This window comes from Polaromonas sp. P4_F6, assembly GCF_056401275.1.
In genome coordinates, this window is record NZ_JBFUJQ010000016.1 from 1 (window position 1) to 55666 (window position 55666).

General features: G+C 64.3%; 57 protein-coding genes (1 of these 57 cut by a window edge). 37 read left to right on the top strand and 20 right to left on the bottom strand.

Annotation, left to right across the window (positions count from 1 at the left end):
* Positions 1 to 193: 193 nt before the first annotated feature.
* From carA to AC1DUN_RS23505, 4 genes are all read left to right on the top strand, one after another.
* Complete coding sequence (gene carA / locus AC1DUN_RS23490) at positions 194 to 1375, top strand: glutamine-hydrolyzing carbamoyl-phosphate synthase small subunit (protein ID WP_074579941.1); 1182 nt, start codon at positions 194 to 196, stop codon at positions 1373 to 1375.
* On the top strand, positions 1368 to 4598 hold the full coding sequence (gene carB / locus AC1DUN_RS23495) for a carbamoyl-phosphate synthase large subunit (protein ID WP_477662721.1): 3231 nt from the start codon (positions 1368 to 1370) through the stop codon (positions 4596 to 4598). The genes carA and carB overlap by 8 nt, the downstream gene beginning before the upstream one ends.
* A 147-nt stretch (positions 4599 to 4745) precedes the next feature.
* Positions 4746 to 5222 (top strand): transcription elongation factor GreA, encoded by a 477-nt coding sequence (greA, locus tag AC1DUN_RS23500; protein WP_074579943.1) that lies wholly within the window; start codon positions 4746 to 4748, stop codon positions 5220 to 5222.
* Positions 5223 to 5231: 9 nt separating this feature from the next.
* Positions 5232 to 5681, top strand: a complete 450-nt coding sequence (locus tag AC1DUN_RS23505; protein WP_477716084.1) for a DUF4149 domain-containing protein — start codon at positions 5232 to 5234, stop codon at positions 5679 to 5681.
* A 5-nt stretch (positions 5682 to 5686) separates the two neighbouring features.
* Here the strand turns inward: AC1DUN_RS23505 and folD are convergent, their stop codons facing one another.
* The 3 genes from folD to AC1DUN_RS23520 form a co-directional block, all read right to left on the bottom strand.
* Positions 5687 to 6532, bottom strand: coding sequence for a bifunctional methylenetetrahydrofolate dehydrogenase/methenyltetrahydrofolate cyclohydrolase FolD (folD, locus tag AC1DUN_RS23510; protein ID WP_477716085.1), 846 nt, complete (start codon positions 6530 to 6532; stop codon positions 5687 to 5689).
* Positions 6533 to 6619: 87 nt separating this feature from the next.
* On the bottom strand, positions 6620 to 7246 hold the full coding sequence (locus tag AC1DUN_RS23515; protein WP_007866460.1) for a response regulator transcription factor: 627 nt from the start codon (positions 7244 to 7246) through the stop codon (positions 6620 to 6622).
* Positions 7247 to 7295: 49 nt separating this feature from the next.
* Positions 7296 to 9863 carry a PAS domain S-box protein gene (locus AC1DUN_RS23520; protein ID WP_477716086.1) on the bottom strand — a complete coding sequence of 856 codons (2568 nt, stop codon included), beginning with the start codon at positions 9861 to 9863 and terminating at the stop codon, positions 7296 to 7298.
* A gap of 347 nt (positions 9864 to 10210) precedes the next feature.
* Here AC1DUN_RS23520 and aceE point away from each other — a divergent pair, with 347 nt between their 5' ends.
* Genes aceE through lpdA form a run of 4 tightly spaced genes read left to right on the top strand, consistent with a single transcriptional unit; the run spans position 10211 to position 17072 of the window.
* The gene (aceE, locus tag AC1DUN_RS23525) at positions 10211 to 12934 is read left to right on the top strand and encodes a pyruvate dehydrogenase (acetyl-transferring), homodimeric type (protein ID WP_477716087.1); all 2724 of its coding nucleotides are present in this window, start codon (positions 10211 to 10213) and stop codon (positions 12932 to 12934) included.
* A 52-nt stretch (positions 12935 to 12986) separates the two neighbouring features.
* Positions 12987 to 14651, top strand: coding sequence for a dihydrolipoyllysine-residue acetyltransferase (aceF, locus tag AC1DUN_RS23530; RefSeq protein WP_477716088.1), 1665 nt, complete (start codon positions 12987 to 12989; stop codon positions 14649 to 14651).
* 7 nt (positions 14652 to 14658) lie between these two features.
* Positions 14659 to 15249 carry an Ntn hydrolase family protein gene (locus AC1DUN_RS23535; RefSeq protein WP_007862769.1) on the top strand — a complete coding sequence of 197 codons (591 nt, stop codon included), beginning with the start codon at positions 14659 to 14661 and terminating at the stop codon, positions 15247 to 15249.
* Positions 15246 to 17072, top strand: a complete 1827-nt coding sequence (gene lpdA, locus AC1DUN_RS23540; RefSeq protein WP_477716089.1) for a dihydrolipoyl dehydrogenase — start codon at positions 15246 to 15248, stop codon at positions 17070 to 17072. The genes AC1DUN_RS23535 and lpdA overlap by 4 nt, the downstream gene beginning before the upstream one ends.
* A gap of 60 nt (positions 17073 to 17132) precedes the next feature.
* On the opposite strand, the gene soxA is transcribed toward lpdA, so the two are convergent.
* The 8 genes from soxA to AC1DUN_RS23580 all read right to left on the bottom strand — a co-directional run bounded on the left by soxA (position 17133) and on the right by AC1DUN_RS23580 (position 24064).
* Entirely contained in the window at positions 17133 to 17909 is a 777-nt protein-coding gene (soxA, locus tag AC1DUN_RS23545; RefSeq protein ID WP_477716090.1) for a sulfur oxidation c-type cytochrome SoxA, read from the bottom strand.
* The gene (gene soxZ, locus AC1DUN_RS23550; RefSeq protein ID WP_413329145.1) at positions 17906 to 18229 is read right to left on the bottom strand and encodes a thiosulfate oxidation carrier complex protein SoxZ; all 324 of its coding nucleotides are present in this window, start codon (positions 18227 to 18229) and stop codon (positions 17906 to 17908) included. Before soxZ ends, soxA begins: the two co-directional genes overlap by 4 nt.
* On the bottom strand, positions 18229 to 18705 hold the full coding sequence (locus AC1DUN_RS23555) for a SoxY-related AACIE arm protein (protein WP_477716091.1): 477 nt from the start codon (positions 18703 to 18705) through the stop codon (positions 18229 to 18231). Before AC1DUN_RS23555 ends, soxZ begins: the two co-directional genes overlap by 1 nt.
* Before the next feature lie 7 nt (positions 18706 to 18712).
* Positions 18713 to 19168 carry a sulfur oxidation c-type cytochrome SoxX gene (gene soxX / locus AC1DUN_RS23560; protein ID WP_477716092.1) on the bottom strand — a complete coding sequence of 152 codons (456 nt, stop codon included), beginning with the start codon at positions 19166 to 19168 and terminating at the stop codon, positions 18713 to 18715.
* Entirely contained in the window at positions 19165 to 21381 is a 2217-nt protein-coding gene (locus AC1DUN_RS23565) for a xanthine dehydrogenase family protein molybdopterin-binding subunit (RefSeq protein WP_477716093.1), read from the bottom strand. Before AC1DUN_RS23565 ends, soxX begins: the two co-directional genes overlap by 4 nt.
* On the bottom strand, positions 21378 to 21881 hold the full coding sequence (locus AC1DUN_RS23570) for a (2Fe-2S)-binding protein (protein WP_074579955.1): 504 nt from the start codon (positions 21879 to 21881) through the stop codon (positions 21378 to 21380). Before AC1DUN_RS23570 ends, AC1DUN_RS23565 begins: the two co-directional genes overlap by 4 nt.
* Positions 21882 to 22034: 153 nt before the next feature.
* Positions 22035 to 23150, bottom strand: coding sequence for a winged helix DNA-binding domain-containing protein (locus AC1DUN_RS23575; RefSeq protein WP_477716094.1), 1116 nt, complete (start codon positions 23148 to 23150; stop codon positions 22035 to 22037).
* A gap of 2 nt (positions 23151 to 23152) precedes the next feature.
* Positions 23153 to 24064 (bottom strand): glycosyltransferase family protein, encoded by a 912-nt coding sequence (locus tag AC1DUN_RS23580; RefSeq protein WP_477716095.1) that lies wholly within the window; start codon positions 24062 to 24064, stop codon positions 23153 to 23155.
* A gap of 153 nt (positions 24065 to 24217) precedes the next feature.
* Between AC1DUN_RS23580 and AC1DUN_RS23585 the strand changes: the two genes are divergently transcribed.
* The 3 genes from AC1DUN_RS23585 (at position 24218) to AC1DUN_RS23595 (ending at position 30354) form a co-directional block, all read left to right on the top strand.
* The gene (locus tag AC1DUN_RS23585) at positions 24218 to 24376 is read left to right on the top strand and encodes a hypothetical protein (protein ID WP_477716096.1); all 159 of its coding nucleotides are present in this window, start codon (positions 24218 to 24220) and stop codon (positions 24374 to 24376) included.
* A gap of 298 nt (positions 24377 to 24674) precedes the next feature.
* Positions 24675 to 26327 (top strand): ShlB/FhaC/HecB family hemolysin secretion/activation protein, encoded by a 1653-nt coding sequence (locus tag AC1DUN_RS23590; protein WP_477716097.1) that lies wholly within the window; start codon positions 24675 to 24677, stop codon positions 26325 to 26327.
* 61 nt (positions 26328 to 26388) lie between these two features.
* Positions 26389 to 30354, top strand: a complete 3966-nt coding sequence (locus AC1DUN_RS23595) for a beta strand repeat-containing protein (RefSeq protein ID WP_477716098.1) — start codon at positions 26389 to 26391, stop codon at positions 30352 to 30354.
* A gap of 48 nt (positions 30355 to 30402) precedes the next feature.
* Here the strand turns inward: AC1DUN_RS23595 and AC1DUN_RS23600 are convergent, their stop codons facing one another.
* A complete protein-coding gene (locus AC1DUN_RS23600) occupies positions 30403 to 31086 on the bottom strand; it encodes a C40 family peptidase (RefSeq protein ID WP_477716099.1) in 684 nt (227 codons plus the stop codon).
* A gap of 14 nt (positions 31087 to 31100) precedes the next feature.
* On the opposite strand from AC1DUN_RS23600, the gene AC1DUN_RS23605 reads away from it, so the two are divergent.
* Positions 31101 to 31301, top strand: a complete 201-nt coding sequence (locus AC1DUN_RS23605) for a hypothetical protein (protein WP_477716100.1) — start codon at positions 31101 to 31103, stop codon at positions 31299 to 31301.
* A 70-nt stretch (positions 31302 to 31371) separates the two neighbouring features.
* The gene (locus AC1DUN_RS23610) at positions 31372 to 32472 is read left to right on the top strand and encodes a PQQ-dependent sugar dehydrogenase (RefSeq protein WP_477716101.1); all 1101 of its coding nucleotides are present in this window, start codon (positions 31372 to 31374) and stop codon (positions 32470 to 32472) included.
* Here the strand turns inward: AC1DUN_RS23610 and AC1DUN_RS23615 are convergent, their stop codons facing one another.
* Genes AC1DUN_RS23615 through AC1DUN_RS23625 form a run of 3 tightly spaced genes read right to left on the bottom strand, consistent with a single transcriptional unit; the run spans position 32473 to position 34069 of the window.
* Positions 32473 to 32955: a RidA family protein gene (locus AC1DUN_RS23615; protein ID WP_477662741.1), complete on the bottom strand. Its 483-nt coding sequence runs from the start codon at positions 32953 to 32955 to the stop codon at positions 32473 to 32475.
* A 57-nt stretch (positions 32956 to 33012) separates the two neighbouring features.
* Positions 33013 to 33648 carry a LysE family translocator gene (locus AC1DUN_RS23620; RefSeq protein ID WP_477716102.1) on the bottom strand — a complete coding sequence of 212 codons (636 nt, stop codon included), beginning with the start codon at positions 33646 to 33648 and terminating at the stop codon, positions 33013 to 33015.
* A 52-nt stretch (positions 33649 to 33700) separates the two neighbouring features.
* Positions 33701 to 34069, bottom strand: coding sequence for a hypothetical protein (locus tag AC1DUN_RS23625; protein ID WP_477716103.1), 369 nt, complete (start codon positions 34067 to 34069; stop codon positions 33701 to 33703).
* Positions 34070 to 34259: 190 nt separating this feature from the next.
* Between AC1DUN_RS23625 and AC1DUN_RS23630 the strand changes: the two genes are divergently transcribed.
* Entirely contained in the window at positions 34260 to 35741 is a 1482-nt protein-coding gene (locus AC1DUN_RS23630) for an aminotransferase-like domain-containing protein (RefSeq protein WP_477716104.1), read from the top strand.
* A gap of 9 nt (positions 35742 to 35750) precedes the next feature.
* Here AC1DUN_RS23630 and AC1DUN_RS23635 read toward each other — a convergent pair whose 3' ends face one another.
* Entirely contained in the window at positions 35751 to 36401 is a 651-nt protein-coding gene (locus tag AC1DUN_RS23635) for a LysE family transporter (RefSeq protein ID WP_477716105.1), read from the bottom strand.
* 100 nt (positions 36402 to 36501) lie between these two features.
* Between AC1DUN_RS23635 and AC1DUN_RS23640 the strand changes: the two genes are divergently transcribed.
* The 4 genes from AC1DUN_RS23640 to AC1DUN_RS23655 are packed head-to-tail and all read left to right on the top strand — an operon-like array spanning position 36502 to position 39341.
* A complete protein-coding gene (locus tag AC1DUN_RS23640) occupies positions 36502 to 37305 on the top strand; it encodes an MlaE family ABC transporter permease (protein ID WP_477716106.1) in 804 nt (267 codons plus the stop codon).
* Positions 37306 to 37328: 23 nt separating this feature from the next.
* The gene (locus tag AC1DUN_RS23645; RefSeq protein WP_477662749.1) at positions 37329 to 38357 is read left to right on the top strand and encodes an MlaD family protein; all 1029 of its coding nucleotides are present in this window, start codon (positions 37329 to 37331) and stop codon (positions 38355 to 38357) included.
* Positions 38354 to 39025 (top strand): hypothetical protein, encoded by a 672-nt coding sequence (locus AC1DUN_RS23650; RefSeq protein ID WP_477716107.1) that lies wholly within the window; start codon positions 38354 to 38356, stop codon positions 39023 to 39025. Before AC1DUN_RS23645 ends, AC1DUN_RS23650 begins: the two co-directional genes overlap by 4 nt.
* A 10-nt stretch (positions 39026 to 39035) precedes the next feature.
* A complete protein-coding gene (locus AC1DUN_RS23655) occupies positions 39036 to 39341 on the top strand; it encodes a hypothetical protein (protein WP_477716108.1) in 306 nt (101 codons plus the stop codon).
* A gap of 6 nt (positions 39342 to 39347) precedes the next feature.
* Here the strand turns inward: AC1DUN_RS23655 and AC1DUN_RS23660 are convergent, their stop codons facing one another.
* A complete protein-coding gene (locus AC1DUN_RS23660; RefSeq protein WP_074579970.1) occupies positions 39348 to 39587 on the bottom strand; it encodes a hypothetical protein in 240 nt (79 codons plus the stop codon).
* A 151-nt stretch (positions 39588 to 39738) separates the two neighbouring features.
* Between AC1DUN_RS23660 and AC1DUN_RS23665 the strand changes: the two genes are divergently transcribed.
* Together AC1DUN_RS23665 and AC1DUN_RS23670 are read left to right on the top strand one after the other, a co-directional pair.
* A complete protein-coding gene (locus tag AC1DUN_RS23665) occupies positions 39739 to 40182 on the top strand; it encodes a nuclear transport factor 2 family protein (RefSeq protein WP_477716109.1) in 444 nt (147 codons plus the stop codon).
* A gap of 18 nt (positions 40183 to 40200) precedes the next feature.
* Positions 40201 to 40659 (top strand): MerR family transcriptional regulator, encoded by a 459-nt coding sequence (locus tag AC1DUN_RS23670; RefSeq protein ID WP_477716110.1) that lies wholly within the window; start codon positions 40201 to 40203, stop codon positions 40657 to 40659.
* On the opposite strand, the gene AC1DUN_RS23675 is transcribed toward AC1DUN_RS23670, so the two are convergent.
* Complete coding sequence (locus AC1DUN_RS23675) at positions 40656 to 41216, bottom strand: TetR/AcrR family transcriptional regulator (RefSeq protein WP_477716111.1); 561 nt, start codon at positions 41214 to 41216, stop codon at positions 40656 to 40658. The two genes, AC1DUN_RS23670 and AC1DUN_RS23675, sit on opposite strands and share 4 nt — an antisense overlap.
* Positions 41217 to 41325: 109 nt before the next feature.
* Between AC1DUN_RS23675 and AC1DUN_RS23680 the strand changes: the two genes are divergently transcribed.
* The 16 genes from AC1DUN_RS23680 to AC1DUN_RS23755 all read left to right on the top strand — a co-directional run bounded on the left by AC1DUN_RS23680 (position 41326) and on the right by AC1DUN_RS23755 (position 53724).
* Entirely contained in the window at positions 41326 to 41793 is a 468-nt protein-coding gene (locus AC1DUN_RS23680; RefSeq protein WP_477716112.1) for a nuclear transport factor 2 family protein, read from the top strand.
* 122 nt (positions 41794 to 41915) lie between these two features.
* Positions 41916 to 42440 (top strand): hypothetical protein, encoded by a 525-nt coding sequence (locus AC1DUN_RS23685; RefSeq protein WP_477716113.1) that lies wholly within the window; start codon positions 41916 to 41918, stop codon positions 42438 to 42440.
* A complete protein-coding gene (locus tag AC1DUN_RS23690) occupies positions 42437 to 43693 on the top strand; it encodes an Hsp70 family protein (protein ID WP_477716114.1) in 1257 nt (418 codons plus the stop codon). The genes AC1DUN_RS23685 and AC1DUN_RS23690 overlap by 4 nt, the downstream gene beginning before the upstream one ends.
* Positions 43694 to 43871: 178 nt before the next feature.
* Positions 43872 to 44198 (top strand): helix-turn-helix domain-containing protein, encoded by a 327-nt coding sequence (locus AC1DUN_RS23695; protein ID WP_477716115.1) that lies wholly within the window; start codon positions 43872 to 43874, stop codon positions 44196 to 44198.
* Complete coding sequence (locus AC1DUN_RS23700; RefSeq protein WP_477716116.1) at positions 44195 to 45547, top strand: type II toxin-antitoxin system HipA family toxin; 1353 nt, start codon at positions 44195 to 44197, stop codon at positions 45545 to 45547. Before AC1DUN_RS23695 ends, AC1DUN_RS23700 begins: the two co-directional genes overlap by 4 nt.
* Before the next feature lie 70 nt (positions 45548 to 45617).
* Positions 45618 to 46070: a DUF2721 domain-containing protein gene (locus AC1DUN_RS23705; RefSeq protein WP_074579979.1), complete on the top strand. Its 453-nt coding sequence runs from the start codon at positions 45618 to 45620 to the stop codon at positions 46068 to 46070.
* 192 nt (positions 46071 to 46262) lie between these two features.
* On the top strand, positions 46263 to 46790 hold the full coding sequence (locus tag AC1DUN_RS23710; protein ID WP_477716117.1) for a hypothetical protein: 528 nt from the start codon (positions 46263 to 46265) through the stop codon (positions 46788 to 46790).
* A 230-nt stretch (positions 46791 to 47020) separates the two neighbouring features.
* Positions 47021 to 47644, top strand: a complete 624-nt coding sequence (locus AC1DUN_RS23715) for an isochorismatase family protein (protein WP_477716118.1) — start codon at positions 47021 to 47023, stop codon at positions 47642 to 47644.
* A 56-nt stretch (positions 47645 to 47700) separates the two neighbouring features.
* Positions 47701 to 48012: an energy transducer TonB gene (locus AC1DUN_RS23720; protein WP_477716142.1), complete on the top strand. Its 312-nt coding sequence runs from the start codon at positions 47701 to 47703 to the stop codon at positions 48010 to 48012.
* A gap of 73 nt (positions 48013 to 48085) precedes the next feature.
* Positions 48086 to 48583 (top strand): DUF2059 domain-containing protein, encoded by a 498-nt coding sequence (locus AC1DUN_RS23725; RefSeq protein WP_477716119.1) that lies wholly within the window; start codon positions 48086 to 48088, stop codon positions 48581 to 48583.
* Between the two features lie 87 nt (positions 48584 to 48670).
* Positions 48671 to 49174: an anthrone oxygenase family protein gene (locus tag AC1DUN_RS23730; RefSeq protein ID WP_477716120.1), complete on the top strand. Its 504-nt coding sequence runs from the start codon at positions 48671 to 48673 to the stop codon at positions 49172 to 49174.
* A 35-nt stretch (positions 49175 to 49209) separates the two neighbouring features.
* A complete protein-coding gene (locus tag AC1DUN_RS23735; RefSeq protein WP_477716121.1) occupies positions 49210 to 49683 on the top strand; it encodes a hypothetical protein in 474 nt (157 codons plus the stop codon).
* A gap of 146 nt (positions 49684 to 49829) precedes the next feature.
* Positions 49830 to 50225, top strand: a complete 396-nt coding sequence (gene arr / locus AC1DUN_RS23740; protein ID WP_477716122.1) for an NAD(+)--rifampin ADP-ribosyltransferase — start codon at positions 49830 to 49832, stop codon at positions 50223 to 50225.
* A gap of 110 nt (positions 50226 to 50335) precedes the next feature.
* Positions 50336 to 50602 (top strand): hypothetical protein, encoded by a 267-nt coding sequence (locus AC1DUN_RS23745; RefSeq protein WP_477716123.1) that lies wholly within the window; start codon positions 50336 to 50338, stop codon positions 50600 to 50602.
* A gap of 203 nt (positions 50603 to 50805) precedes the next feature.
* Complete coding sequence (gene acuI, locus AC1DUN_RS23750) at positions 50806 to 51783, top strand: acrylyl-CoA reductase (NADPH) (protein WP_477716124.1); 978 nt, start codon at positions 50806 to 50808, stop codon at positions 51781 to 51783.
* A gap of 30 nt (positions 51784 to 51813) precedes the next feature.
* Positions 51814 to 53724, top strand: coding sequence for a propionate--CoA ligase (locus AC1DUN_RS23755; protein ID WP_477716125.1), 1911 nt, complete (start codon positions 51814 to 51816; stop codon positions 53722 to 53724).
* On the opposite strand, the gene AC1DUN_RS23760 is transcribed toward AC1DUN_RS23755, so the two are convergent.
* Positions 53721 to 54488 carry an AbiU2 domain-containing protein gene (locus AC1DUN_RS23760; protein WP_477716126.1) on the bottom strand — a complete coding sequence of 256 codons (768 nt, stop codon included), beginning with the start codon at positions 54486 to 54488 and terminating at the stop codon, positions 53721 to 53723. The two genes, AC1DUN_RS23755 and AC1DUN_RS23760, sit on opposite strands and share 4 nt — an antisense overlap.
* 60 nt (positions 54489 to 54548) lie before the next feature.
* Positions 54549 to 55265 carry a hypothetical protein gene (locus AC1DUN_RS23765; protein WP_477716127.1) on the bottom strand — a complete coding sequence of 239 codons (717 nt, stop codon included), beginning with the start codon at positions 55263 to 55265 and terminating at the stop codon, positions 54549 to 54551.
* A gap of 368 nt (positions 55266 to 55633) precedes the next feature.
* Between AC1DUN_RS23765 and AC1DUN_RS23770 the strand changes: the two genes are divergently transcribed.
* Positions 55634 to 55666 carry the start of a (2Fe-2S)-binding protein gene (locus tag AC1DUN_RS23770; RefSeq protein ID WP_477716128.1) on the top strand. The gene runs 432 nt beyond the window's last position, so only the first 33 of its 465 coding nucleotides appear in the window; the start codon lies at positions 55634 to 55636; its stop codon lies off the right edge, out of view.

The following is a 55666-nucleotide window of genomic DNA, read 5'->3' on the forward strand; positions in this document are numbered from 1 at the left end:
GGGGGGCAGCGACCCACACGAAGTGGGGGAGCGTGGGGGCCTCGTCCCTAGGCTATAATCAGTGGCTTTTCAAAACACAGCTTCGCCCGAGCGCATACAAAGCCACCACCCTCTCAAAAGCAGCCTGCAAGAGTCTTGACCGAGACGTATCTTGTGCACGCTTGGGCGAACCGTAACCAACCCGGAGAACCCAGTGCTTTTGTCTCTACAGGGAAACACCCCTCACGCCATCCTGGCGCTCGCAGACGGCACGGTCTTTATCGGCAATTCGATTGGAGCCGCGGGCTCCACGGTCGGCGAAGTGGTGTTCAACACCGCGATGACCGGCTACCAGGAAATCCTCACGGATCCCAGCTACTGCCAGCAGATCGTCACCCTCACGTACCCGCACATCGGCAACTACGGCGTCAATGCCGAAGACGTCGAAGCTGAAAAAGTCCACGCCGCCGGCCTGATCATCAAGGACTTGCCGCTGCTGGCCTCGAATTTCCGCAAGTCCATGACCCTGTCCGAATACCTGGTCAAGGAGAAAACCGTCGCCATCGCCGGCATAGACACGCGCCAGCTGACACGCCTGCTGCGCACCAAGGGAGCGCAAAACGGCTGCATCCTGGCCCTGCCCGCCGGCGAAGCGGTGAGCCAGCCCGCGATCGAAAAAGCCGTCGCGGCCGCCCGCGGTGCCCCCAGCATGGCCGGCCTGGACCTGGCCAAGGTCGTCTCGGTCAAGCAGACCTACGAATGGACGCAGACCGAGTGGAAACTCGGCGCGGGCTACGGCGTGCAGATCACGCCCAGGTTCCACGTTGTGGCCTTCGATTTCGGCGTGAAGAAAAACATCCTGCGCATGATGGCCGAGCGCGGCGCGCGCATCACCGTGGTGCCGGCGCAAACCCCCGCCGCCGACGTGCTCAAGCTCAAACCCGACGGCATCTTCCTGGCCAACGGCCCGGGCGACCCCGAGCCCTGCGACTACGCGATCACCGCGGTGCGCGAGCTGATTGAAACCGGCATCCCGACCTTCGGCATCTGCCTGGGCCACCAGATCATGGCACTGGCCAGCGGCGCCAAGACCTTCAAGATGAAGTTCGGCCACCACGGCGCCAACCACCCGGTCAAGGACCTGGACAACGGCCGCGTCAGCATCACCAGCCAGAACCACGGCTTCGCGGTCGATGAAAAAAGCCTGCCCGCCAACCTCAGGCCCACGCACATCAGCCTGTTCGACGGCACGCTGCAGGGCCTGGCCCGCACCGACAAGCCGGCGTTCTGCTTCCAGGGCCACCCGGAAGCCTCGCCCGGCCCGCACGATATTTCATACTTGTTTGACCGTTTCACCGCGCTGATGGAACAGGCCGGGGAGAAGAAGAATGCCTAAGCGCACAGACATCAAAAGCGTCCTCATCATAGGCGCCGGCCCCATCATCATCGGCCAGGCCTGCGAGTTCGACTACTCCGGCGTGCAGGCCTGCAAGGCGCTGCGCGAAGAGGGTTACAAGGTCATCCTGATCAACAGCAACCCCGCGACGATCATGACCGACCCGGCCACCGCCGACGTCACCTACATCGAGCCCATCACCTGGCAGACGGTTGAAAAAATCATCGCCAAGGAGCGCCCCGACGCCATCCTGCCGACCATGGGCGGGCAGACCGCGCTCAACTGCGCGCTGGACCTCTGGCACAACGGCGTGCTCGACAAGTACAAGGTCGAGCTGATTGGCGCCAAGCCCGAAGCCATCGACAAGGCCGAAGACCGCCTGAAGTTCAAGGATGCGATGACCAAGATCGGACTGGGTTCGGCCCGCTCCGGCATCGCGCACAGCATGGACGAAGCCTGGGCCGTGCAAAAGAGCGTCGGCTTTCCCACCGTGATCCGTCCCAGCTTCACGCTGGGCGGCACCGGCGGCGGCATCGCCTACAACTCCGAAGAATTCGAAGTCATCTGCAAGCGCGGCCTGGAAGCCTCGCCCACCAACGAGCTGCTGATCGAAGAATCGCTGCTCGGCTGGAAAGAGTACGAGATGGAAGTCGTGCGCGACACCGCCGACAACTGCATCATCGTCTGCTCCATCGAAAACCTGGACCCCATGGGCGTGCACACCGGCGACTCCATCACCGTCGCCCCGGCCCAGACGCTGACCGACAAGGAATACCAGATCCTGCGCAACGCCTCCCTGGCCGTGTTGCGCGAAATCGGTGTGGACACCGGCGGCTCCAACGTGCAGTTCTCCATCAACCCGGTCGACGGCCGCATGGTCGTGATCGAGATGAACCCGCGCGTTTCGCGTTCCTCGGCGCTGGCTTCCAAGGCCACGGGCTTCCCGATCGCCAAGGTCGCGGCCAAGCTGGCCGTGGGCTACACGCTGGATGAGCTGCGCAACGAGATCACGGGCGGCGCCACCCCCGCGAGCTTCGAGCCCAGCATCGACTACGTGGTCACCAAGATTCCGCGCTTCGCCTTCGAAAAATTCCCGGCCGCCGATTCGCGCCTGACCACGCAGATGAAGTCCGTCGGCGAGGTCATGGCCATGGGCCGCACCTTCCAGGAGTCCTTCCAGAAAGCGCTGCGCGGCCTGGAAGTCGGTGTGGACGGCATGAACGAGAAAACCCAGGACCGCGAGGTACTCGAGAAGGAACTCGGCGCCCCCGGCCCGGACCGCATCTGGTACGTGGGCGATGCCTTCGCCCAGGGCATGAGCGTTGACGAAGTGTTCGCGCTGACCAAGATCGACCCCTGGTTCCTGATCCAGATCGAGCAGATCGTCAAGATCGAGCTGGAGCTCGAAACCACCTCGCTCGACAAGATTGACGCCGTCACGCTGCGCGCGCTCAAGCAAAAGGGCTTTTCCGACCGCCGCCTGGCCAAGCAGCTCAAGACCACCGACACGGCCATCCGCGAAAAGCGCCGCGCGCTGGGCGTGCGCCCGGTCTACAAGCGCGTGGACACCTGCGCCGCCGAGTTCGCGACCAACACCGCCTATATGTACTCGACCTACGAGGCCGAGGGCAGCGAGTGCGAAGCCGCACCCACCGACAAGAAAAAAATCATGGTGCTGGGCGGCGGGCCCAACCGCATCGGGCAGGGCATCGAGTTTGACTATTGCTGCGTGCACGCCGCGCTGGCCATGCGCGAAGACGGCTACGAGACCATCATGGTCAACTGCAACCCCGAGACGGTTTCCACCGACTACGACACCAGCGACCGCCTGTATTTCGAGCCGCTGACGCTGGAAGACGTGCTCGAGATCGTCGACAAGGAAAAACCGCTGGGCGTGATCGTCCAGTACGGCGGCCAGACGCCTTTGAAGCTGGCGCTGGACCTGGAAGCCAACGGCGTGCCCATCATTGGCACCTCGCCCGACATGATCGACGCGGCCGAAGACCGCGAACGTTTCCAGAAGCTGCTGCACGAGCTCAAGCTGCGCCAGCCGCCCAACGCCACGGCGCGCACCGAGCCCGAGGCACTGGAAAAAGCCGCCGCGCTGGGCTACCCCCTGGTCGTGCGCCCCAGCTATGTGCTGGGCGGCCGTGCCATGGAAATCGTGCACGAGCAGCGCGACCTTGAGCGCTATATGCGCGAAGCCGTCAAGGTCAGCCATGACTCGCCCGTGCTGCTGGATCGTTTCCTGAACGACGCGATCGAATGCGACGTCGACTGCCTGCGCGACCCCGAAGGCCGCACCTTCATAGGCGGCGTGATGGAGCACATCGAGCAAGCCGGCGTGCACAGCGGTGACTCGGCCTGCTCGTTGCCGCCGTACTCGCTGAGCGCGGAGACCGTCACCGAAATCAAGCGCCAGACCGCGGCCATGGCTGAGGCGCTGACGGTGGTGGGCCTCATGAACGTGCAGTTCGCCATCCAGAACATCGACGGCAAGGACGTGATCTACGTGCTGGAGGTCAACCCGCGCGCCTCGCGCACCGTGCCCTTCGTCAGCAAGGCCACCGGCATCCAGCTGGCCAAGGTGGCGGCGCGCTGCATGGTCGGCCAGTCGCTGGCGTCCCAGGGCATCAAGGACGAAGTCACGCCGCCTTACTTCAGCGTCAAGGAAGCGGTCTTCCCCTTCGTCAAATTCCCCGGCGTGGACACGATTCTCGGCCCCGAGATGAAATCCACCGGCGAGGTCATGGGCGTGGGCAAGACCTTCGGCGAAGCCTTCGTGAAGTCCCAGCTGGGCGCGGGCACCAAGCTGCCGACTTCGGGCAAGGTCTTCCTGACCGTCAAGAACAACGACAAGCCGCGTGCCGTGGAAGTGGCGCGCGCGCTGGCCGCGCAGAAGTTCGAGCTGGTGGCAACCAAAGGCACGGCGGCCGCCATCCAGGCGGCGGGCATTGCCTGCACCGTGGTCAACAAGGTCACCGAAGGGCGGCCGCACGTGGTGGACATGATCAAGAACAACGAGATTGCCCTGGTCATCAACACCGTCGAAGAGCGGCGCAACGCGATCACCGATTCGCGCCAGATCCGCACCTCGGCGCTGCTGGCCCGCGTGACGACCTACACCACGATTGCCGGCGCCGAAGCGGCCGTGGAGGGCATGAAGTACCTGGACAACCTGCCGGTCTATTCCGTGCAGGAGCTGCACGCCCAACTGGCCTGAAAGGGCCTGAAAACCCGGGCCCGGCCACCGGTTTTTCCCGGATTTCGCCGGGTCCGATTTGCATTAAACTTGTTTCATTGAAGTTTTGAATTCAAGCGCCGCCGCCAGGTGACTGGTGGCGGTTTCGCTTTTGCAGGAGCAAAAAACATGGCCACCATCCCCATCACCAAACGCGGCGCGGAAAGCCTCAAGGCGGAACTGCACCAGCTGAAAACCGTGGACCGCCCCTGGGTCATCAATTCGATTTCCGAAGCGCGTGCCCAGGGCGACCTCAGCGAAAACGCCGAATACGATGCCGCCAAGGATCGCCAGGGCTTTATCGAAGGCCGCATCCAGGAAATCGAAGGCAAGCTTTCAGCCGCGCAAATCATCGACCCGTCCGAGCTGGACGCGGGCGGCAAGGTCGTGTTCGGCTCGACCATAGAACTGGAAGACGAAGACACCGGCGACAAGGTGACCTACCAGATCGTCGGTGAAGACGAAGCCGACATCAAGCTGGGCCGCGTCAACATCAGCTCGCCGATCGCGCGCGCATTGATCGGCAAGGACGAGGGCGACACGGCCGAAGTTCAGGCACCGGGCGGCATCAAGCGCTACGAAATCATTGCGGTGATGTATATCTAGGTTTTACCGATGAAGCAGCGCTTCACCGTGATGGTGGCTGCCCTCTGGTGGGGCAGTCTGACGGCTTTGGGCTTTGTCGTCGTCCCCATGCTGTTCGCCAACCTGGGCGCCCCCGCTGTGGCCGGAGCCATGGCCGCCAAGCTTTTCACCGCGCAGACCTGGGTCAGCGCAGGTTGCGCCATGCTGCTGCTGGTGGTGCTTAATAAAAAAGACGATGCAGCTCTCGCGCGGCAAGCGCAGGCCGCCATGAAATTCGTCGTGGCTGGTTTGCTGCTGACTTTGGTGGTGGAGTTCGGCATTGCGCCACGCATCGTCAGCGCGCGCGCCGAGGGCGGCAACCTCAAGCTCTGGCATGGCTTGGGCACGGCCTTGTATGCCCTGCAGTGGCTGTGCGCCGGGCTGGCGCTGTGGCGCCTGGTGCCGGCATCGCAAGCCGGCCAGCCGCCCGCCGCGGACTAAGCGGCTCAGCCGCGCTCAGCGGCTTCCAGTGTATTGACCAAGAGCATGGTGATGGTCATCGGGCCGACACCGCCGGGCACAGGCGTGATGTAGCCGGCGACTTCCTTGACACCCTCAAAATCCACGTCGCCGCAAAGCTTGCCTTCATCATTGCGGTTCATGCCCACGTCGAGCACGACGGCGCCGGGCTTGACCATGTCGGCCGTCAGCACATTGCGCTTGCCGACGGCGGCCACGATCACATCGGCCTGCAGTGTCATGGCCTTGAGGTCCTTGGTGGCGCTGTGGCAAATGGTGACGGTAGCGTTTTTTTGCAGCAGCATCAGCGCCATGGGCTTGCCGACGATGTTGCTGCGGCCTATCACCACGGCATGTTTGCCCTTGAGGTCGTAGTTGATGCTTTCCAGCATCTTCATGCAGCCGTAAGGCGTGCAGGGCCAGAAGCCGGGCTGGCCGACCATGAGCGCGCCGGCGCTGGCGACGTGAAAGCCGTCCACGTCCTTGGCCGGCGAGATGGCTTCGATGACCTTGTGCGCGTCGATGTGCGCGGGCAGCGGCAGCTGCACCAGGATGCCGTGGATGGCCGGGTCATTGTTGAGCGCGTCCACGCGCGCCAGCAGCTCGGCTTCGCCGAGGGTGGCGGGGTATTTTTCGAGTACCGAATGCAGGCCGCTGTCCTCGCAGGCCTTCACCTTGTTGCGCACATAGACCTGGCTGGCCGGGTTTTCGCCCACCAGCACCACGGCCAGGCCGGGCGTGATGCCGCGCGCGCGCAGGGCGGCGGCCCGCAGCGCGACGTCGGCGCGCAATTGTTTGGAGAGGGCGTTTCCGTCAATCAGCTGGGCGGTCATTTTTGGATCGGTTTCTCAAAGTAAAAACGCCCGCTGGTCCAATCAATACGGGCGTCAAGGGCTATCGCAAAGACAGCGAAAGTGCGGTCAGCCTTTGGGCGCGTTGGACCCCAGGGCGATTTTGAGCAGGTCGGCCACGGTGTTGGCGTTGAGCTTTTCCATGATGTTGGCGCGGTGCGCCTCCACCGTCTTGATGCTGATGCCCAGGTCGTCGGCGATCTGCTTGTTGAGCCGGCCGGCCACGATGCGCTCGAGCACCTGGGCCTCGCGCGAGGTCAGCTTGGCCAGCAGGGCGTCGCGGCTGGCGGACTGCTGGAACTCGCTGAAGGCTTCCTTGGCCTGCTCCAGCATGCGCTCGACCAGGTTGACCAGGGCTTCTTCCTGGAAAGGCTTCTGGATGAAGTCCATCGCGCCTTTTTTCATGGTGTTGACCGCCATGGGCACGTCGCCGTGGCCGGTGATGAACACGATGGGCAGCGGCGACTTGCGCTCGACCAGGCGGTCCTGCAGCTCCAGCCCGGTCATGCCGCCCATGCGGATGTCGACGATCAGGCAGGCCACTTCGCGCGGGTCGTAGCGGGAGAGGAAAGTTTCGGCCGAGTCGTAGCAGCGGACGCGGTAGTCCTTGCCCTCGAGCAGCCACTGCAGCGAGTCGCGCACGCCCTCGTCATCATCAACGACGTAGACGGTACCTTTTTTGGGAATCAAGCTCATGCCAAACTTTCTTTCGTGAACTTCTCAAGAGACGGTTCTTGAAGGGCTTTCAGTGAACGCCTGCGTTCCTGGCTGCCGTGCTGTCGCCGGCTGGCGCCGTTGGCAGGATCAGGGGTGTCACAGGGATCCAGAAGGTAAACCGGCACCCCACCACTTCGTCCCCATTGTAGAGGTTCTCTGCCTCCATTCTTCCCTGGTGGGACTCGACGATGCTGCGGCACAGCTTCAGGCCTATGCCCATGCCTTCGGCCTTGGTGGAGTAGAAGGCCTCATAGAGCCGGCCCATGACTTCGGGCGACAGGCCGCGCCCGGTGTCCAGCACCGAAAACTCCACCACGGCCTGGTCTTCGATCTGCTTGGGCACCACGCGCAGCTCGACGCTGCGGCGCGCTGTGGGCAGGTGGGCCTGCTCGATCGACTCGGCCGCGTTTTTCATAAGGTTGATCAGCACTTGCTCGATCAGGATGGGGTCCACCATGATTTCGGGCAGGCGGGCCGCGATGTAGTGGCTCAGGCGCACATGATGGCGGCGCAGCTCGATGTCGGCCAGCTCCATGGCATTGCTGACCATGGTGGCCACATCGGCCGCCATGCGGTTGGGCTCGCTGCGTTTGACGAAGGAGCGTATGCGCTGGATGATCTGGCCGGCGCGATGCGCCTGCTTGGCGGTCTTGTCCAGCGCGATCAGCAGGTCTTCGTTGCTGATCTGCTTGCCCTTGATGCGCGAGACCATGCCGTTGCAGTAGTTGTTGATGGCCGTGAGCGGCTGGTTCAGCTCGTGCGCCACGCTGGAGGCCATCTCGCCCATGGTGATCAGGCGGCTGGCGGTCTGGGCCCGCTCGTTCTGCTGGGCGGCCTGTTCCTCGGCATGGCGCCGCGGCGTGATGTCGGTGGCGATCACCATCTGGGCCAGGCGGCCGTCCACCCAGGTCAGGTAGCGCGAACGCACTTCCAGCCATTTGCTGAGTTCGGGCACGTAGATCTCGGCGTTTTCCGTCTGCGCCGCCGTCAGCGTATCGGTCGGGAAGCCGGCCAGGCCGTCGACCGCGTCCAGCGTGTCGTCGGTGGGCACGGCGCTGGGCACGCCGGCCTGCGCGATCAGGTTCAGGTGGCCCGACACCTCGCCGCCAAACCAGGAGCGGTACAGCTTGTTGGCGAACAGCAGCTCTTCGCTGCCCAGCGGCGCCACCGAGACGGCCGCGTCCAGCCCCTCCAGCACCGTGGTGAAGCGCTCATAGGAGGCGGTCAGTTCCTCGCGTATGCGCTTGGGCTCGGTGATGTCCGTCATGGAGGTCATCCAGCCGGTCTGCTGGCCGCGCGGGTCTATCAGCGGCGAGACGTACATGCGGGCGTCGAAGATCTGGCCGTTCTTGCGTTTGACGCGCACCTCGAAGCCGCCCGGCGGCGTGCGGCCGTGCAGCTCGTCGTCCAGCCGCTGCATCAGGGTGTCGATCTCGCCTTCCGGCCAGTGCGGAAACGGCGGCGTGCGGCCCACCAGGTCGCCCTCGGTCAGGCCCGTCATCTGGCAGAAGGCCGGGTTGACGTAAGTGATACGGCCCTGCAGGTCGAGCGCGCGCATGCCGGTCAGCATGGAGTTTTCCATGGCGCGGCGAAAGTTGGTCTCGGCGATCAGCGCCTGCTGGGCTTGCACGCGGCGGCGCGTGTGGCGCCAGGTGCCCAGCAGCATCCACACCGTGAGCGCGCTCAGCGCGCTGACCAGCCAGAAAAAGCCGCTGCCGACCACGCCCAGCGAGGCGCGGTAGCCCTCGGCGCGTATCAGCAGGCCGTTGCCGACCGGCGAGACCGGTATCTCGTATTCGGCCGCGCCGTCGGACCAGGGCAGCAGCCGGGCCGCGGGATTGCGCGGCGGCGGCAGGTTGCCCGCCAGCACCTGGTTTTTGTCGTCGATCAGGGTCACCGCGTATTTGGCGGTGACCTCGGTCGGGACGCCGAAGCGCAGCAGCCCGTCGATGGAGTATTCGCCCATGATGACGCCGGCGAATTTGCCCTGGTCGTCCAGCGGCACCTGCAGCTGCAGGGTGGGGGCGTTGTAGCCGCCGGCTTCCTTGGGCGTCAGCGGACGCGAGTACACCGGCTGGCGCAGGTCCCTGGCCAGCTCGTAGGTGCCGTCGGTCTCGCCGACCTTGAGCTGTTCGCCCACGCCGCGCAACTGGCTGCCGTTGGCGCTGGGGGATACATAGGCCACCTTGATGCGCCGCTTGCTGTCCACCCAGGTCACCGCCATGAGCTCGGGGTACTGGTTGACCAGCGACTCGGCCTGGGTGATGAACTCTTCGGTGTCGACCTCCTTGTTGGAGACGTCGCGCCCTATCCGCATGAGCTGCTCCTGCCGCTCCAGCAGGCGCAGGCGCAGGCGCTGCTGCGCGTACTCCACGTCGCGTTTGACGGCCTGCTGCTCGCGGTCGATTTCCTCGATGCGCAGGTAGCCGAAGGCGGCGATCACGGCCGCCAGGAAGAGCGCGACGGCCAGCAACGGGCCCAGCGTGATGAAGCGGTCCTGGCGCGACGGCGATTGCCGCCGCCACCAGCGGCGCCACAGGGCCAGGGGAGCGGGGGTCACCGCGGATTCGGCGAGGGCAGGGGCTTGCTGGGTCATAGGAGGAATGGTGCAGTTTAAGGGAGATGCCCCGTGCGGGGCAGGGTTGACCCTGATTCTTGAAGGTGAAGCAGGGCGCGGCGGTGCGGTGGCCATGCCGCGGGAATGTCGCGTAAGAGGCTTGCCCCGGGCCCATGGATGCGACGTATGCTTACTTTTAAATTTCTTAATGTGAAATCAATAAGCACTATTTGAAATCTCACAAATATTATGAGAAACTAGGGACTTGAATCTAATTTGCGTTTACAACACGTTTAGACCAAGTTGGACACAGGCCCTGTGAGCGGCTCAATAAGAGGCCGCATCGCAGCTTAAACAAGCTTTATCAGGCTACTCAGGAGACAAAAATGGCTGCCAATCCCACCCAAGCCGGCGACAACTTGCGCGCCGCCGCCAACGACGCACTGGACAAAGACAGTCAGGAAACCCGAGAGTGGATGGACGCCTTGTCCGCCGTCATCGAAAGCGAGGGCCCGGAGCGCGCCCACTTCCTGCTGGAGCAACTGCTGGAGCACGCCCGCCAGAAAAGCATAGACATGCCTTTCTCGGCCAACACCGGCTACGTCAACACCATTGAGACCGACCAGGAAGAGCGCTCGCCCGGCAACCTCGAGATCGAGGAGCGCCTGCGCGCCTACATGCGCTGGAACGCCATGGCCATGGTGGTCAAGGCCAACCGCCTGCACCCCGCCGACGGCGGCGACCTGGGCGGCCATATCGGCTCCTTCGCCTCGCTGGCCAGCCTGTTCGGCGCCGGCTTCAACCACTTCTGGCACGCCGAGAGCGAAAACCACGGCGGCGACTGCCTCTACATCCAGGGCCATGTGTCGCCCGGCGTCTATGCCCGCGCCTACCTTGAAGGCCGCCTGACCGAAGAGCAATTGCTCAACTTCCGCCAGGAAGTCGACGGCAAGGGCCTGTCCAGCTACCCGCACCCCAAACTCATGCCCGAGTTCTGGCAGTTCCCCACCGTCTCCATGGGCCTGGGCCCGCTGATGGCGATCTACCAGGCGCGTTTCCTCAAGTACCTGCATGCCCGCGGCATCGCCAACACCGAAAACCGCAAGGTCTGGGCCTTCCTCGGCGACGGCGAGATGGACGAGGTCGAATCCATGGGCGCCATCGGCCTGGCCGCGCGCGAAAAGCTCGACAACCTGGTCTTCGTCATCAACTGCAACCTGCAGCGCCTGGACGGCCCGGTGCGCGGCAACGGCAAGATCATCCAGGAACTCGAAGGCGAGTTCCGCGGCGCCGGCTGGAACGTCATCAAGCTGCTGTGGGGCAGCAACTGGGATCCGCTGCTGGCCCGCGACAAGGACGGCGCGCTGCGCAAGGTCATGATGGACACGCTGGACGGCGACTACCAGGCCATGAAGGCCAATGACGGCGCCTATGTGCGCAAGCATTTCTTCGGCCAGGACCCGCGCACGCTCGAGATGGTCGCCAAGATGAGCGACGAGGACATCTTCAACCTGCGCCGCGGCGGCCACGATTCGCAAAAGGTCTATGCCGCTTTCCACAAGGCGGTCAACCACAAGGGCCAGCCCACCGTCCTGCTGATCAAGACCGTCAAAGGCTTCGGCATGGGCAAGATCGGCGAAGGCAAGAACAACGTCCACCAGACCAAAAAACTGGCTGACGAGGACATCAAGGCCTTCCGCGACCGCTTCAACATCCCCATCCCCGACAGCAAGCTGGCCGACATCCCCTTCTACAAGCCGGCCGACGACACGCCCGAGATGCGCTACCTGCACGAGCGCCGCAAGGCCCTGGGCGGCTACCTGCCGCACCGCCGCGTCAAGGCCGACGAGCAGTTCACCGTGCCCGCGCTGGAGACCTTCAAGTCGGTGATCGAGCCCACGGCCGAAGGCCGTGAAATCTCCACCACCCAGGCTTATGTGCGCTTCCTCACGCAGCTGCTGCGCGACCAGGCCCTGGGCCCGCGCGTCGTGCCCATCCTGGTGGACGAGGCCCGCACCTTCGGCATGGAGGGCCTGTTCCGCCAGATCGGCATCTACAACCCCGACGGCCAGAAATACACGCCGGTCGACAAAGACCAGGTGATGTACTACAAGGAAGACAAGCAGGGCCAGATCCTGCAGGAAGGCATCAACGAGGCCGGCGGCATGAGCAGCTGGATCGCGGCGGCCACCTCGTACAGCACCAACAACCGCATCATGGTGCCCTTCTACGTGTACTACTCGATGTTCGGCTTCCAGCGCATCGGCGACCTGGCCTGGGCGGCCGGCGACATGCAGGCGCGTGGCTTCCTCTTGGGCGGCACTTCGGGCCGCACCACGCTCAACGGCGAAGGCCTGCAGCACGAAGACGGCCACAGCCATATCCTGGCCGGCACGATTCCCAACTGCATCAGCTACGACCCGACCTTCGCGCACGAAGTCGGCGTGATCCTGCACCATGGCTTGAAGCGCATGGTCGAGAAACAGGACAACGTTTACTTCTACCTCACCCTGCTCAATGAGAACTACGCCATGCCCGGCCTCAAGCCCGGCACCGAAGAGCAGATCATCAAGGGCATGTACCTGTGCAAGGAAGGCGCCAAGCTCACGCCGCGCGTGCAGCTGCTGGGCTCCGGCACCATACTGCGCGAATCCATCGCCGCGCAGGAACTGCTTGAAAAAGAATGGGGCGTCGCCGCCAATGTGTGGAGCTGCCCGAGCTTCAACGAACTGGCCCGCGACGGCCAGGGCACCGAGCGCTGGAACCTGCTGCACCCGGCCGACAAGCCCCAGGTGTCCTTCGTGGCCCAGCAGCTTGAAAAGCACACCGGCCCCGTCATCGCGTCGACCGACTACATGAAGGCCTATGCCGAGCAGATCCGCCCCTTCATCCCCAAGGGCCGCACCTACAAGGTGCTGGGCACCGACGGCTTCGGCCGCAGCGACTTCCGCAGCAAGCTGCGCGAGCACTTCGAGATCAACCGCCATTACATTGTTGTGGCGGCCCTCAAGGCGCTCAGCGAAGAGGGCACGGTGCCGGTCGCCAAAGTGACCGAAGCCATCAAAAAATACGGCATCAATGTCGACAAGATCAACCCGCTTTACGCTTGAGTTAAAACCCTGACGTAGACGCACAGACGCCTGAAGCAAACGGAGACAAGATATGGCAGTGGTAGACATTCAAGTTCCTGATATCGGGGATTTCGACGAAGTGACCGTGATCGAATTGCTGGTCAAGCCCGGCGACACCGTCAAGGCCGAGCAGTCGCTGATCACCGTGGAGTCCGACAAGGCCTCCATGGAAATCCCCTCCAGCCACGCGGGTGTGGTCAAGGAACTCCGGGTCAAGCTGAGCGACAAGGTCAAGCAGGGCTCGGTCGTGCTGACGCTGGAGGTGGCCGGCGCCGAAGCCGCCGCACCGGCTCCCGCCGCAGCGGCCAAACCGGCCGCCGCGCCGGCAGCTCCCACAGCCGCTTCGCCCGCACCGGCGCCTGTCGCGGCCCCTGCGGCCTCCGGCCCGGTCGAAGTCCGCGTGCCCGACATCGGCGACTTCAAGGACGTGTCCGTCATCGAAGTGCTGGTCAAGCCCGGCGACACCATCAAGGCCGAGCAGTCGCTGGTCACCGTCGAATCCGACAAGGCCTCCATGGAAATCCCGTCCTCGGCCGCCGGCGTGCTCAAGGAACTCAAGGTCAAGCTGGGCGACACCGTCAATATCGGCGACCTGCTGGCCATCCTCGAAGGCTCTGCAGCCGCAGGCGCATCGCCTGCTGCGGCGCCGGCCCCCGCGCCAGCACCTGCTCCCGCCGCAGCAGCGGCAGCCGCGCCCGCGCAGGCGGTCGCATCGGCCCCCGCCAGCCAGCCTGCTCATGACCCCACCACGGCGCCGCAAGGCAGCCTGCCGCATGCCTCGCCCTCGGTGCGTAAGTTCGCGCGCGAGCTCGGTGTGCCACTGGCCGAAGTCAAGGGCTCAGGCCCCAAGGGCCGCATCACGCAGGACGACGTGCAGGCCTTCACCAAGTCGGTGATGGACGGCAGCATCCGCACCCAGGCGCAGGCCGCCAAGGCCCCGGCATCGTCCGGCGGCGGCGCCGGCCTGGACCTGCTGCCCTGGCCCAAGGTCGACTTCACCAAGTTCGGCCCGGTCGAGCGCAAGGACATGTCGCGCATCAAGAAGATCAGCGGCGCCAACCTGCACCGCAACTGGGTGATGATCCCGCACGTCTGCAACCACGACGATGCGGACATCACCGAGCTCGAAGCTTTCCGCGTGCTCATGAACAAGGAAAACGAAAAAGCCGGCATCAAGATCACCATGCTGGCCTTCCTGATCAAGGCCTCGGTCGCCGCGCTCAAGAAATTCCCCGAGTTCAACGCCTCGCTCGACGGCGACCAGCTGGTGCTCAAGCAGTACTACAACATCGCCTTCGCCGCCGACACCCCCAACGGCCTGGTCGTGCCCGTCATCAAGAACGCCGACCAGAAGGGCATCGTGCAGATTTCGCTGGAGATGGGCGAACTCGCCAAGAAGGCGCGCGACGGCAAGCTGAGCCCGGCCGACATGTCCGGCGCCTGCTTCACGATCTCGTCGCTGGGCGGCATTGGCGGGCGCTACTTCACGCCCATCATCAACGCGCCTGAAGTCGCCATCCTGGGCGTCTGCAAGAGCTCGACCGAGCCGGTCTGGGACGGCAAGGCCTTCCAGCCGCGCCTGATGCTGCCGCTGTCGCTGAGCTGGGACCACCGCGTGATCGACGGCGCCGCCGCCGCGCGTTTTAACGCCTACCTCGGACAGATCCTCGCCGACTTCCGCCGCGTCCTTCTCTAATCCGAAGATGACAACGCTTGTAGTCGTCAAAAAGGCGGGGCAGGTTGCCATCGCCGCCGACACGCTGGTCACCTTCGGCGACACCAGCCTGGGCCACCGCTTCGAGGCCAACAGCAAGATCTTCAAGGTCGACACGCCCGCCGGCATGAGCTACGTCGGCATGGCCGGCACGGTGGCGCATTTCCCGGTGCTGCGCAAGGCCATGGCGGCCCTGCCCAAGGACCAGCTCAAGCTGGGCTCGCGCGACGAGGTCTTCGACACCTTCGTCAAGCTGCACCCGCTGCTCAAGGAAACGTTCTTCCTGCAGACCAAGGAAGACGACAACGACCCCTACGAGTCCAGCCAGTTCACCGTCGTCATCGCCAATGCCAGCGGCATCTACGGCCTTTACAGCTACCGCGAAGTCTTCGAGTTCAAGGAATTCTGGGGCATAGGCTCGGGCCGCAGCTTCGCGCTGGGCGCCATGCACGCCGCCTGGGACAAGGCCAAGACCGCGCGCGAAGTGGCCATGGCCGGCCTCAATGCGGGTTGCGAGTTCGACAAGAACTCCGCCGGACCCGTCGACATATTCACCCTTAAATTGAAAGCCTCCAAATGAGCGCATCCAGCCTGGTAGACATCAAGGTGCCGGACATTGGCGATTTTGACGAAGTGTCCGTGATTGAAGTGCTGGTCAAGGCCGGCGACACCATCAAGGCCGAGCAAAGCCTGATCACCGTGGAAAGCGACAAGGCCTCGATGGAAATCCCATCCTCCGCCGCCGGCGTGGTCAAGGAGGTCAAGGTCAAGCTGGGCGACAAGGTCAAGCAAGGCTCCGTGGTGTTGACGCTGGAAGCTTCCGGCGCCGCTGCCGCCGCTCCCGCGCCTGCGCCTGAGAAGAAAGCCGCTGCTCCGGCCGCATCCGCGCCTGCCGCACCCGCCCCGGCGGCCGCGAGCTTCAGCGGCTCCGCCGACCTCGACTGCGACGTGCTGGTGCTGGGCGCCGGCCCCGGCGGCTACTCGGCCGCCTTCCGCGCCGCCGACCTGGGCCTGAAGGTCGTGCTGGTCGAGCGCTATGCCACGCTGGGCGGCGTCTGCCTCAACGTGGGTTGCATCCCCTCCAAGGCGCTGCTGCACGTGGCGGCCGTGATGGACGAGGTCAAACATTTCGACAGCCTGGGCGTGAGTTTTGGCGAGCCCAAGCTCGACATCAACAAACTGCGCACGCACAAGGAAAAAGTCGTCGGCAAGCTCACCGGCGGGCTCACGGCCATGGCCAAGATGCGCAAGGTCACCACCGTGCGCGGTGTCGGCCAATTCGTCGGCGCCCATCACCTCGAGGTTGAAGAAACCAGCGGTGCCCAAGGCCAGGAAAAAACCGGCAAAAAACAGACCATCGCATTCAAGAACTGCATCATTGCAGCCGGCTCGCAAGCGGTACGCCTGCCTTTCATGCCGGATGATCCGCGCGTGGTCGACAGCACCGGCGCTCTGGCGCTCAAAGAGGTTCCCAAACGCATGCTGATCCTGGGCGGCGGCATCATAGGCCTGGAAATGGGCACCGTCTATTCCACCCTGGGCGCGCGCCTCGATGTGGTCGAGATGATGGACGGCCTGATGCAGGGCGCTGACCGCGACCTGGTCAAGGTCTGGCAGAAGATGAACGCGCCGCGTTTTGACAACATCATGCTCAAGACCAAAACCGTGGGCGCCAAGGCGACCAAGGCTGGTATCGAGGTCAGCTTCGAAGGCGAGGGCGCCCCGGCGCCTCAGACCTACGACCTGGTGCTGCAGGCCGTGGGCCGCACACCCAACGGCAAGAAGATCGCCGCCGAGAAGGCCGGCATCAGCGTGAGCGACCGCGGCTTCATCCCCGTCGACATCCAGATGCGCACCAATGTGCCCCACATCTTCGCCATCGGCGACATCGTGGGCCAGCCCATGCTGGCGCACAAGGCCGTGCACGAAGCGCATGTGGCCGCCGAAGTCATCGCCGGTGAACTGCAGGGCAACAAGGAACTGGCCAGCGCCGCCTTCAACGCCCGTGTGATCCCCAGCGTGGCCTACACCGACCCCGAAATCGCCTGGGTGGGCCTCACCGAGGACCAGGCCAAGGCGCAGGGCATCAAGGTCAAAAAGGGCTTGTTCCCCTGGACGGCCTCCGGCCGCGCCATCGCCAACGGCCGTGACGAAGGCTTCACCAAGCTGCTGTTCGACGACAGCCCCGAAGCGCACGGCCACGGCAAGATCCTGGGCGGCGGCATTGTCGGCACGCACGCCGGCGACATGATCGGCGAGATCGCGCTGGCGATTGAAATGGGCGCAGACGCCGTCGACATCGGCAAGACCATACACCCGCACCCCACGCTGGGCGAAAGCATGGGCATGGCCGCGGAAGTGGCGCACGGCAGCTGCACCGACTTGCCGCCGGCGCGCAAATAAGCCGCGCATCGCGTAACAAAAAGCCCGGGCATGCCCGGGCTTTTTGCTTTGAAGGACGGCTCAGGGCCGCACGCCCGGCGCCTCCATGGCCATGCCTTTGGCGCGCGCCTTGAGGTACAGCTCCAGCTCCACCAGTTCCTGCGCGCCATAGGCAAAGGGTTCAGCGCGCACGCCGCTCATGCAGCCGCGCAGGCGGCGCTGCAGCGAGCCCATGGCCTGCCATTCAAGGCGGTAGACCGGGTAGCCGGTAGGGTGCGCTTCGGGGATCAGGCTGCCGGCCAGGCGTTTGCCGGGCAGGCCGTCGTGGCATTGTGCGCAGGACAGGTTGAGTTGCCCGATACGTTGCGCGAATAGCTGCTGGCCGCGCTCGCGAAAGGGTTCCAGCCTCGTGTCCTCGGGCGGTGCCAGCGGCAGGCCGCGTGACTGCAACGCGACGTAGGCTTCCAGGCCCAGCAATTCCTGGCTCTCGGGGCGCAACGGCGCGGCCTGTTGGTGCTGCTGGCGGCACTGGTTGATGCGTTGGCCCAGTGTGACGGGACGGCCCAGTCCGGTGTCAAACGCCGGGTAGCGTGCCGCCACGCCGCGCATGCTGCTTGGTGCCGCCGCGTGGCAGCTGATGCAGGCCTTGCCGCTGCTGCCTGCCGGCTGCTTCCACAACGCCTCGCCGTCTTGCACCCATAGCATGCCGGGGTTGAGCGCGTCGTCTTTCTGCATGGCCTGGGTGGCGGCGCCCATGTCTTCAAAGCCTGAGCGGCGTGTGTCCTTGCCGGCGGTGTTTTGCGCGCAGGCATTTCCAAGGGATAAAGACAGCAGAAGGCAAACCAGGATGCGTGTCATGCCGTGACGGCCAGCTGGATGCTTTCCGCCTGCGAAAAACCGTTGTCGCCTTCCCAGCTGAGCACCAGCGTACCGCTCTCGGTGGCCACGGTATGGAAGGCGATGTAGGGATTGGCCGAGACGGCCGAGAACAGCTCGGCGCTGAAGACCAGCTCACCGTTGTAGCGGCAGCTGAAGGTCTGGATGATGTTGCGCGGCAGGACCTTGCCGTCCTCGCCGGCGCGAAAGCCGGTTTCCATGGGGTGGCCTATGGTGGCGCGTATCTCTATGACCTCGCCGCGCCTGGCGGTGGAAGGGGCGTTGATCAGGGTACGGGCCATCAGGGATCACCTTCTATACAGGCGGCTAGCGTGACGATGACGTTGACCGTGTGCGACCAGTAGCTGCCGTCGCTCATCTGTGCGACGGCCACCAGCTGCTGCGAGGTGGCCAGCCGTATGCGCGTGCTCACGCTGGCCTTGCCGGCGCGCGGACCCAGCGTGAAGCGGGCCACGTCGCGCTGGGGATTTTTCTCATTGAAGACGGCAATGCTTTTGACATGGTCGGCGGCCGTCATGGGGCTGTCCACCGTGACGGTGATGGGCACCACATTGCCGTTGTCCACCAGTTCGGCAATGTCGAGCTTGACCTTGCCCGCGCGAACCGGCGCGCCCTGGGTGTAAGCCGCCACGGCCACCGCCAGGTCGCCCGCGGCGGCAGACGCGGGGCGCAGCACCACCCCCATGGCCAAGCCGGTGGCGCCGGCCAGGATGTGGCGCCGGCGGGGCAGGGCGGGTGGGTGCAGGGGCAGCGTCATGGCCGTCTCAGTTTCGCAGCGTGCGCAAGAAGGCCACCACGTCTTCAATTTGCTGTGGGTTCATGATGGGTTTGCCCTGCCAGGCGGTGCCCACACGTACCAGGCCCTCACTGCGGTAATAGGCCGGCATCATGCTGGCCGGGTTCAGGCGCTGCGCGTCGGCGATGCGCAGGCGCAGCTGGCCTTCGCTCCAGCGCGAGCCCGCGCCCGCCAGGTCGGGCGCCAGGTTGCCCTGGAAGCGCTCTTCGGGAATGGGGCCGGTATGGCACAGCAGGCACAGGCCGTGCTGTCGGCTGGCGACAATGGCGCGGCCGCGCGCCGGATCGCCCGGTGTGCTTGTCAGCGCTTGCGGGATGGCATCGCCGACGATCTGCAACGGTGGCGATTGCTGCTGTTGTTGCGACAGGCTGGCCCAGGGCGCCACCATCATCATCCCGCCGGCGATGGCGCCTTGCCAGTTCATGCTTTCTTGAGGTCGTGGTTTTTCAGCGGCAGCTCGCGTATGCGTTTACCCGTGGCCGCGAACACCGCATTGAGCACCGCCGGCGCGGCGACCGCGATGGTCGGCTCACCCACGCCGCCCCAGAAGCCGCCCGAGGCCACGATGATGGTTTCCACCGCGGGCATGTGCTGCATCTGCACCACGGGGTAGGTGCTGAAGTTGTCCTGTTCCATGCGGCCGTCTTTTTGCGTGCATTCGCCGAACAGCGCCGCGGACAGGCCGTAGGCGAAAGAGCCTTCGACCTGGGCCTCGATCTGCTGCGGGTTGACGGCGTAACCCGGATCGGTGGCCGCCACGATGCGGTGGACCTTGAGCACGCCGTCCGGGCTGACCGACACCTCGGCGCAGGCCGCCACATAGCTGCCGAAACCCATGGTCTGGGCCAGGCCGCGGTAGACCTTCTGGCCGCCCACGTCGGGCGGCGCTACGCCCCATTTGACGCGTTCGGCCACCGCGTTGAGCACGGCCAGGTGCTTGGGGTGGTTGCCCATGAGCTTGCGCCGCAGGGCCAGCGGGTCCTGCTTGGTGGCGAAGGCGATTTCGTCGATGAAGGACTCGAGGTAGATGGTGTTCTGGTTCAGGTTCACGCCGCGCCAGAAGCCCGGCGGCACGCTGGGGTTGCGCATCGCATGGTCTATCAGCAGGTTGGGGAAGCTGTAGCCTATGGAGGCCTCGGGCCCCGGTGCGTTGAGGCCCTGGAACTGCACCGGGTCCAGCCCGTTGCGGATGTTCTGCGGCGCCACGCCGGCCAGGATGGACTGGCCCGAGATGCGCATGTGCAAAGCCGTGACATTGCCCTGCGCGTCCAGCCCGGCCTGCAGCTTGCATTGCGTGACCGGGTGGTAGCGGCCGTGCAGCATGTCTTCCTCGCGCGACCACAGCAGCTTGACCGGCACGCCCGGCATCTGTTTGGCGATGTCCACGGCCTGGCGCACCCAGTCGTGCACCGCACCGCGCCGCCCGAAGCCGCCGCCGAGGTGAATTTTGTAGACCTCGCATTTGGCGACCGGCAGCCCGGCGGCTTCGGAGGCCGCGGCCAGCGCCGCCTCGCCGTTCTGGGTCGGCGTCCAGACTTCGCAGCGCTCGGGTGTCCAGCGCGCGGTGGCGTTCATGGGCTCCATGGTCGCGTGGTTCTGGTGCGGGTAGGCGTACACCGCTTCTATGCGCCTGGCAGCAGAGGCCAGCGCGGCTTTGGCGTCGCCGTTCTGGTTGCCGACCACCGCGTCGTTCGCGTCCAGTCCGGCCTTGAGCATCTGGGCCACGCTGGCGCTGGAGTTGGCGGCATTGGGGCCGTTGTCCCATTCGATGGGCAGCGCGTCCAGCGCGGTCTTGGCGCGCCACCAGGTGTCGGCCACGACGGCCACTGCGCTGTCGCCGACCGCCAGCACCTTCTTCACGCCGGGGCGTTTTTCGATGGCGGCGGCATTGAAGCTCTTGACCTTGCCGCCAAACACTGGGCAGTCCTTGATGGCCGCGTTGAGCATCCCGGGCAGCTTGAGGTCGGCGCCGTAGACCTGCTTGCCCGTGACCTTGTCCTGCGTGTCCAGGCGCGCCAGGCGCTTGCCCACGAGTTTCCAGTCTTTCGGGTCCTTGAGCGTGACGTCGGCCGGCGGCGACAGCCTGGATGCCGCGACCGCGACCTTGCCGTAGCTCACGCTGCGGCCGCTGGGCGTGTGCGTGATGAGGCTGTTGGCGGCGCGGCATTCGGACACCGGCACCTTCCATTCATTGGCCGCGGCCTGCACCAGCATCATGCGCGCGGTGGCGCCGCCCTTGCGCACGTAGTCGTGCGACTCGCGTATGCCGCGGCTGCCGCCGGTGGAGAAATTGCCCCAGGCCCGGTTGCGCGCGAGGTTTTGTCCCGGTGTCGGGTATTCGGTGCTGACTTTCGCCCAGTTGCATTCCAGCTCTTCGGCCACCAGCTGCGCCAGGCCGGTCAGGCTGCCCTGGCCCATTTCAGAGCGCGCGATGCGGATGACCACCGTATCGTCGGGGCGCACCACCACCCAGGCGTTGATCTCCTGGGTGTCGGCGCCCTGGGCCGCGGCCATGCCGGCGAAGGGAATGTGGAAGGCGACCACCAGGCCGGCCGATGCGCCCGAGGCCAGGAAGCGGCGGCGCGACAGCCGGGGCGATGCCAAAGCGGAAGAGGAGGGCAGGGTGGTGGTGCTCATGTCGTGCTCCCGTCGGTGTGCTGGATGGCGAGCGCCGCACTCTTGGTGTTGCCGCCCGCGGCGACGACCTTGATGGCGGCGCGTATGCGGTTGTAGGTGCCGCAGCGGCAGATGTTGGTCATGGCCTCGTTGATGTCGGCGTCCGTCGGATTCGGCTTGGCCTTGAGCAGCGCCGCCGCCGCCATCACCATGCCGCACTGGCAGTAGCCGCACTGCGGCACGTCCAGCGCGACCCAGGCTTTTTGCACCGGGTGCGAGCCGTCGGGCGACAGGCCTTCGATGGTCACGATTTTTTCGGCTGCGCCGACTGTGGAGACGGGCCGCACACAACTGCGCGTCGGCACGCCGTCGATGTGCACGGTGCAGGCACCGCAGGCCGCGATGCCGCAGCCGTATTTGGTGCCGGTGAGCCCGAGCTGTTCGCGCAGGACCCACAGCAGCGGTGTGTCGTCCTCCACTTCAAACTCACGCACGGTACCGTTGACGTTCAGCTTTGCCATGGATGCGCTCCTCACAATTGAAAGAACCTGGATGGGCCGGAAGATAGTAGCGCCGGCGCATGTCGAATGCACCGGGGGTTTCTATACCTGAGTAATGTGCTGACCCCGACAGCCCTGAAAAGTTTGACCGGGTAAACCCTTGTGATGAAGGCCTCAGCTGGCTTTCGCCAGCGGCAAGCCCATGAAAGCCGCATAGCGCTGTGCGGCAAGCTGCAGCGCGCCGGCGCTGCCGCGCGGCAGCGGCGTGAAGGGCGCGGTGGAAATGCTGAGCCCGCCTTTTTTGGCTTCAGCCTGCCAGGTGCCGGCCACGCGACCGCCAAGCAGCAACGCCGGGCGGAACAGGCCGTTGGGCGTCATGAGCTTGCCGGCATGCGCGGTATCGACGATGGCTTTACGGTCGGTGTAGCCCAGCACATATTCGTCAAAGCCCGCCAGCAGCTGCAGCAACGGCTTGCCGGCCGGCTGGGCAGGCGCCTGCGTGCGTTTGGACCACCAGACGGTGCCGCCCTCAAACAGTGCGTGCGTGAGGCCAGGTGCGGCCATCTCCAGCGCCGCCCGGGCTTCGCCGGCGGCCAGTCCGGACCACCAGCTGAAGTCCGCCAGCGTGGCGGGGCCGTGGCTCGCAAAATAACGTTGCGCGAGTTTTTTCAGCGCGTCTTCGCGGGGCAACTCGGGCTGCGCTGGCAACCACTCATCGAGCAGTGCATAGCGAGCCTGCTTGCCCCTCGGATCGCCGAGGCAGATCAAGCCCGTCTGCGCCGCGCGGTACAGGATGCGCCCACCACGATGGCCCTCGGTGTCTATGCGACGGCGCGCGAGTGACGTGAAAAGTTCCTCGCGCGTCAACTGCTGGCCGCCTTGCAGGCATTGGCGAATGGCCGGCAGGATTTTGCGGAAGGCGGCCTCATCAAGGTTCACCTCGCGGTAGGCGGCCGCGGTGCGGGTCAGCAAGGCCGGCGCGGCCAGGGCCAGCAGCCAGCGCAGGTCGGCGGCCGCCGCCAGGTGCAGCGTGCCGCGCAAGACCCAGCTGCGCACCACCTTGCGACTGGCCAGCGCATCTTCTATCGCCGCGTCGGTGACGGCGGCAGGGGCCGCGAAGCGTGAGCCGACGGCCCAGCGCGCATGGGCATATTCCTGCGCCTGCACCGCGCCCATCCATTGCACCGCTTGCTCAACCCGCTTGAAATCGGCCGGCCCGGAAGGCACGGGAGCCAGGCGCTGGCTGGCCAGCCGCAGCGCAATCAGTTCCTGCCGCGAGATCTCCGCCATGCTCAGGCCATGCTTTCAATCATCGCCAGCATGCGGCTTTGCCAGGCTGCCGGCGAGAAGCGCTCGCGCAGCAGCATTTGCGATGCGCGCACCATGGCTTCGCGCCGCGGCACATCGGCCAGCAGTTCCGCGCAAGCCTGCGGCAGGTCTTCAAGTTCCGCCATCACCATGTGCTCGCCGGGAACGATGCCGAAATCTTCCCAGCCTTCAAAACTGTCGGAGACCACCGCCGTGCCGGCCGCCCAGGCTTCAAAGGTGCGGAACTGGTCGAAGTAGCGCAGCTCGGAATCGGCATGCACATTAAGGCTGATGCGCGCGCCGGCGCGGCAGGCGTCGCGCGCCGTGCCCCAGAGGCCGCTCCGGATGAACTCGGCCTTCAGCGGCCCTGGGCTCGCCAGGAACAGGCGCTCGGCTTCGCGCCGCCTGGCCGTGTCGCCGCCCAGCATGACGATGTCCCGCGTCCTGTCCGCCTCAGGCAGCGGCGCGCGCAGCTGTTTGTCCGCGACCAGGTAGGGCAGGCGCAAGCTTGTGAGCGCGGGGAAGTGCTGGGCCAGATAGCGTTCTATGGATGCATCCATGGCCATCACGGCGTGCAATCCGGGCGCGATGGCATCAAACAACTCGGCCTTGTGGCGGTGCACCGTGGCTGAGGCGTTGCGCGTCAGCGGGTCGAACATCCAGAGCACATGCTTGCCGTGACGCGGCATGCCGTGTTTGGCAAAGCGCTCAAAGGCGTAGATGCCTGCGACAAGCAGGTTGACGTCGCAAGGGCCTACATCGGGCAAGGGTGCATCGGTGCTGTTGCCCATGTCGATGAACTCGACCTCGTGCCCGGCTTGCAGCAGCACATCCATCCACAGGCGGACGGCGCGGCCGAACAAGGTGTCTATGTCGGTGTAGAGGTGGATTTGCAATGCAGGTCTCGTTCTTCTTGTTTGCCTTCGCTGTTTAGGCATTGAACAGGCTCTTATAGCGCAATTTTGCGACGTGCCAGGGAGAGCGGACAGCGCGAATAGTTCACTGCGGACGGCCGGGTAGCTGCTGTGCATCGCAGAGGGCTTTTCGCATTGGCTGAAACGCTTGTGACGCCGGCCGGACTCAAAACGGCCGGCGACGGGGTTAACGGCGGCTTTCACAAAAACTTTACACAGCAGTTCAAGTTTTTTCCGGACCATCCGGGCTCGCTTGAGGTTGCGGAAAAAAGCGATGCAGTAAGCCGCAAGTAGCAGAAGACATCCAAAAAAATCCAGAAATCCAGAGAAAAGTCAAAAAGTGTAAGTAACAAGAATTCGTTGCCAAAAATTCAGGGATGACTTGCTGTCAAACGCGGCTGGTTATTAATCACTTTTTCTTCCTTGTATCGAGTTTCACAATTGGTTACTGTGAACTAATTCACGAAAAATGCTGATTTATAAGTAAAGCAGTTGGTCCGGAAGTTTGTAACTCTCGATTTTTCAGTGGGATGCAGCAATGAAGCGTACTGATGGTGCAGGCATGCACGAAGTTCTTTGTTTTGCCCTTGCCTTGCATTTGGCACTTCCGATCGTCGCTCTGGCACAACAGCAGCCATCCACCATCGATCCGGGGCGCCTTCGCGAACGCTTCGACATCCAGCCCGAAGCCGCGCCCGCGCCCCCGCCGGCACAACTCAAGAGCGAGGCCGCCGAGCCCCTGCCTGATTCGCTCAAGGCCATACGCGTCACGCTCAAGGAAGTCCGCATCGAGAGCAGCACCTTGCTGCCGGGCAATGCCTTGCAGGCGCGCGCCGACAGCTACACGGGGCGCGAGATCACGGGTGCCGACATCCTCGAACTCGCGTCTTCGCTGACCGCGATGTACCGCAACGCGGGCTACATTCTTTCGCTGGTCGTGGTGCCGCCGCAGTCGCTCGCGGACGGCACGCTGACGCTGCGCGTCGTCGAGGGTTACATCGCCCGCGTGAACATCCAGGCCGGGCCGGGCGTGAGCGCCCATGTGCAGGAACAGCTGATGCGCCTGGGCGAAAAGATCCAGGCCTCCAGGCCCATAGAGGGCGCGGTGCTGGAGCGCTACCTGCTGATCGCCAATGATTTTCCCGGCGTGGAACTGCGCAGCGTGCTCGCGCCTTCGCAGGCGCCGGGGGCGGCCGACTTGACCCTGGTTGCCAACGTCAAGACGGTGGAGGGTTTTGCTTCCATCGACAACTACGGCTCCAAATACCTGGGGCCCACCCAGCTGACCCTGGGTGTGGTCGGCAACCAGCTGCTGGGCGTGAACGACCAGTGGCGTTTTGTCGGCGTGGGGACCGGCAACTCCGAGATGGCCTACACCCAGCTTTCCTACAGCCAGGTCGTCAGTACCGAAGGCCTGCGGCTTTCGGCCTCTGTGTCCCGCGCCCGCACGCAGCCCGGCGATGTGCTCAGGTCCTTTGATGTGCACGGCAGTGCCGACACGGTGTCGCTGTCCGCCGCCTATCCTTTGCTGCGCGGCCGCAATGAAAGCCTGACCGCGCGCGCGACCTACGACCATTCCGACGTCCACACCGAGGTGCTGGGCACCCGCGTGATCGAAGACCGCATACGCGCGCTGCGCCTGGGACTGAGCTGGCGCGTGCTGGACAGCCTGGACGGGCAGAACGCGCTGGACGTCGATCTCAGCCAGGGGCTGGGCGGCACGCAGGAGTCCGATGTGCTCAAGAGCCGGGTGGGCGCCAAGGGCGTGTTCAACAAATTCAGCTTCGACTACGAGCGCTCGCAGTTCGTCGGATCGAATTTTTCCTTCACCGTGGGTGTGGGCGGGCAGTGGGCCAACACGCCGCTGCTGTCGTCGGAGCAGTACGCGCTGGGCGGGCGGCGCTTCGGCCGGGCCTATGAGCCGGCGGAGCTCGTGGGTGAACGCGCGCTGGCTTTTCGCATCGAGCCGCGCTATGCCGGCGGCGCCGCCGGCATGCCGGGGCTCAAGTCCTGGCAGCTGTTCGGCTTCTACGACATCGGCAAGGTCTGGAAGGTCGGCAGCGTCACGCCCGGAACGCCCTCCAGCCAGAGCCTGGCCTCCGCCGGCCTGGGCCTGCGCCTCTTTCTTGAAAAAAACGTGGTCGCCGCCATCGAGGCGGCCTGGCCGCTGACCAAATCCATCGCGAGCTACCAAGCCGACGGCAAGAATCCGCGGCTGATGGGCTCGCTGCTGGCGCGGTTTTGATGATGTTCACTGGATCCGTCCCTGTTGTGCTTTGTCTTTTTTGCATTCAAGAGGTGATTCCATGCAAGCCAAACTCCCTGCCCCGCTTCTGCGTCCCCCCGAACGGCGGCGGCCGTCCTTCGCACTGAAAACCCTTCCCGCGGCGGCGGCGCTGCTGTTCGCGCCGCCCGGCTGGACCGTGGACATCGTGGGCGCGGCGGGCCTGCCGCAAACCGGCACGGTGTTTTCGGGCTCGGCTTCGGGCTCGGTGGCGGGCAACCAGATGACCATCACCCAGGCTTCCAACCGGGCCGTGCTGGACTGGGGTTCCTTCAACATCAATCCGGGCAAGTCGGTTGAGATCGTGCAGCCCAACGCGGCGTCGGCCATCCTCAACCGCATCAACGGCGACACCAATGCCACGCACATCATGGGCAGCCTGTCGGCCAACGGAATGGTGATGCTGATGAACCCCAATGGCGTGATGTTTGGGCCGAATGCCACGGTGAATGTGGGCTCGCTGATCGCCACCACAGGCACGATTGACGCGAACAACTTCATGAGCACCGGTGGCGCGCAGATCACGGGCGCTGCGGGCAGCATCACCAACCAGGGCAGCATCACTGCGCAAGGCGGTATCACCGTGCAGGGCGCCGGCCTGGTGGCATTGGTTGCGCCTTCGGTGAGCAACCAGGGCAGCATCATCGCGACCGGCGGCACCATCGCGCTGGCCGGCGCCACGGCCGCCACGGTGTCGCTCAACGGCGGGCTGTATGAATTCGCCATCGCCGGCGGGGCGACGGGCAGCAGCGTGTCCAACGAGGCCGGCGCCAGCCTGAGCGGCGCGACCTTGCGGCTGGGCGTGGGCGACGCGGCCAACCTGCTGTCGGGCGTGATCAACCTCGAGGGCGTGCAGCAGGCCAGCAATGCCATCGTCGTGAACGGCAACGCGGTGGTGCTCAAGTCGGCGCTGCAGGCGCCCAGCGTCAGCGGCAATTCCAACCATATCGACGTCTATGGCGGCGCGCGCATCCAGGACGCTGTGAACATCGCCAAGACCGGCACGCCCGGCGCGGGCGCGGCCGTGGACGTGCACGCGGGCAGCTATGCCGAGCAGCTGGCGCTCAACAAGGCCAACCTCACGCTCACCGGCCTGGCGGGCGCAAAGATCGTCGTGCCCGATGCTGCGCAGGTCAACGGTGTCAGCATCAGCGCCAACAACGTGACCGTGACCGGCCTGGAGATCGCCGGGCCGGTGAACCAGCCTTACCTCAATTACGCCTGGGGCTCCAACATCAGCCGCGGCATCGCGGTGGCCAGCGGCGTCACCGGCTTCACCATCACCAACAACAACATCCACGACGTGCGCAACGGCATCCTGATTGACGGGCGCAACGCCGGCAGCGTCTCCGGCAACCGCATCGAAAACACCAAGAGCGCGATTTCGGTGCAGTACACCGACGGCAGCGGCATCACCCTGGCCGGCAACAGCCAGGGGCCGACAGGCAATGAATGGGGCCTCAACCTGCACCTGAACGGCTACTGGGACGGCTCGGCCATCCGCAGCAACCCGATGGCGACGGGTCCGACCCTCTCCTGGCAGCAATCCCTGCTGGCCCTGAGCGCCGCCAATGGCGACTGGTCGGTGCAGGACCAGGCCTATACCTCTGCCAACCGCACGCATGTGAATGTGGCCACCACGGGGACCGGCGGTGCGCAGGGCAGCGCGCTGACACCGCTGAACAGCGTGCAGGCCGGTGTGAATGCCGTGGTCGCGGGAGGCACGGTGAACGTGACAGCAGGGACCTATGTCCAGCCGTCAACCCTCGTTATCAACAAGAGCCTCACGCTGGCAGGCGCGGGGCAGGGCGCGACGCTCATTGATGCACGCGGCGTGGTGAACAACTACGGCATCAACGTGAGCGCAGACAACGTGTCGCTCAGGGACTTCACGCTCTACGGCCCCAGCGCCAACGTGGCCTCGGCCTACGGCATCAAGGTCGCGCCCTCGAGTACGAATGACGCGTCGGCTCGGTTGCGCAATTTTTCGATTAGCAACGTCACCAGCCGCGGCGCGGGCCGGGCCGAGCTGGACCTCAACGGCGTGGACGGCGCGCTCATCGACCATGTGACGGCCAACGGCGCGCCCGTGGGCAATGACGCGGGCAGCACGCAGGGCGCGGGCATCCAGCTGACCGACAGCGCCAACGTGACGGTCAGCAATTCCACCACGCGCAACAACGACTGGGGCGGTCTGGCGCTTTACCAGGCCAACCGCTATTACAACCAGCAGATGAACAACATCACGATAGCGGGCAACAACAGCTTCGCCGAGCGCAACCCGGTCTACTTGCAAGATGAGTCGGCCAGCCGCAACTTCGGCACGCTCAGCATCGCCGGCTTCGATTTCGCGGTGCGCAACGCCAGCAGCGCGGGCAACAACAACCAGTACACCTGGCTGCAGGCCTCGCAGCAAAACGCGTTTGACTATGCCGTCAACCTGGGCAGCTCCGCCTCCAGCTATGTGCAGGGCTGGAACGGCGCGCAGGCCACGCAGGACTTCCACGTCGGCATCGGCAGCCTGCTGGGCGGCGGCACGCAGGCCCTGTCCATCAACACGGCGCTGGGCAACGCGGGCAACGGCGCCAACATCCGCGTGGGCTCCGGCACCTATGCCGAGAACGTGGTGGTGAACAATCCCTACAACCTCTACTTCAGCGGCAGCACCCTGCACAGCCTGGTGCTCAATGGCGGTGCAGGCGGCTCCGGCATCGCCGGCACGGTGACGGCCGACGGCGCGGGCGGCATTGTGTTCCAGGCGCCGGTCAGCCTGCTCGGCGACACCACGCTGGCCACCCTGGGCGCCGATATCTCGCTTAACCGTGACATCCAGAACGCCGGCGGGACGGCTCGCGCGCTGAGCCTGCTCGCCGGCTCCGGCGCCAGCCGCGGCAATGTGCATATGCTGTCGGGCGGCACCGAGGCCAATGCGCTGGGCCAGTTCGAGGTGGTGTCCAACGCCTTCAGCCTGGACAGCACGCTCTGGGTCAAGGGCTACGGCATCAATGCGCTGGGCAATGTCGCGTTGAGCAACCACACCCTGCGCGGCCAGGACGCCAGCGCCACCAACACCCTGAACGCCGGCGGCGACGTCAGCGGCTCCACCATCAGCCAGGGTGCCGTCCAGGTCACCAGCGGTGGTGACGTCTCGGCCAATGTGACGGCCAGCGAAGTGGCGGTGGCCGCAGTGGGCGACGTCAGCGGCACCACCACCAGCCAGGGCAATGTGCAGGTCAGCAGCAGCACCGGCGATATCAGCGGCAACATCAGCGGCAGCAACGTGGTCGTGCAGGCGCAGGGCGACATCAGTGGCACCACCACCAGTGCGGGCAATGTGCAGATCAGCAGCAGCACCGGCAACGTCAGCGGCAGCATCAGCGGCACCAGTGTGGTCGTGCAGGCGCAGGGCGACATCAGCGCCACCACCACCAGCCAGGGCAATGTGCAGATCAGCAGCAGCACCGGCAACATCAGCGGCAACATCAGCGGCAACAATGTGGTTGTGCAGGCGCCGCAGGGTGACGTGAATGTGGTGGTGGTGGCCTCGGGCTCCGCCTCGCTGGCCGGCGACTCGGTGGTGGCCAACGTCGTGGCGCCTGTCGTGTCGGTGGCCGCCGTCGGCGAGGCCCAGGTGACAGGTTCGTCCTCCCAGGTCACGGTGACGGCGGCCAGTGGCAGCGTCAGCGGCAATTTCGGACAGGTGACGAATTCGGGCGGCGGCCTGGTCAACGTCAACGGCAAGCCCCAGGGCAACCAGCAACTGTCGTCCAACGCTGAAAACAACCGCGTGATCCCGTCCGGCAGCAACCTGGCCGAAGGCGCCCCCACAGAGCAGCCTGTGCTTCAGCTGGCCCAGGCTGCCGGCCTGGTGGGCGATACCGAGGTGCGCACGGTGCGGAGTTCGCCATCCGGCGCCGGCGAGGCCCTGGACAACGGCCAGGCCGTGGAACTCGACATGTCGCCGAAAAACGAGCGGGAGAAAGAGTAAGAGAAGGGGGCCCGGAGAACTCCGGAGAGGGTGGCGAAAAAACCCGGCTCAGCGCCGGTATTGTTCCTGCAGCACCGGCTGAGACTGCAKGCTGGTCAGTGGTGCGGCGGTTTGCGCGGCCTGGATTTCGGGGACGCGGGCTGCCGCCTGGGAAACCGGCAGGGCCGCCATGCGCTCGGTTTCCGGCAGCGGGGTGCCCGTTGGCTGCACGCGGCGGGCGCCGTCAAAGCGGCGCTGCCAGTAGCTCACGCCCATGCTTTCGACGCGCACTTCGGCGCCGGGCTTGGGGGAGTGGATGAATTTGCCGTCGCCGACATAAATGCCGACATGGCTGAAAGCGCGCCGCATGGTGTTGAAAAACACAAGATCGCCGGGCTGCAGCTCGTTTTTCTCGATGCGCTGGGTGGCCGCGGCCTGTTGCTCGGCCCGGCGCGGCAGCAGCAGGCCTACGCTTTGTTCGTAGATGGCGCGCACAAAGCCGCTGCAGTCAAAACCGGTTTCCACCGTATTGCCGCCGCGTTTGTAGGGAACCCCCAGGAAACCCATGGCATTGACCACGAGCTCGGACGCCTTGTTGCTGACGCTTTGGCGGACCTGGCCGATTTGCGTGAGCAGGCCTTTGTCGGCCAGCAGCTTGTCCATGTCATCGTTGGAGTTGCCCGGCGCCGCATGCACGCCAGCTGCCAGCAAAGCGGCAGAGGCAATGATGAGGGCAGGGGCAATTTTTCGCATGGCGCCTAGGATACTTGACAGATCTGTCCTACGTCAACCTCAAGTGGCTTCTTGATAAGCTTTACAAACCCTTGATTTGTAACGAGTTTATCTGCGGGAAAACCCCTTTTTACGCTTCAGGTCCTATGTTTGCATATGAAAAAGGCGCATTGGCGGGCCGCCAGGGACAGGACGCCGTGGCCCGCGCTGCGGCTGCCGGCTCCGGTTTGATTTAAGGAGTGAAATATGACGCTATTCAAGGTTGCATCTACAAAGTTTGCTCTTGTTTTAATAGCAATTTTCACGATGAACACGCCTGCCCAGGCACAGGCCGTCCGCCCGGAAACCGTGGCCAGCGGCCTGGAAAACCCCTGGGGCCTGGCTTTTCTGCCCGGCGGCCGTTTTCTGGTGACCGAGCGGCCGGGCCGGCTGCGCGTCATCTCGGCGACCGGCAAACTGGGGCCGCCCGTGGCCGGGCTGCCGGAAATAGCCGCCGGCGGGCAAGGCGGTCTGCTGGACCTCATCACCGACAGCGACTTTGCCCGCAACCGCACGGTCTTTTTCTGCTTTTCCGAACCCGGCCCCGGGGGCCGCGTCAACAGCACGGCCCTGGCACGGGCGACCCTGAGCGCCGACGAGACCCGGCTGGAAAACCTCAAAATCATCTTCAGCCAGAAACCCAAGGTGGCCAGCAGCGCGCACTTCGGCTGCCGCATCGTCGAAAGCCGGGCCGCCGCAGACGGCAAGCTTTTCCTCACGCTGGGCGAGCGTTTTTCGCGCAAGGAAGACGCCCAGGCGCTGGACAACCACCACGGCAAGATTGTGCGCATCCGCAAAGACGGCTCGGTTCCCCAGGATAACCCCTTTGTCGGCAAAGCCGGGGCCCTGCCGGAGATCTGGAGCTACGGCCATCGCAATGCCCAGGGCGCGACGCTGGCGCCCGACGGCACGTTCTGGATGCATGAGCACGGCCCGCAGGGCGGTGACGAAATCAACCTCCCCAGGCCTGGCGCCAACTACGGTTGGCCCATCATCACCTACGGCGAGAACTACGGCGGCGGCAAGATAGGCGAGGGCATCACCGAAAAAGCCGGCATGCAGCAGCCCCTGCACTATTGGGTACCGTCCATCGCGCCTTCGGGCATGGCCTTTCTGACCAGCGAGCGCTATGGCAAAGCCTGGCAGGGCAACCTGTTTGTCGGCTCGCTCAAATTCGGCTACCTGGACCGCATCGAGCTGTCGGCGCCTTTTACGACACCTTTTACCGGCAAGGTGGTGCGCGAAAGCAAGCTGCTCGCCGAACTCGGCGAGCGCATACGCGACGTGCGCCAGGGCCCGGACGGCCTGCTTTATGTGCTGACCGACAACAGCAACGGCAAACTCATCCGCCTGCTGCCGGGGAACTGATCAGTTCGGCGTGACGGCCGCGATCAGGTCCAGCTCGACCGCCGCGTTCTTGGGCAGCTGCGCCACGCCCACCGAGGTGCGCGTGTGCGTGCCGGCCCCGCCCAGCACCGCATGCAGCAGGTCCGAGGCGGCATCGGCCACCTCGCTTTGCTGGCTGAAGTCGGCCGCGGACTGTGTGTAGACCGTCACGCGCAGGATTTGCTGGATGCGGTCCAGGCTGCCCAGGCTTTGCCGCAGTAGCACCAGCGCGCGCATGGCGCAGACCCTGGCGGCCAGTTGGGCCTGGGCCAGCGAAACGTCGGCACCGACGCGGCCGGTGACCACCACGGTGCTGCCCACGCGCGGCACCTGGCCGCTGACATAGACCACGTCGCCGTGCCGCACGGTGGACACGTAGTTGCCGCCTATCTTGAGTTCACCCTCAAAGCTGTAGCCGAGGGCGGTTTCCTGGGCGGCAAAACGGGCATCGCGTGAGTCTTCCATGGCAGGGGCTTTCTTTCTGGGTAGTTATATAGAGAGGGGATGGGAACCTGGGGGGGCTTAGCTGGGGCTTTTGAGCCGCAGCAGGCTCAGCCCCAGCAGGCCGAAGGCGCCGCCGCAGATGCGGTTGAACACCCGGGCCCGGCGCGGCGTGCCGAACCAGCGGTGCGTGTGGCGAGCCAGCAGCACGTACACCATGTGGGAGCTCAGCACGCAGGCGGCAAACGCGCTGGTCAGCGCCAGGAACTGCGGCAGCACAGGCGCTTCGGGATGGATGAACTGGGGAAACAGCGCGGTGAAAAACAGAATGCTTTTCGGGTTGGTCAGCGCCACCAGCAGGCCCTGGCGGAACAGCGCGGCATTGCTTTTGCCGGGCTGCGACTGTTCCGGCAGGGGTGCGTCGAACATCGAGGTCTTGCTGGTCCACTGGCGCCAGCCGAGGTAGACCAGGTAGACCGCGCCCACGGCTTTGAGTACCGCGAACAGCCAGGCCGAGGTGTGCAGCAGCGTTCCGAGGCCGGCCATCGCCGCGGCCGAGACCGAGAACACGCCCAGCACATTGCCCGCCGAGCTCCACAGCGTCTTGCGCGGCCCCCAGGCCACGGCATTGGAGACCGCCAGCAAAATGCCCGGCCCGGGGCTGAGTGCGGTCACAAGTGAAATGGTGATGAACAAAAGCCAGGCGGAAGTGGTCATGGGCGTGGGTCAAGAGTGGAGGGGAATGAAGGTCGAATTTAGCGTGGCGGCCTCAAACCGGCTTGGCGCCGCGGTATCGCCCGCGCGCGGCCTGGGTGATTCCTGACAGCCGGCCCAGCCATTGTTGGGCCGCCGCCGCCAGCCTTTGCCGCAGCGGCACGCGCGCCGGCTGGCTCACCAGGCAGGCCGCGCCGCCGTGCTGGGCGGTGACCGTGACCCAGCCGTCCTCGGTGACGACGTGCGACTGCCCAAGCTCCAGCGCCGCGGCGTCGCGAAACACCTGCTCGCCCAGCCAGCGCGGCGCGCCTGTCACCAGCAGCGTGCCCGAGGTGCTGATCAGCGCGCTGCCGGCCTTGCTGTGGAAGAACAGGGATTCACCGGCGTCAAGCTCAAGGCGGCGAGGGGCGGGGCGGTGCTGCATGGCGGCTCCAATCAGGGGTGGTCGGTCGGGGAGGGCATGGCTGCAAGATTAAGGAAAGCGCCCCATTCCCGACAGATGCACACAAGCTCTTTCTGTATCGGTACAGAGGGCTAATTCCCCATCTGTTATGGTCTGGTTTTGCCCCATCTGTGGCTGTGTCGCCGCAGCCCCTTCACGGATCATTCAGCCCATGGACGTGTCACCCCTGGCCCCAAGCCCCGCGCAAGCTCCCTCGCAGCCGCTTTACCTGCGGCTTTCCAGCCATTACCGGCAGGCGATCCAGTCCGGCGTGCTTTTGCCCGGCGAACGCATGCCCTCCGTCAGGGCGCTGACGCGGCTGCACCAGGTCAGCCTGTCGACCGCGGTCGAGGCCTGCCACACGCTGGAGGACGAAGGCCTGCTCGAGGCACGGCCGCGTTCCGGGTACTTTGTGCTCAAGCGCCGCCGCACCGACCTGCAGCCGCCCAGCGAGCCCGACTCCGGCCGCAAGCTGGACCCGGCCCAGTACGTAGGCGTGCACGACCGCGTCTCCGACTTTGTCGCCAAATGCGATGTCTACCCGTTGGTCACCAACCTTGCGGGCACCYACGGCACGCCCGCGATGTACCCGGCCGAGGCGCTCAAAAACGCCGCCACGCGCACCCTGCGCAAACACCCCTTTCTGCTGGTGAGCGCGCCCGATTTCCTGCACGATTCGCCGCTCAACGCCGTGCTGGCCAAGCGCGCGCTGGAAGCCGGCATGCAGCTCTCGCCCGAAGACATCCTGGTCACCCACGGCTGCATAGAGTCGCTCAATATCGCCCTGCGCGCGGTCGCGCAGCCGGGCGACACCGTCGCGGTGGAGTCGCCCACCTACCACGGCCTGCTGCAAATCCTGGAAAGCCTGGGCCTGCGCGCGCTGGAGATCCCCACCAGCCCGCAGCAGGGCATTTCCGTCGAGGCGCTGGACCTGGCCCTGCGCACGCACGACAGGATTCGCGCCGTGGTGGTCATGCCCAACTTCCACAACCCGCTGGGCAGCGTCATGCCCGATGCCGAAAAAGAAAAACTGGTGCGCCTGTGCGAGCGCCAGCGGATCGCGGTGATCGAGGACGACACCTACGGCGCCCTGGGCCCCGACGACATTCCCCTGAAGGCCGCCAAGGCCTGGGACCGTGACGGCTGGGTGATTTACTGCGCCTCGCTGCGCAAGACCCTGGCGCCCGGCTTGCGCCTGGGCTGGGTCGCCGGCGGCCGCTGGCAGGCCCGCATCCAGATGATCAAGTACGCGCAAAGCCGCGCCAATGAAGTCCTGGCCCAGTACACCGTGGCCGAGTTCATGGCCTCCAGCGCCTACGACCGCCACATGGCCAGGCTGCGCCGCATGCTCAATGTCCAGCGCGAGCAGATGGCCGAGGCCATCGCGGCCCACTTCCCGGCCGGCACCCGGCTGTCGGTGCCCAGGGGCAGCATGATGCTGTGGGTGGAGCTGCCGGCCGGCAGCTCGGCGCAGGCCGTGTTCGACACCGCCATACGCCAGGGCATACGCGTCGCGCCGGGTTCGATGTTTTCCAATTCGAAGCGCTTCGACAACTTTTTGCGCATCAGCTGCGGCGAGCCCTTTTCCAGCCAGGTCGACGAGGCGCTGCGAAAGCTGGCGGCGATTGTCTCGGCCCAGGCCCCTAAGGCCTGAGCATGAAACCTAGTGCGCCGCCGCGTGGCTGCGCTTCACAAAGAACAGGCCCGCGCCCACCGCCATCAGCATGCCGCCGAAAACGCGGTTTTGCAGCCGGATCGCGCGCGCATTCTTGAACAGCGTCTGCAGCCGGCTGGCCGCGAAGGCATAGCCGTGCATCACCACGGTGTCCACCGCCACCGTGGTCACGGCCATCACCAGCAGCTGCGGCCACAGCGGCCGGCTGGGGCTGATGAACTGCGGCAGCACCGCCACCATAAACAGAATGCCCTTGGGGTTGGTCACATTGGTCAGCAGGCCCGTGAGGAAGCGGCGTTTCGCCGAGAGGCTGTTGCTGTCGGCCACGCCGGCCTCGCCATCCGCCGTGATGCCGTTCGACGAGCGCCACTGCGCCCAGCCTATGTAGATCAGGTACAGCGCGCCCAGTATCTTGACGACGCTGAAGGCCAGCTCCGACGCCACCAGCAGCGAACCCACACCCGCGCCCGCCACCAGCAGGATGACCACCAGCCCGATCTGCAAACCGGCAATCGTCGCGCGCGTGCGCCGCATGCCAAAACTCAGGCCGTGGCTCATGGCCAGCACGGCCCCCGAACCCGGCGACAGCGCGATCAGGATGGAGGCAAGGAAGTAGGCGGTCCAGGTGTCGAGGGCCATGGTGTGTCTGCGATCAGGGAGTCAGGAAGAAAGGGATGAGGAGCGTAAAAACGCCTGCCATCCTACAACGAACCGGGCAGGCCCGCAGGTATCATGCCGCATGGCTTCCAGGGGATACGCGCAAAGTCGACTCACGCAAACCGGCCGTGCCGCGCAGCTGTGGGTGATCGAGTGGTGGCGGCTGGTGCACCTGGGGGCGATCATCCTGGTCCTGACGCTGTCGCCGTCCAGCTACAGCCCGCAAAGCCGGGCCATCCTGTCGCGCCATATTTACGTCAACACCGCGCCCATTCTTTTGTGGTTCACGGTGCTGTGCGCGCTGGTGACGGTGGTGCTCACGCGCATCGTGCTGGTGACGGCGCTCAGCTATGGGCTGTCGCAGTATGCGCTGCAGGTTGTGATACGGGTGCTGGTGCTGGAGCTGATCCCGCTGACGGCGGCCTTGTTTGTGGCGCTGCGCTGCACGATTCCCGACGGCGCCGAACTGACGGCCATGCAGGCCAGCGGCGAGCTCGACGAAATGCGGCGCCAGGGGATTGAACCGGTGCGGCGCGAGGTGCTGCCGCGCGTGGTGGCAGGCATGTTCTCGGGCATCACGCTGGCGGCGCTGAGCTGTGTGGTGGCGCTGGTGGTGGCCTATATCGCGACCTACGGCTTCGCGCTGTCGGGCCTGGCGGCTTACACGCGGCTGTTCGGCCAGGTGTTCAGCCCGGCGGTGACGCTGATCTTTGTGCTCAAGACCCTGTTTTTCTGCCTGGCCGTGTCGCTGATACCCATGGCCTCTGCCTTGTACGGCATGTCCGAGGCCAGCGTGCGCACCAGCGCCGAGATGCGCGGGCTGGTGCGCATGTTCGCGGTGATCCTGCTGATTGAAGTGGCATCGCTGGTCGGCAATTACTATTGACCCAACAAGAAGAAAACAAGCCCATGAGTTCACCCCACGACAATCCCAACCCGCCGCCCGGTAGGCCGGACCCGCTGCAGCCGGCGCGCGAGGCCCAGCAGTCCTCGCCCGCGGAAATCCGCAGCCTGGAGTTCAAGGCCAGGCTGCTGCTGCTTTTTATGCTGCTGCTGGTGTGCGGCTCGGCGTTGTACGTGATGTATGCGCGCGGCGCGTTTGAGTCCACCCAGCGCCTGGTGCTGATCGCCGACGATTCCGACGGCGTGGTGGTCGGCATGGACCTGACGTTTTCGGGTTTCCCCATAGGCCGGGTCAACCGTGTGGAGCTGGCGCCCGACGGCAAGGCCCGCATCCTGGTTGACGTGGCCGCCAAGGACGCCCACTGGCTGCGCACCAGCAGCGTGTTCACGCTGGTGCGCGGGCTGGTGGGCGGCACCGCCATACGCGCCTACACCGGGCTGCTGAACGACCCGCCGCTGCCCGAGGGGGCGGAGCGCACCGTGCTGCTGGGCGACGCGGCCGCTGAGGTGCCCAAGGTGATTGCCGCGGCCAAGGACCTGATCGAGAACCTCAACACCCTGACCGGCGAGGGCGGCTCGGTGGGCGCCAGCCTGGCCAACTTGAAAACCCTGACCGACAGGCTGAACGGCCCAGGCGGCGCGCTCACCGTGTTGCTGGGCAGCGAGGCCGAGGCCAAAAAATTCGCCGCCACCCTGGACCGTACGAATGCCTTGCTCACCAAGCTGGACGGCCTGGCCGCCAAGACCGACACCCAGGTCTTCGGTGACAAGGGCCTGATGCCCGAAACCCGCGCCACCGTGGTGCAGCTCAACACCATGCTGGGCGAAGCCCGCACCAGCCTCAAAAAGGTCGACGCGCTGCTGCAGGACGCCCAAGCCGTGACCCGCAATGCCAAGGACGCCACGGCTGACCTGGGCGCGCTGCGCGCCGACGTGGAAGCCAGCCTGCGCAAGGTGGAAGGCCTGATCAACGAGATCAGCCGCAAATGGCCTTTCGCCAAGGATGCGAGCCAGGCGGAGATGAAACTGCCATGAACATCAGCACCATGAAACCCGCCATATGGCTGGCCGCCGGGCTGCTGGCCGCCTGCTCGAGCGGACCGCGCGCGCCGGACTGGCAGCTCGAAGCCAAAGGCTCCATGGACCGTTCCGTCGCCGCCTACATGGAAGGCAACAGCCGCGTCGAGACAGCCGAGCTGGAGCGCGCGCGCGGCCAGCTCACGCGTTCGGGCCGTGCCGATCTGCTGGCCACGGCCGAGCTGCTGCATTGCGCGACGCGCGTCGCCAGCCTGGTGCTGGACGAGCCCTGCACTGGTTTTGAAAAACTGAGCCCCGATGCCACCGAGGCGCAGCGCGCCTATGCGGACTACCTCAAGGGCCGGGTGGCGCCGCAGGGCATTGCGCTGCTGCCTGAATCTCAGCGCGCCGCCGCGGCCGGCAATGCGGGCGCGCTGGCCGGCATCAACGACCCGCTGTCGAAACTGGTGGCGGCCGGCGTGCTGCTGCAAACCGGCAAGGCCGACCCGGCCGTGATCCGCCAGGCGACGGACATCGCCTCGGCCCAGGGCTGGCGGCGCCCGCTGCTGGCCTGGCTGGGCGTGGCGCTGCGACTGGCGGAGCAGGGCGGCAACACCGCCGAGGCCGACCGCCTGCGCCGCCGTATCGAACTGACGCAAAACACGCCAGCGCCCGCCAAGCCGTGAGGGAAACACTGTGAGTTACCGGCTCAGGCTGTACGCTTATGAAGATGCGTCCGAGGGAGAGCTGCGGGCGGCCGAGCAGCGCTTTCGCACGGCGCTGGAGGATGCGCTGGGCCATGAAAGCCTGGTGCTGCCGGTCTACACCGCCTATATGCGGCTGGTCGCGACCTATGGCGAGTCACCGGCGGAAGATGTGCTGTCGGCCGACGAGCTGGAGATCTTCAGCCAGTGGCAGGCGGCGGAGCTGGCGGCCGTGACGGCTGCCCTGGGTCCGCATCGTTATATGGGCGATGCGCAGTTCGAGATTCGCCCGGCTTAGACCGGTTCAGGGTGAGCGGCTAAGACGCGGCGAGGCCAGGGCCTGCAACTGGTCGGAAATCGCCGTCTCCACACCGGGGAGCTGTTTGAACATCTGGGCTTTTTCAAGCGTGGCGTGCAGCTGCCGCAAATCCTTGCTGCTGGTGGTGGCCTTGATCTGGGCGATGGCCGCCGTCGTGTTGCCGCTTTTGAGCACCGCCAGCATTTTGCTGACCCATTCGCTGGCGGCCGGTCGTTTCTGGTTCATGCGGGCATTGTAGGGTTGGCCTCAAGGCGGCAGTATTTTTTTCCATGGCGGCGCTTGACCTTGAGTGCACTCGAGGATCTTTAATCCCTGCAAGCCCTCGCGACCTGCGGGGCCCCACGCCCGGTGCGACGGGCATTCCAGGAGATTCCTCATGAGCACAGCATCCATCCTCACCACTACCGAAGCCAACAGGCAACGCATACGGCAGGTCATGGCCGAGCTGGACAAAGGCAATGGCAAGCCCTTTGTCGAGGCCATGGCCGACGACGTTTCATGGACCATTCCCGGCGACACACCATGGTCGCGTACCTACAGCGGCAAGCAGGCGGTCGTCCATGAACTGCTGCGGCCGTTGTATGCCCAGTTCGCCACGCCCTACATCAGCAGCACGCGCCGCGTGATGGCCGACGGCGACATGGTTGTCATCGAATTCGACGGCCGGGTCACGACCAAAGCCGGCAAGGCCTACAACAACCGTTATTGCTATGTCTGCCGCATGGAGGACGGGCAGATCAGGGACTTGATGGAGTACCTGGACACCGCGCTCGTGAGTTCGGCGCTGGAGGCACCGCCAGCGCAGGCGCTTGCCGCCTGAGCGGCTCTATAGTGATGCATGGCTGAAACCTTCCTGATCGGGCAACTCGCCGCGCGCACCGGGCGCAGCGTGCACACCATACGCTGGTACGAGGCGCAGGGCCTGATCCCGGGCGTGGCGCGCGACGGCGGGCGGCGCCGCGTCTACGGTGAGCTGCACATCAGCTGGCTGGAACTGATGGACAGGCTGCGGCGCACCGGCATGTCGATTGCGGAAATGCGCGAATACACCGCGCTGGTCAAGCAGGGCAGCAGCACGCTGGCCAAGCGGCAGGCGCTGCTGTCGGCGCACCGTGAGCAGGTCAGGGACATGATTGCCGAATGGCAGCTGGCGCTCAGGCTGCTGGACAGCAAGATCGATTTTTACGACGAGTGGGTGGCTTCGGGCAAACGCCCGGCGGTGAAGGTGGTGGAGCGCGCGGGCCCGGCGCTCAAATCCCGCCCCAAGGCCAAGCCGCGCCGACCCCTGAAAGCTTAGGCGGCAGGCGCATCCAGCGCATTGAGCAGTACGCGCAAGCCGGCCAGCGCCGCTTCGCCGTCCTCCATTTGCGCCCGCACGATGGCGCCGTCAACGGCCAGCGCCGCGGCGCCGGTGGTGGCCTGCTGGCGCGGGCCGGCCGGCAGCAGGCCGGCAATCACCTGCCGCATTTCGTTTTTGTGGTTTTGCACGATCTGCGCCACGCCGGGCAGGGTGCCCGCTTCGGCCATGGCGTTGATGAAGGCGCAGCCGCGAAACAGCGGGTCGGCAAACCATTCGGCCAGCGCGGGCAGCAGCGGCGACAAGCCGCCGCCCGACACCGCGCCGTGCCGCCCCAGCGCATCGACGAACCAGGCCATCCAGCGCTCATGGCGGTAGTCCAGGAAGGTGCGGATCAGCTCGTCTTTGCTTGGAAAGCAGCGGTAGAAGGTGAGTTTGGCCACGCCCGACTCGGCAATGATGCGGTCTATGCCGGTGGCGCGCAGGCCGTCTCGGTAAAACAGGTCGTGCGCGGTGAGCAGGATGCGATCGCGCGGGGAGGGGGCTGAAATGTCCATGGGTTGATCTTAGAGGTTGTAGACAGATCTGTCTACTTGTGCCAGAATTTCGGTAGGTAGACAGAGTTGTCTACTATCCCTCGATTTCTCTTCATTCAAAGGACGACACATGGAAACCCGGCCACCGCTACCACCCTTCACCCACGAAACCGCGGTGCAGAAAGTCCGCGCCGCCGAAGACGGCTGGAATACGCGGGACCCGCAGCGTGTGTCGCTGGCCTACACGGCGCAAAGCCGCTGGCGCAACCGCGCCGAGTTCGTCACCGGCCGCGAGGAAATCGTCGGCCTGCTGTCGCGCAAATGGGCGCGCGAGCTGGACTACCGACTGATCAAGGAGTTGTGGGCTTTTGGCGGCAACCGCATTGCCGTGCGTTTTGCCTACGAGTGGCATGACGATGCCGGCAACTGGTTCCGTTCCTACGGCAACGAGAACTGGGAATTCGACGAGAGCGGCCTGATGGCGGTGCGCCACGCCAGCATCAACGACCTGCCGATCAAGGCGGCCGATCGCAAGTTTCACTGGCCGCTGGGACGCCGGCCCGACGACCACCCGAGCCTGAGCGACCTTGGCTTGTGAAGGGATGGGGGCGGGGCTGTAGAATCCGTGTCCCCCATGCGCACCGTGTTGTTTGAAGGCGGTGCGTGACCTGAATTTGCCCCCGGCCTGCCGCCGGGGCGCCCGACCCGAGTGATTCCGCCTTGACTGACTCCCACACCCCGCCGGCCGGCCCGGACGACGAATCCCCCCACGACGAGCAGCCCGTTCTCCAGGAGCCGCGGCTTTGGCGCGGCGACGGCTGGACGGCCAAGGTCATCAAGAACGAGGACGACGACGGCTGGGCCGTTGCCATGATCAAGGACGGCGAGCCCGAGCCCGCGCTGGTCGGCCCCTGGACCATGGGGCGCGACAAGAAAAATCCCAAGCCGCTGGACGGGCCCGCCTTCAGCACGTTGGTGAAAACCGCCTCGGAATTCGTGCGCAGGCACGAGCAGCAGCTGCATGCCACGCTGCACCAGAGCATCACGGTGACCGCCCATGCGGCGCGGGTCACGGTGACGCTGGACATCGTTCCCGATGAGGACAACCCGCACGGCCTGCTCAGCGCCGCCGACGAGGCCGGCGAGCCACTGGCGCAGGTGCGCGTGGCGCCGTCCTTCAAACTCAACCGCGCCAGCGCCGTGGCCTGGGCTGAAAGCGGCTTTGCCAAGCCGGCCGGCCGGTGAGCGCGCCCCAGGCCTGCGGCATAGACTTCGGCACCTCCAATTCGACGGCGGGCTGGAGCCGGCCCGGGCTGCCCGCGCTGCTGCCGCTCGAAGGCGGCAAGCCGACGCTGCCTTCGGTGGTGTTTTTCCATGCCGAGGACGAGCATGTGAGCTATGGCCGTGCGGCGCTGGCCGACTACCTGGCCGGTTATGAAGGGCGCCTGATGCGCTCGCTCAAAAGCCTGCTGGGCACGGCCATGATTGACGACCACACCGAGGTCGGCGGCCGTGCGCTGCCGTTTCGTGTGCTGCTGGCGCAGTTCATCGGCGAACTCAAGCACCGCGCCGAAAAAGCCGCCGACCAATCCTTCAGCCAGGCGGTGCTGGGGCGCCCGGTGTTCTTTGTGGACGACGACCCCAAGGCCGACAAGAAAGCCGAAAACACCCTGGCCGAAATCGCCCATGCGGTGGGCCTCAAAGACATCGCCTTCCAGTACGAGCCCATTGCCGCGGCCTTCGACTATGAATCCCAGATCCGGCGTGAAGAACTGGTGCTGGTGGTGGACATAGGCGGTGGTACCTCGGACTTCGCGCTGGTGCGCCTGTCGCCGGAGCGCGCGAAAAAGGCCGAGCGGCGGGATGACATCCTGGCCAGCGGCGGCGTGCACATAGGCGGCACCGACTTCGACAAATACCTGAGCCTGGCCAGCGTCATGCCCACGCTGGGCCTGGGCAGCCGGCTGGTGAGCGGGCTGGAGGTGCCCTCGGCCCAGTACTTCAACCTCGCGACCTGGCACACCATCAACCAGGTCTACAGCAAGAAGTCTTGGACGCAGATCAGCGACATACGGCGCGGCGCGGTCGACAAGGACAAGCTGGACCGCCTGCAGAACCTGGTGCGCGAGCGTGCCGGCCACTGGCTGGCGATGCAGGTCGAGGCGGCCAAGATCACGCTGTCCGATGCGCCCGAGGCCGTCATGGACCTGGGGCGCATCGCCCCCGGCGAGACCCTCACCCTGCACCGGCCTGACTTTGACGGCGCCATCAGCGAACTGGTGGGCACGGTGTCGCGCACTGTCCTGGGCCTGCTCAAGGATGCCGGCGTCGACCCGGACGCCATAGACACCGTGTTTTTCACCGGCGGCTCCAGCGGCGTGCCCCTGCTGCGCGAGCAGATTTCCGCCTTGCTGCCCCAGGCGCGCAGCGTGGAGGGCGACCGCTTCGGCAGTATTGGGGCAGGGCTGGCACTCGACGCGGTGCGCAAGTTCGGCTAGCAGCCGGCGGCAAAGACGCTGCTGGCAACAGCCGCAGCTTCAAGCCCATAGAACGATATTTAACTATCTATTCTTCATTAAAAGATTGTTAACTATTGATTGAAAATATCAAAATAGATAAAATACTATCGTTAATTTAAAAAACGATATTTTTCTATTTATGAAAACACTGTCTGAAATGGCGATCCTCCTTGAAGCGGAGCGGCAGCGCCTGATGCTGGACTATCAGGCCCTGGCCGAAAGGACAGGCCTCACACCCCTGGCGGTACGCAACGTGCTCCAGGGGCGCAGCGCGCCGCGCATCACCACCTTGATGGCGATTGCCGACCAGCTGGGCCTGGAGGTGCTGCTGCTGCCCAAGGTGGCGGCCGCCGGCCTGCAGGCGCACAGCGTCCAGGAGCCTGCGCCGCCCGCCTTGTCGCGGGTGGACCGCATCGTGGCCGAAACCTCGCAGCTCGCCGCGGCCGCCGCAGGCGGAAAAAGGGCCAAGGGCGAGCGCCCATGAACGTCCTGGCGCTGGATATCTACCTGGGCTCCCTGCGCGCCGGGCTGCTGTTCCAGTACGGCACGGGCAGCACGGCGCTCACGCGTTTCATTCCCGACGAGGCCTTCTGGTCGAATCCGGCATCGCCGGTATTCTCCTGGGCCGCCACGGACGACGACGCGCAGCGCCGCGAGATTTTCTGGCGCAGCTACGTCAGCACCCCGTTCTTCAATGCCGAAGGCGGGCGCCTGCCGGCCTTTTTCCAAAACCTGTTGCCCGAGGGGCCGCTGCGCCGCCATCTCGAGCAGTTGCGCGGCTGCGGGCCCAACGACCATTTCGACATGCTGGCCGCCTGCGGCACCGACTTGCCGGGCAATGTCTATGCCTACCCGGCACACCTCGATCCCCAGGCGCTGGCCGGCGTGGTCACCCAGCACCATGACGCGCTGGAAATGTCCGTCACCGCCGAGCCCTTGCCCGACGCAACCTCGCTGTCCGGCGTTCAGCCCAAGCTCGCGCTGGTGCAGCAGCAGGGCCGCTATGTGGCGCGCACCCGCAATGCACAGGGCACCCACATCATCGCCAAGCTGCCCACGGCGGAGTTTGCCCTTCTGCCCGAGGTGGAGGAACTCTCGCTGCGCCTGGCGCGGGCCGCGGGCGTAAACGTGTGCGAAGCCTGGCTGGCCCCCCTGGACGAGATCACGACCGGCCAGCCTTTTGTGCTCGGCGAGAGCCGGCATTTCCTGGCCGTCAAACGTTTTGACCGCGGCCCCCAGGGGCATATCCACTGCGAGGATTTCGCGCAGATCCTGCGCATACAGCCCGAAGAAAAATACACCCACCCGGCCGCGAGTTACGCCGCCATGGCCAGGACGCTGCGCGAAGGCATGAGCCTGCCGGCCCAGGTGGGCGAGGGCGCGGCGGAGGAACTGATACGCCGCGTCATGGTCAATGAAATGCTGGGCAACTACGACGCCCACGTGAAGAACTTCGGCGTGCTGTACCGTGACGGCCGCACGCCCGAGCTGTCGCCGGCCTACGACGTGGTGGCCTACGCGGCCTACCTGGGCGGGCGCGGCCACGCGCTGCGTTTTGTGCCCGGTGGCGAAAAGCAGGCCAGGCTCACGGCCCAGACCTTGCGCAGCTTTTGCAACGCCACCGGCATGTTTGAAACACGCGTACGCGGCGTGCTCAATGAGGCGGTGGGCAAGGCCTGTGAATTGTGGCCGCAGATGATAGAGGCCAGCAGCCTGCTGGATCGGCAAAAACAGAACCTGCTCAAACACTTCGAAGCCTGCGACGCGGTGAAGAGCTGGCGGGCCCGGCGCGCGGCGGGCGCCAGGCGCAGGGCGGCGTCCATGCCGCCATGAAACAGCGGCCCTTGCGCAGCCCGCATGACAAAATACCCCATCGCCAACCCATGACGCCCGGAGCCCCTGCATGAATTTCGCGCCCGACCTTGCCACGGTCACCCACGGCATCCAGCTGGCCGTGGCGCCGGTGTTTCTGCTCACCGCCGTCTCGGGCATGATCGCCGCCGTGGCCGGCCGCCTGGCCCGCATCATCGACCGCGCGCGCTTTCTGGAAAACCGGCTGGAAGCCGGCGGCGTGGAAGACACCCGCGCGCAGCGCATGTATGCCGAACTGCGCGAACTCCGCCACCGCGGCTGGCTGGTCAACATCTGCATCGCCTTGCTGACTTTTTGCGCCATCCTGATCGGAACCACCATCATCCTGCTGTTCCTCGGCGAGACCAGCGAGCTGCCCACCTTGCGGATCGCAACGGTGTGCTTTCTGTCGGGCGTGGTTTGCTTCCTTCTGGCCCTGGTGTGCTTTCTGGCAGAAACCTTGCTGGCGACGCGACTGCTGAAATTCGCGGAGCCTTCGAGCTAGGGCTGCGCTGCCTGAATGTGAGCAAATGTAGGACGCGGCTTCAGCTGGTTGCCCTACAGGCCTTTTCCTTTCCCGATGGCGAGAATGGGTAAAGCCCCGTCAACGGCCGCGCCAGCCCTCCGTTGAATAGTCAGGCATGCGGCCAACGCCCTGTTTGCTGCATGCCCTTGTCAAAACCACCGGAGAACCATAATGAAAACCACCACGATGACACGCAGCCTTGCACTGCTGATGGTCGCGACCCTGGCCTGTTCCACGAGTTTTGCCGAGAAACCCGAATGGGCAGGCGGCGGCAAAAACAAAGGCAACAAGCACGAGCAGCAGGCGGAGCAGTCCGACCAGGGCAATCAAGAGCCGGGCGGCAAAAAAGCCAAGAAAAACAAGCAGGCCGCCGAGGTCAAGGTCGGCGGCTATTTTGTGCCGCAGCAGCGTGTGGTGGTCCAGAACTACTACGGCAAGCAGTTCAAGGCCGGCCATTGCCCTCCGGGCCTGGCCAAGAAAAACAACGGCTGCCTGCCCCCAGGCCAGGCCAAGAAATACGCCATAGGCCAGCCGCTGCCGCGCGACATCGTGTACTACCCCGTGCCCGCGGCTGTGGTGGTGCAGCTGGGTGCCCCGCCCGCCGGACACAAGTATGTGCGGGTTGCGACCGACATTCTGCTGATTGCGGTGGGGACTAGTATGGTGGTGGATGCCATCCAGGATTTGGGGTCTATTTAGGCCGGGCCTTGCTCCGGCTGAGCGCGCTCTTCCTCCTCATCGTCCTCCTTCCTTTGTTGAGAGCTGCTGGCCGGAGGTTGCCCGGCGGCAACTCACCTTTATCGAAACCCGCAATGCGGGTTTTCTTTTGTGCGTCAAAAGTGCCTCGCCTGCCGGGGCGAGACCCGGCCAGCCAAATCTTGCCTTTACATTTAGCCATCCTCTCCCCAATTATTTCCAGGAACCCCTCCATGCTGCTCGATGCCGACGACTCCCAACTGGTGCTGGTGGACTACCAGTCCCGCCTCATGCCCGCCATTTTTGAGAACAGCCTGGTGCTGGCCAATGCCGTGAAGCTGGCCCGCATGGCCAGGCTGCTCGAAGTGCCGGTCTGGGGCACGGCCGAAAACCCCGGCGGCCTGGGCCCGCTGGTGCCCGAGGTCCAGGCCGCGATTGCCGCCGCCGGCGGCCGCGTGCTGGACAAGATGTCATTCAGCGCCGTGGCCGACGGCCTGTCCGACCTGCTGCGCCCGCCGGTGCGCCAGCCCAGCCAGGGCCGCAATGCGCGCAGCCTGCCCAAACAGCTGCAAAAAGCCGCGCCCGAGCCGGAAGAGGGCAGAAGCACCATCGTCATCGCCGGCTGCGAAGCCCATGTCTGCCTGCTGCAGACCGCGCTCGACTTGCTGGAAGAAGAGTTTGAGGTCTGGGTCGTGACCGACGCCTGCAGCTCGCGCAGCGAACGCAACCGCGACGCCGCCTTTGACCGCCTTGCCGGCAACGGCGCTGAACTGGTGACCACCGAGATGGTGGCGTTTGAGTGGCTGCGCACGGCCGAGCATGAGGCCTTCAAGGATGTGCTGGGGTTGGTGAAGTGAGGCAGGCCGGCTTCCAGCTTGCTTATGCCATGCGCTTGTCATGGCTGGTTCTTTTGATGCTTGTGGCGAGCTGTGCCTCCGGCCCGGACGAAATTGTGCAGCCCGCGAGTCAGGCAAATTCGCCCAGCCCTGGATACCCCACCCTCTCCAGGCGCCTTGGGGAGCAGGGCCGCGTGACCTTGCGGGTGCAGGTGCTGGCCAGCGGCGACCCCGGCGAGGTGCAGCTTCAGAAAAGTTCAGGCTTTGACAGGCTGGACGCGGCTGCGGTGGCGGGCATGAAGAAGTTCAAATTCAACCCCGCACGAACCCGGTCGGGCCGTGCCGTGGATTCGTGGTCTATCCAACCGATCCAGTTCATCCTTGATTGACTGAGCCGTTCATTCACTGCTAAAACCCGCACGTTCCGCACCGTCCCAACATTCCTTCACCTACCCATTCGCCATGCGTAACTCATTCCTTCTTTCCCTGCTGCTGTCCGCCTCCGTCGCCTGCTCTGCGGCGCCCGCGTCGACGGAGTCCATCAACACGCTTCTCACCGTGACCAAAACCGAGGCGCTCATCGCGGGCATGCACGGCCAGGTTGACCAGATGATGGGCCAGGCGCTGGGGCAAATGCTGGGTGGCCGGCAACTCTCGCCGGAGCAACAACGGATGATCGACGCTGCGCGCAGGGAGTTCTCCATCGTCATGAAAGAAGACCTTTCATGGAGCCGGATGCAGTCGATGTACATCAGCATCTACCAGGAGACCTTCACCCAGGACGAGATCGACGGACTGATTGCCTTTTACCGCAGCCCGGCCGGCGCTGCCTTTGTCGACAAAATGCCTCTTGTCATGCAGAAGTCCGCCCTCGCCATGCAGGCCCGCATGCCGCAGCTGATGGAAAAAATGAAAGCCGCGATGCAAAAGGCGATGGCCGAGGCGGGCGTCGCGCGATAGTTTGCAGGCGCGTCGCGCGTGGATTGCCGCCGTGGCCGGGCGGCAGTACAGTAAGCCCTCCAATTCCGCACCGACCTGCGAGGGCCCATGCCATCCACCCACGTCCTGCTGTTTGCCCTGACCTTGCTCGCGGCCCTGGGCAGCGCGCTGATTGCCGGTATCTTCCTGGCGTTTTCCAACTTTGTAATGGGAGCCCTGGCCCGCGTGGCGCCGGCCTCGGGCATCGCGGCCATGCAGTCCATCAATGTGGTGGTGCTCAATCCCGGTTTCCTGGGTCTGTTCATGGGCACGGCCCTGGTATGCGCCGTGCTGATGCTGGTCGCCCTCTGGCACTGGCAGGCGCCCGGCGCCTTCTGCCTGGGGGCGGGCAGCCTTCTTTATTTGCTGGGCACCTTCGGCGTGACGATGGCCTTTAATGTCCCGCGCAACAACGCGCTGGCGCGGCAGGATGCGGCCAGCGCCGAGGCCGCCACCTTCTGGCGCGGCTATGTGGCCGGCTGGACGATGTGGAACCATGTGCGCACGCTGGCGGCGCTGGCCGCGGCGGTGCTGCTCCTTTATCCGCTGGTCCGGTTGCCGGCCGGCGCATAAGCTGGCACAAGGCCGGAGCGACAATGGCGCATAACATGTCAATCAACATACGGTTTCTCGCAGGCATAGTCCTCGCCGCTGCGTCCGCCTCCATCTGCGCATTTCAGAAGCCGACCTACGGTGTTGATGTTCACTTCGCGAAGTCGGCTGCGTCCTTGAGTGCCAAAGAGCGTGAAGGACTCATTAAAGCCCTGGACACGGTGCGGAATCGCGATTGGTGCGCCTTTGAGGCCGCCTATGTCTCAGTGTATGAAGATCCGAGGGAAGGGCCGCCCGACCATGTGAAAAAACTCGCCAGCAGCCGGGCCGACTATCTTGCGAGCCTGCTGCGCACATACGGAGTACCCGCTTCACTCGTTGGCGTAGAAACACGGGTGGGGCAGGTTTACGGTGGAGATCAAAGCGCACCCCCTGGCACAGTTCAAATTGAAATGGTCGGAGGCGGTGGGGCGCAGCCGTGCCCACATCCGTATTCACCCGGTGGATTTCGCGTAGAACAAAGGCGCTGACCAGTGAGCGCAATGGTGGTTCGACTTAATATGTCAATCGAAGCGGACCCACAGCAACAAGAGGCGGTTTCACCGCGAGTGTTGGCGGCCCACTCATTTCAACCTTAGGTGCCCTCAATATTCACCGCGTTTCCACTTAACAACCCATGGCAGCTTTAGACTCCGGCCCTTTTTTTCATGGCACAAAAGCCCAATTGCAAACAGGCGATCTACTAAAGCCTGGCTTCACATCGAATTACGACGAAAGCCTCGTGATGAACCACATTTATTTCACGGCCATTGCCAAAGGCGCCGGGCTTGCCGCGGAAATAGCCAAAGGCAGTGGCAGGCCGCGTGTCTACGTCGTTGAACCTACGGGGGAGTTTGAGAACGATCCCAACGTGACCGACAAGAAGTTCCCGGGCAACCCGACGCGGTCCTATCGAAGCAGGCTGCCTTTGAAAGTTGTTGGCGAGCTCGAATCCTGGGAACTGTATGACCCGGAGTTCATTCAGCAACTGAGAGCCCGCGTAGAGAACGGCATGGGCCAAATCATCAATTGATCTGGGACTCCCTGTGAAACGAGCATGAGCCCTGGCAATAGGGCGCAATGCTTCGCTCAAGCGCTGACTCATTGTGGTTGGCTTAGCTCGAACCTTAACCCGCTGAAGTCATGCACACAGAAGAGCCAAATATTCTTTCCGAGATCCACCTTTCTCGATTCTCTGCGGTCGGGGATGGCATACATGTCGAAGTTTCAGCATCCGTGAAGGCTGATGGCACCGCCAGTCCAATCCTGACGTTCCGCGAGGATGAGCAGTTGGGGATGCAGGTGGTGCTGCACTTCCCTGACCGAGACATTGTTTTTTCACTCTCTGAGCTTCAGCGAGCCATCGCATATGCCGAGGCAGAGGTGCACAAAGAGTCGTTCTATGACTAGAGTCTTCTTTGGGCGTCTTCGATCAGGACGCAACGATTCGTAAATCGCTTCCGGCGCTATGCCCGCGGCGTTGAGGAGATCGGGTACCTCACGTTCCGATTCGTCAGCCTCCTGAAAGCCCGTTATCCATAATTAAGAATTCAGTTTTTCTGGTTTCTCAGCATTTCTGGCCATGAGACAGGTAACCCTCAGGAGACAACACCGTGTTCAAGTCCCTTTTGCTCAGCAAGTCGGAGGCCGGGTTTTCGGCTGCCGTGGCCGATACCGATGAGGCCCAGCTTCCCGCCGGCGACGTGCTGGTGCAGGTCGAATATTCCACCCTCAATTACAAAGACGGCCTGGCCATCACCAACAAGGGGCCGGTGGTGCGCAACTGGCCCATGGTGGCCGGCATTGACGGCGCGGGCACGGTGCTCGAATCCACCCACGCGAGCTGGAAGGCCGGCGACCGTTTTGTGCACAACGGCTGGGGCCTGGGTGAAACGCGCTGGGGCCTGATGGCCGAACGCGCGCGCCTGCAGGGCGACTGGCTGGTCAAGTTGCCGGCTGCCTTCACCACTCGCCAGGCCATGGCCATAGGCACGGCCGGTTATACCGCCATGCTCAGCGTGCTGGCGCTGGAGCGGCACGGCGTCCAACCCAAAGACGGTGAGGTGTTGGTCACGGGCGCCACTGGCGGCGTGGGCAGCGTGGCCGTGGCCTTGCTCGGCAAGCTGGGCTACAGCGTGGTGGCCGCCACCGGCAAGGCCAGCGAAGAGGCTTATTTAAAGCAGCTGGGCGCCAGCAGCATCATCGACCGGGCCGAACTGTCGGCACCCGGCAAGCCGCTGCAAAAAGAGCGCTGGGCCGCGGTGGTGGACGCCGTGGGTTCGCACACCCTGGCCAATGCCTGCGCGCAGACACGCTATGGCGGTGTGGTGACGGCCTGCGGCCTCGCCCAGGGCGCGGACTTCCCGGCGACCGTGATGCCCTTTATCCTGCGCGGTGTGACGCTGGCCGGCATAGACAGCGTGATGGCGCCGCTGGCAAAGCGCCAGCAAGCCTGGGAGCGCTTGGCCCGCGACCTGGACCCGGCCAAACTGGAAGCCATGGTCGAGGAAGTGCCGCTGGCCCGTGCCGCCGAAAAAGCGGCCGACTTGATGTCAGGCAAAGTGCGCGGCCGTGTGGTCGTCAAAATCTGAAGAATCCCAAAAATAAAACGGAGACAAGACATGACGAGTTACGCAGACTTCTATCGCCAGTCCATAGAGCAGCCCGACGCCTTCTGGACGGAACAAGCCAAACTGATCGACTGGCACAAGCCCTTCACCCGCGTCTGCAACGACGACAAGCCGCCTTTCGTTCAGTGGTTTGAAGGCGGGCAAACCAATCTGTGCCACAACGCGGTCGACAGGCACCTCAAGGAGCGTGCCGACCAGGCCGCGCTGATCTACGTCTCCAGCGAAACCGGTGCCGAAAAAACCTACAGCTTCCGCGAGCTGCATGCCGAAGTGCAGCGCATGGCCGCCAGCCTGCTGGCCATGGGCGTGGTCAAGGGCGACCGGGTGCTGATCTACATGCCCATGATCCCCGAGGCCGCCTTTGCCATGCTGGCCTGCGCGCGCATAGGCGCCATCCACTGCGTGGTCTTTGGCGGTTTTGCCAGCGGATCGCTGGCTTCGCGCATTGACGATGCCACGCCGCGCGTCATCATCAGCGCCGATGCCGGTTCGCGCGGCGGCAAAGTCGTGGCCTACAAGCCCCTGCTCGACGAAGCGATTCGCCTGGCGAAACACCAGCCCGAGGCCGTGCTGCTGGTGGACCGCGGCCTGGCGCCCATGACCATGGTGGCCGGCCGCGACCTGCATTGGGAAACGCTGCGCGCCAAGTACATGCACGCCCAGGTGCACTGCGAATGGCTGGATTCCAGCGCCATCAGCTACACCATTTACACCAGCGGTACCACCGGCAAGCCCAAGGGCGTGCAGCGCGACACCGGTGGTTATGCGGTGGCGCTGGCCGCCAGCATGAAACACATCTTCGACGGCCGCGCCGGCGAAACTTATTTTTCGACCAGCGACATTGGCTGGGTGGTCGGCCACAGCTACATCGTCTACGGCCCGCTGATCGCCGGCATGGCCACCATCATGTACGAAGGCCTGCCCACACAAGGCATGGACCAGCAGCCCAACGCCGCGATCTGGTGGAGCCTGGTCGAGAAATACAAGGTCACCGGCATGTTCAGCGCGCCGACCGCGGTGCGTGTGCTCAAAAAGCAGGACCCGGGCCTGCTCAAGAAGCACGACCTCTCCAGCCTGCGCGCCTTCTTCCTGGCCGGCGAGCCGCTGGACGAACCCACGGCGCGCTGGATCAGCGAGGGCCTGAACGTGCCCATCATCGACAACTACTGGCAGACCGAATCAGGCTGGCCCATCATCACCCTCGCCAACGCCGTCGAAAAAAAGCCCAGCCGCTTCGGCAGCCCCGGCGTGCCCATGTACGGCTACAAGGTCAAGATATTGCACGAATCCACCGGCGAGGAACTGACCCAGCCCCATGAAAAAGGCGTGGTCGTCATCGAAGGCCCGACGCCGCCCGGCTTTATGCAGACCATCTGGAAGGACGACGCGCGCTTCGTCAACACCTACTGGAAGAGCGTGCCCGGCAAGATGGTGTATTCCACCTTCGACTGGGGCATACGCGACGAGGACGGCTACTTTTTTATCCTGGGCCGCACCGACGACGTCATCAACGTCGCCGGCCACCGCCTGGGCACGCGCGAGATCGAGGAAAGCATTTCAGGCCACACCGGCGTCGCCGAGGTGGCGGTGATCGGCGTGGCCGATCAGCTCAAGGGCCAGGTCGCCATGGCGTTTGCCGTGCCCAAGGATTCGAGTGTGCTCACCGACAACGCGGCGGCGATGAAGCTCGAAGGCGAAATCATGAAACGCGTGGACGGCGACCTGGGCGCTGTCGCAAGGCCGGCGCGTGTGCACTTCGTATCGGCCCTGCCCAAAACCCGCAGCGGCAAGATGCTGCGCCGGGCGATTCAGGCGGTGTGCGAGGGCAGGGACCCGGGGGACTTGACGACCATGGATGATCCGGCGGCGTTGCAGCAGATTCGGGATCGGGTGGCTGGCTAAGCTTTTTGGCTGTATTTTCCGAAGAATTGTTTTGTCTCGTGAACTAGACGCTCTTGCAGTTGGCCGCGATTCGAACTCGGCGAAGGCTGCTCGAGTATCCGATCCACAGAGAAGCGAGCAGGTTGTAGCGTGGGTTTTCGACCGTTGAAATACAGTTGCCAAAGCGTCTCATATAGCTTCCCAAGAAACACCAGTAACTTCCGAAGTTCCCGAAGATCTGTATGCGCAAATAGCTCGTTGACTTGATCTGATGTTGTTACCCCACGATGTGCAAATACCTTGTGACGCAGCGGACGATATTTCTCTTCGTAAATCTTTCGCCTCGGAGCGACTAGCCGCTTCAGGCGACGAAAATCGTCACCTGTAGGCACATAAACCGTTTTGAGGTATTCGCTTAACCATTCATCGGCATTCGAGCTGAGCTTTCGTTTCCTGCCTGCCAGCGCCTCTTTGGAAAAGATTTCAAGATTGCTGTGTGCGAGTGTGAGCAATCTGGTGACGCTGTGATTGTTCGTGTCTGGATCAAATACTCTCCCAAGAGCCACAAGCGCCGAAGCTTGCAGTGCGGCAAGAGTGGTATTCCAGAATAACGGCGCTTCATTAAGCAACCGGACCACCGCCTTGTTCTTTGCGGCGACTGCGTGGGTTGCATCCCACGCATAGAAAAACTGTATGGCGCTTTGCGCTTCCGTACGAAATAACTCGAGCTGGACTTCGAAGTCGGGCGAAGTCGAAGGTGCGGCGAGAGCTTTATCTTTAGACATGGGAGTCTTAACTCGGCTTTTCGGGACAAATGCTCTTTGTGCACATAGCAAAGCTATTTCTCACGGTGCTCTACCCAACTTTGACAGTTCTTTTGTAAATCTAAAAAGGCTTTGCATTTCCATCACGCTGCGAACTTGAATCACGGCAGTTCCATTTTCGCGAAGTGTCGCGGCTAAAGAGGCCTCGGTCGCGTCTTGATTGGAGACGGCGAAAGCCCAAAGGATGCCGCCGAAGACAAAACTGTAAGCCACTTGACCATTAAGCTTGGTCTTCTTTGGTTGAATGATTAGATCGGTTACTACGATAGATTCATGTTTTAGTCCGAACATGAAGCACGGGTAGCGACTCGAGACTCCAGCGTGTTCCTCCACCAGTTGGTTGCGGATGATTTCTTCATGCGGCCCAAGGTCAACATACTCAAAGAACTGTTGTTTCGAAACGCTGGCGCGCCAAAGAATCGATAACTGAAATAGCTTGAATTTCTTGTAGTCGAGTCCCTCAATGAAGATGAGGTTCCCCTCTGTCCGAGTTACTAGAGGAACACCGCCCTTAAGGACGTTTCTTGCATAGCCTTCCCAGACGGAAATTTTTTGCTCGCACACATCGCACAGAAGCTTTTCCTTTAAGCCTTTTTGTTGGAATGAATTGCCTTGGTTCGGAATGACTGACAAGAGATTGAGTCGATGCTTTTCATCGTAGAGCGTCTCATATAGAAACTCCGGAATGATGTGAGACGTTCGAATTTCTCTAACTTCACGACATAAGGCGCAATGCATTTGTCCTAACCTGCTACAGGTCGAAAATTTCGACCAGAACATACTGAAGATTCGCTGTGATGTTGATCTCTTCTTGACTAGGGCGTTATATCAGGACCACTGCGTTAATGCCTAACGGATTCTTTTGACATTGAAAGTGGTCACCAAAGGAGCCAACAACATACCTTTGGCTCAGTAAGTCCAAATGCCACGATAGTTGGCGTCGCGCTGTCTCATCTTGAGAAAACTTCTCAACACTTTGTTTCAGCCAAGGGTTTCTACCGGGATACCCCCTTGCGCCCGGTCGTAGCATGACTCGCGCAAGGCCTTGGGGTAGTAGCTGACTGACTTTTGGGGGCCCTGCCATATTCCAACAAAGGGGACTCCAGATGACAACCAAACTCAACGTGAACGGCCGGGCC

Coding starts and splice junctions, on each gene's coding strand:
- carB (WP_477662721.1), top strand. CDS start 1,368: ATGCCTAAGCGCACAGACATCAAAAGCGTCCTCATCATAGGCGCCGGC.
- greA (WP_074579943.1), top strand. CDS start 4,746: ATGGCCACCATCCCCATCACCAAACGCGGCGCGGAAAGCCTCAAGGCG.
- AC1DUN_RS23505 (WP_477716084.1), top strand. CDS start 5,232: ATGAAGCAGCGCTTCACCGTGATGGTGGCTGCCCTCTGGTGGGGCAGT.
- folD (WP_477716085.1), bottom strand. CDS start 6,532: ATGACCGCCCAGCTGATTGACGGAAACGCCCTCTCCAAACAATTGCGC.
- AC1DUN_RS23515 (WP_007866460.1), bottom strand. CDS start 7,246: ATGAGCTTGATTCCCAAAAAAGGTACCGTCTACGTCGTTGATGATGAC.
- AC1DUN_RS23520 (WP_477716086.1), bottom strand. CDS start 9,863: ATGACCCAGCAAGCCCCTGCCCTCGCCGAATCCGCGGTGACCCCCGCT.
- aceE (WP_477716087.1), top strand. CDS start 10,211: ATGGCTGCCAATCCCACCCAAGCCGGCGACAACTTGCGCGCCGCCGCC.
- aceF (WP_477716088.1), top strand. CDS start 12,987: ATGGCAGTGGTAGACATTCAAGTTCCTGATATCGGGGATTTCGACGAA.
- AC1DUN_RS23535 (WP_007862769.1), top strand. CDS start 14,659: ATGACAACGCTTGTAGTCGTCAAAAAGGCGGGGCAGGTTGCCATCGCC.
- lpdA (WP_477716089.1), top strand. CDS start 15,246: ATGAGCGCATCCAGCCTGGTAGACATCAAGGTGCCGGACATTGGCGAT.
- soxA (WP_477716090.1), bottom strand. CDS start 17,909: ATGACACGCATCCTGGTTTGCCTTCTGCTGTCTTTATCCCTTGGAAAT.
- soxZ (WP_413329145.1), bottom strand. CDS start 18,229: ATGGCCCGTACCCTGATCAACGCCCCTTCCACCGCCAGGCGCGGCGAG.
- AC1DUN_RS23555 (WP_477716091.1), bottom strand. CDS start 18,705: ATGACGCTGCCCCTGCACCCACCCGCCCTGCCCCGCCGGCGCCACATC.
- soxX (WP_477716092.1), bottom strand. CDS start 19,168: ATGAACTGGCAAGGCGCCATCGCCGGCGGGATGATGATGGTGGCGCCC.
- AC1DUN_RS23565 (WP_477716093.1), bottom strand. CDS start 21,381: ATGAGCACCACCACCCTGCCCTCCTCTTCCGCTTTGGCATCGCCCCGG.
- AC1DUN_RS23570 (WP_074579955.1), bottom strand. CDS start 21,881: ATGGCAAAGCTGAACGTCAACGGTACCGTGCGTGAGTTTGAAGTGGAG.
- AC1DUN_RS23575 (WP_477716094.1), bottom strand. CDS start 23,150: ATGGCGGAGATCTCGCGGCAGGAACTGATTGCGCTGCGGCTGGCCAGC.
- AC1DUN_RS23595 (WP_477716098.1), top strand. CDS start 26,389: ATGCAAGCCAAACTCCCTGCCCCGCTTCTGCGTCCCCCCGAACGGCGG.
- AC1DUN_RS23610 (WP_477716101.1), top strand. CDS start 31,372: ATGAACACGCCTGCCCAGGCACAGGCCGTCCGCCCGGAAACCGTGGCC.
- AC1DUN_RS23615 (WP_477662741.1), bottom strand. CDS start 32,955: ATGGAAGACTCACGCGATGCCCGTTTTGCCGCCCAGGAAACCGCCCTC.
- AC1DUN_RS23620 (WP_477716102.1), bottom strand. CDS start 33,648: ATGACCACTTCCGCCTGGCTTTTGTTCATCACCATTTCACTTGTGACC.
- AC1DUN_RS23625 (WP_477716103.1), bottom strand. CDS start 34,069: ATGCAGCACCGCCCCGCCCCTCGCCGCCTTGAGCTTGACGCCGGTGAA.
- AC1DUN_RS23635 (WP_477716105.1), bottom strand. CDS start 36,401: ATGGCCCTCGACACCTGGACCGCCTACTTCCTTGCCTCCATCCTGATC.
- AC1DUN_RS23640 (WP_477716106.1), top strand. CDS start 36,502: ATGGCTTCCAGGGGATACGCGCAAAGTCGACTCACGCAAACCGGCCGT.
- AC1DUN_RS23645 (WP_477662749.1), top strand. CDS start 37,329: ATGAGTTCACCCCACGACAATCCCAACCCGCCGCCCGGTAGGCCGGAC.
- AC1DUN_RS23650 (WP_477716107.1), top strand. CDS start 38,354: ATGAACATCAGCACCATGAAACCCGCCATATGGCTGGCCGCCGGGCTG.
- AC1DUN_RS23660 (WP_074579970.1), bottom strand. CDS start 39,587: ATGAACCAGAAACGACCGGCCGCCAGCGAATGGGTCAGCAAAATGCTG.
- AC1DUN_RS23665 (WP_477716109.1), top strand. CDS start 39,739: ATGAGCACAGCATCCATCCTCACCACTACCGAAGCCAACAGGCAACGC.
- AC1DUN_RS23670 (WP_477716110.1), top strand. CDS start 40,201: ATGGCTGAAACCTTCCTGATCGGGCAACTCGCCGCGCGCACCGGGCGC.
- AC1DUN_RS23675 (WP_477716111.1), bottom strand. CDS start 41,216: ATGGACATTTCAGCCCCCTCCCCGCGCGATCGCATCCTGCTCACCGCG.
- AC1DUN_RS23680 (WP_477716112.1), top strand. CDS start 41,326: ATGGAAACCCGGCCACCGCTACCACCCTTCACCCACGAAACCGCGGTG.
- AC1DUN_RS23695 (WP_477716115.1), top strand. CDS start 43,872: ATGGCGATCCTCCTTGAAGCGGAGCGGCAGCGCCTGATGCTGGACTAT.
- AC1DUN_RS23700 (WP_477716116.1), top strand. CDS start 44,195: ATGAACGTCCTGGCGCTGGATATCTACCTGGGCTCCCTGCGCGCCGGG.
- AC1DUN_RS23705 (WP_074579979.1), top strand. CDS start 45,618: ATGAATTTCGCGCCCGACCTTGCCACGGTCACCCACGGCATCCAGCTG.
- AC1DUN_RS23710 (WP_477716117.1), top strand. CDS start 46,263: ATGAAAACCACCACGATGACACGCAGCCTTGCACTGCTGATGGTCGCG.
- AC1DUN_RS23715 (WP_477716118.1), top strand. CDS start 47,021: ATGCTGCTCGATGCCGACGACTCCCAACTGGTGCTGGTGGACTACCAG.
- AC1DUN_RS23720 (WP_477716142.1), top strand. CDS start 47,701: ATGCTTGTGGCGAGCTGTGCCTCCGGCCCGGACGAAATTGTGCAGCCC.
- AC1DUN_RS23725 (WP_477716119.1), top strand. CDS start 48,086: ATGCGTAACTCATTCCTTCTTTCCCTGCTGCTGTCCGCCTCCGTCGCC.
- AC1DUN_RS23730 (WP_477716120.1), top strand. CDS start 48,671: ATGCCATCCACCCACGTCCTGCTGTTTGCCCTGACCTTGCTCGCGGCC.
- AC1DUN_RS23735 (WP_477716121.1), top strand. CDS start 49,210: ATGTCAATCAACATACGGTTTCTCGCAGGCATAGTCCTCGCCGCTGCG.
- arr (WP_477716122.1), top strand. CDS start 49,830: ATGGCAGCTTTAGACTCCGGCCCTTTTTTTCATGGCACAAAAGCCCAA.
- AC1DUN_RS23745 (WP_477716123.1), top strand. CDS start 50,336: ATGCACACAGAAGAGCCAAATATTCTTTCCGAGATCCACCTTTCTCGA.
- AC1DUN_RS23755 (WP_477716125.1), top strand. CDS start 51,814: ATGACGAGTTACGCAGACTTCTATCGCCAGTCCATAGAGCAGCCCGAC.
- AC1DUN_RS23760 (WP_477716126.1), bottom strand. CDS start 54,488: ATGTCTAAAGATAAAGCTCTCGCCGCACCTTCGACTTCGCCCGACTTC.
- AC1DUN_RS23765 (WP_477716127.1), bottom strand. CDS start 55,265: ATGCATTGCGCCTTATGTCGTGAAGTTAGAGAAATTCGAACGTCTCAC.